General features: G+C 41.3%; 58 protein-coding genes (1 of these 58 running past the window's edge). 55 read left to right on the top strand and 3 right to left on the bottom strand.

The window, feature by feature from the left end:
• From hemW to HT708_RS05955, 16 genes are all read left to right on the top strand, one after another.
• Positions 1-155, top strand: partial view of a radical SAM family heme chaperone HemW gene (hemW, locus tag HT708_RS06030; protein ID WP_001170090.1) — the final stretch only. Its footprint begins 976 nt before the window's first position; the window shows 155 of its 1,131 coding nt (coding positions 977-1,131); the start codon falls outside the window, past its left edge; its stop codon occupies positions 153-155.
• Positions 156-159: 4 nt separating this feature from the next.
• Positions 160-897, top strand: coding sequence for an acyl-[acyl-carrier-protein] thioesterase (locus HT708_RS06025; RefSeq protein ID WP_000524808.1), 738 nt, complete (start codon positions 160-162; stop codon positions 895-897).
• Positions 898-907: 10 nt separating this feature from the next.
• The gene (locus HT708_RS06020; RefSeq protein ID WP_172926127.1) at positions 908-1,681 is read left to right on the top strand and encodes a TIGR01457 family HAD-type hydrolase; all 774 of its coding nucleotides are present in this window, start codon (positions 908-910) and stop codon (positions 1,679-1,681) included.
• Positions 1,671-2,288: a TIGR01906 family membrane protein gene (locus HT708_RS06015; RefSeq protein WP_172925241.1), complete on the top strand. Its 618-nt coding sequence runs from the start codon at positions 1,671-1,673 to the stop codon at positions 2,286-2,288. The genes HT708_RS06020 and HT708_RS06015 overlap by 11 nt, the downstream gene beginning before the upstream one ends.
• A 209-nt stretch (positions 2,289-2,497) precedes the next feature.
• The gene (locus HT708_RS06010; RefSeq protein WP_000631259.1) at positions 2,498-2,899 is read left to right on the top strand and encodes a Spx/MgsR family RNA polymerase-binding regulatory protein; all 402 of its coding nucleotides are present in this window, start codon (positions 2,498-2,500) and stop codon (positions 2,897-2,899) included.
• A complete protein-coding gene (locus HT708_RS06005) occupies positions 2,899-3,177 on the top strand; it encodes a UPF0223 family protein (RefSeq protein WP_001041980.1) in 279 nt (92 codons plus the stop codon). Before HT708_RS06010 ends, HT708_RS06005 begins: the two co-directional genes overlap by 1 nt.
• The gene (locus HT708_RS06000; protein ID WP_172926126.1) at positions 3,167-3,940 is read left to right on the top strand and encodes an inositol monophosphatase family protein; all 774 of its coding nucleotides are present in this window, start codon (positions 3,167-3,169) and stop codon (positions 3,938-3,940) included. Before HT708_RS06005 ends, HT708_RS06000 begins: the two co-directional genes overlap by 11 nt.
• Positions 3,941-5,245 (top strand): RsmF rRNA methyltransferase first C-terminal domain-containing protein, encoded by a 1,305-nt coding sequence (locus tag HT708_RS05995; protein ID WP_001160256.1) that lies wholly within the window; start codon positions 3,941-3,943, stop codon positions 5,243-5,245.
• 685 nt (positions 5,246-5,930) lie between these two features.
• Positions 5,931-6,809 carry a phosphate ABC transporter substrate-binding protein PstS gene (pstS, locus tag HT708_RS05990; RefSeq protein ID WP_000746334.1) on the top strand — a complete coding sequence of 293 codons (879 nt, stop codon included), beginning with the start codon at positions 5,931-5,933 and terminating at the stop codon, positions 6,807-6,809.
• Positions 6,809-7,726, top strand: coding sequence for a phosphate ABC transporter permease subunit PstC (gene pstC / locus HT708_RS05985; RefSeq protein WP_172926125.1), 918 nt, complete (start codon positions 6,809-6,811; stop codon positions 7,724-7,726). The genes pstS and pstC overlap by 1 nt, the downstream gene beginning before the upstream one ends.
• Positions 7,716-8,600, top strand: a complete 885-nt coding sequence (pstA, locus tag HT708_RS05980; protein ID WP_172926124.1) for a phosphate ABC transporter permease PstA — start codon at positions 7,716-7,718, stop codon at positions 8,598-8,600. Before pstC ends, pstA begins: the two co-directional genes overlap by 11 nt.
• A 10-nt stretch (positions 8,601-8,610) precedes the next feature.
• Complete coding sequence (gene pstB / locus HT708_RS05975) at positions 8,611-9,414, top strand: phosphate ABC transporter ATP-binding protein PstB (protein WP_000109215.1); 804 nt, start codon at positions 8,611-8,613, stop codon at positions 9,412-9,414.
• Between the two features lie 12 nt (positions 9,415-9,426).
• Positions 9,427-10,185, top strand: coding sequence for a phosphate ABC transporter ATP-binding protein PstB (gene pstB / locus HT708_RS05970; protein WP_000128635.1), 759 nt, complete (start codon positions 9,427-9,429; stop codon positions 10,183-10,185).
• Between the two features lie 11 nt (positions 10,186-10,196).
• Complete coding sequence (phoU, locus tag HT708_RS05965) at positions 10,197-10,850, top strand: phosphate signaling complex protein PhoU (RefSeq protein ID WP_000946465.1); 654 nt, start codon at positions 10,197-10,199, stop codon at positions 10,848-10,850.
• A gap of 84 nt (positions 10,851-10,934) precedes the next feature.
• A complete protein-coding gene (locus HT708_RS05960; RefSeq protein ID WP_033605139.1) occupies positions 10,935-11,408 on the top strand; it encodes an NUDIX domain-containing protein in 474 nt (157 codons plus the stop codon).
• Between the two features lie 119 nt (positions 11,409-11,527).
• On the top strand, positions 11,528-12,343 hold the full coding sequence (locus HT708_RS05955; protein WP_172926123.1) for an ABC transporter substrate-binding protein: 816 nt from the start codon (positions 11,528-11,530) through the stop codon (positions 12,341-12,343).
• An 18-nt stretch (positions 12,344-12,361) separates the two neighbouring features.
• On the opposite strand, the gene HT708_RS05950 is transcribed toward HT708_RS05955, so the two are convergent.
• Complete coding sequence (locus HT708_RS05950; protein ID WP_172926122.1) at positions 12,362-13,633, bottom strand: PLP-dependent aminotransferase family protein; 1,272 nt, start codon at positions 13,631-13,633, stop codon at positions 12,362-12,364.
• A 415-nt stretch (positions 13,634-14,048) separates the two neighbouring features.
• Here HT708_RS05950 and HT708_RS05945 point away from each other — a divergent pair, with 415 nt between their 5' ends.
• The 12 genes from HT708_RS05945 to alaS all read left to right on the top strand — a co-directional run bounded on the left by HT708_RS05945 (position 14,049) and on the right by alaS (position 25,833).
• Entirely contained in the window at positions 14,049-14,195 is a 147-nt protein-coding gene (locus tag HT708_RS05945; RefSeq protein WP_165852374.1) for a hypothetical protein, read from the top strand.
• Positions 14,196-14,570, top strand: a complete 375-nt coding sequence (locus tag HT708_RS05940) for a hypothetical protein (RefSeq protein WP_240156195.1) — start codon at positions 14,196-14,198, stop codon at positions 14,568-14,570.
• 482 nt (positions 14,571-15,052) lie between these two features.
• Positions 15,053-15,784, top strand: coding sequence for an acetolactate decarboxylase (budA, locus tag HT708_RS05935; protein WP_023932776.1), 732 nt, complete (start codon positions 15,053-15,055; stop codon positions 15,782-15,784).
• Between the two features lie 9 nt (positions 15,785-15,793).
• Positions 15,794-16,546 carry a YhfC family glutamic-type intramembrane protease gene (locus HT708_RS05930; RefSeq protein ID WP_050971541.1) on the top strand — a complete coding sequence of 251 codons (753 nt, stop codon included), beginning with the start codon at positions 15,794-15,796 and terminating at the stop codon, positions 16,544-16,546.
• 111 nt (positions 16,547-16,657) lie between these two features.
• Positions 16,658-17,563, top strand: a complete 906-nt coding sequence (gene murB / locus HT708_RS05925) for a UDP-N-acetylmuramate dehydrogenase (protein ID WP_023936081.1) — start codon at positions 16,658-16,660, stop codon at positions 17,561-17,563.
• A gap of 159 nt (positions 17,564-17,722) precedes the next feature.
• Positions 17,723-18,880: an ABC transporter ATP-binding protein gene (locus HT708_RS05920; RefSeq protein WP_023936083.1), complete on the top strand. Its 1,158-nt coding sequence runs from the start codon at positions 17,723-17,725 to the stop codon at positions 18,878-18,880.
• Positions 18,861-19,667: an ABC transporter permease gene (locus HT708_RS05915; protein ID WP_000753801.1), complete on the top strand. Its 807-nt coding sequence runs from the start codon at positions 18,861-18,863 to the stop codon at positions 19,665-19,667. The genes HT708_RS05920 and HT708_RS05915 overlap by 20 nt, the downstream gene beginning before the upstream one ends.
• On the top strand, positions 19,664-20,437 hold the full coding sequence (locus HT708_RS05910; protein ID WP_000712740.1) for an ABC transporter permease subunit: 774 nt from the start codon (positions 19,664-19,666) through the stop codon (positions 20,435-20,437). The genes HT708_RS05915 and HT708_RS05910 overlap by 4 nt, the downstream gene beginning before the upstream one ends.
• Positions 20,434-21,504: an ABC transporter substrate-binding protein gene (locus HT708_RS05905; protein ID WP_172926121.1), complete on the top strand. Its 1,071-nt coding sequence runs from the start codon at positions 20,434-20,436 to the stop codon at positions 21,502-21,504. The genes HT708_RS05910 and HT708_RS05905 overlap by 4 nt, the downstream gene beginning before the upstream one ends.
• Before the next feature lie 157 nt (positions 21,505-21,661).
• Positions 21,662-22,195, top strand: a complete 534-nt coding sequence (locus tag HT708_RS05900) for a DUF5626 family protein (protein WP_023939050.1) — start codon at positions 21,662-21,664, stop codon at positions 22,193-22,195.
• A gap of 512 nt (positions 22,196-22,707) precedes the next feature.
• Positions 22,708-23,193, top strand: coding sequence for an LURP-one-related/scramblase family protein (locus HT708_RS05895; RefSeq protein WP_000847054.1), 486 nt, complete (start codon positions 22,708-22,710; stop codon positions 23,191-23,193).
• Between the two features lie 21 nt (positions 23,194-23,214).
• Positions 23,215-25,833: an alanine--tRNA ligase gene (alaS, locus tag HT708_RS05890; protein WP_172926120.1), complete on the top strand. Its 2,619-nt coding sequence runs from the start codon at positions 23,215-23,217 to the stop codon at positions 25,831-25,833.
• Positions 25,834-25,923: 90 nt separating this feature from the next.
• Here the strand turns inward: alaS and HT708_RS05885 are convergent, their stop codons facing one another.
• On the bottom strand, positions 25,924-27,378 hold the full coding sequence (locus HT708_RS05885) for an alpha-amylase (protein WP_172926119.1): 1,455 nt from the start codon (positions 27,376-27,378) through the stop codon (positions 25,924-25,926).
• 179 nt (positions 27,379-27,557) lie between these two features.
• Here HT708_RS05885 and HT708_RS05880 point away from each other — a divergent pair, with 179 nt between their 5' ends.
• On the top strand, positions 27,558-28,307 hold the full coding sequence (locus HT708_RS05880; protein WP_172926118.1) for an ABC transporter ATP-binding protein: 750 nt from the start codon (positions 27,558-27,560) through the stop codon (positions 28,305-28,307).
• Positions 28,288-29,922 carry a hypothetical protein gene (locus tag HT708_RS05875; RefSeq protein ID WP_172926117.1) on the top strand — a complete coding sequence of 545 codons (1,635 nt, stop codon included), beginning with the start codon at positions 28,288-28,290 and terminating at the stop codon, positions 29,920-29,922. The genes HT708_RS05880 and HT708_RS05875 overlap by 20 nt, the downstream gene beginning before the upstream one ends.
• Before the next feature lie 624 nt (positions 29,923-30,546).
• On the opposite strand, the gene HT708_RS05870 is transcribed toward HT708_RS05875, so the two are convergent.
• Positions 30,547-32,664, bottom strand: a complete 2,118-nt coding sequence (locus HT708_RS05870; protein ID WP_172926129.1) for an LTA synthase family protein — start codon at positions 32,662-32,664, stop codon at positions 30,547-30,549.
• Between the two features lie 149 nt (positions 32,665-32,813).
• On the opposite strand from HT708_RS05870, the gene HT708_RS05865 reads away from it, so the two are divergent.
• The 25 genes from HT708_RS05865 to HT708_RS05745 all read left to right on the top strand — a co-directional run bounded on the left by HT708_RS05865 (position 32,814) and on the right by HT708_RS05745 (position 57,500).
• A complete protein-coding gene (locus tag HT708_RS05865) occupies positions 32,814-33,977 on the top strand; it encodes a class I SAM-dependent rRNA methyltransferase (protein WP_172926116.1) in 1,164 nt (387 codons plus the stop codon).
• The gene (gene aroD / locus HT708_RS05860) at positions 33,974-34,651 is read left to right on the top strand and encodes a type I 3-dehydroquinate dehydratase (RefSeq protein WP_000767767.1); all 678 of its coding nucleotides are present in this window, start codon (positions 33,974-33,976) and stop codon (positions 34,649-34,651) included. The genes HT708_RS05865 and aroD overlap by 4 nt, the downstream gene beginning before the upstream one ends.
• Positions 34,641-35,495, top strand: a complete 855-nt coding sequence (locus tag HT708_RS05855) for a shikimate dehydrogenase (RefSeq protein ID WP_023932792.1) — start codon at positions 34,641-34,643, stop codon at positions 35,493-35,495. The genes aroD and HT708_RS05855 overlap by 11 nt, the downstream gene beginning before the upstream one ends.
• Positions 35,496-35,513: 18 nt before the next feature.
• Positions 35,514-36,581, top strand: coding sequence for a 3-dehydroquinate synthase (gene aroB, locus HT708_RS05850; RefSeq protein WP_172926115.1), 1,068 nt, complete (start codon positions 35,514-35,516; stop codon positions 36,579-36,581).
• A 9-nt stretch (positions 36,582-36,590) separates the two neighbouring features.
• Positions 36,591-37,757 (top strand): chorismate synthase, encoded by a 1,167-nt coding sequence (aroC, locus tag HT708_RS05845; RefSeq protein WP_172926114.1) that lies wholly within the window; start codon positions 36,591-36,593, stop codon positions 37,755-37,757.
• A gap of 9 nt (positions 37,758-37,766) precedes the next feature.
• Entirely contained in the window at positions 37,767-38,870 is a 1,104-nt protein-coding gene (locus tag HT708_RS05840) for a prephenate dehydrogenase (RefSeq protein WP_172926113.1), read from the top strand.
• Between the two features lie 10 nt (positions 38,871-38,880).
• Positions 38,881-39,030, top strand: a complete 150-nt coding sequence (locus HT708_RS05835) for a hypothetical protein (protein ID WP_001124152.1) — start codon at positions 38,881-38,883, stop codon at positions 39,028-39,030.
• A 156-nt stretch (positions 39,031-39,186) separates the two neighbouring features.
• On the top strand, positions 39,187-39,474 hold the full coding sequence (locus HT708_RS05830) for a hypothetical protein (RefSeq protein ID WP_000421417.1): 288 nt from the start codon (positions 39,187-39,189) through the stop codon (positions 39,472-39,474).
• A 53-nt stretch (positions 39,475-39,527) separates the two neighbouring features.
• A complete protein-coding gene (locus tag HT708_RS05825; protein WP_000065969.1) occupies positions 39,528-39,866 on the top strand; it encodes a YlbF/YmcA family competence regulator in 339 nt (112 codons plus the stop codon).
• Between the two features lie 90 nt (positions 39,867-39,956).
• Positions 39,957-41,240, top strand: coding sequence for a 3-phosphoshikimate 1-carboxyvinyltransferase (aroA, locus tag HT708_RS05820; protein ID WP_172926112.1), 1,284 nt, complete (start codon positions 39,957-39,959; stop codon positions 41,238-41,240).
• The gene (locus tag HT708_RS05815; protein WP_172926111.1) at positions 41,233-41,709 is read left to right on the top strand and encodes a shikimate kinase; all 477 of its coding nucleotides are present in this window, start codon (positions 41,233-41,235) and stop codon (positions 41,707-41,709) included. Before aroA ends, HT708_RS05815 begins: the two co-directional genes overlap by 8 nt.
• Positions 41,706-42,554 (top strand): prephenate dehydratase, encoded by an 849-nt coding sequence (gene pheA / locus HT708_RS05810; RefSeq protein WP_000686437.1) that lies wholly within the window; start codon positions 41,706-41,708, stop codon positions 42,552-42,554. Before HT708_RS05815 ends, pheA begins: the two co-directional genes overlap by 4 nt.
• Positions 42,551-43,825 carry a polyisoprenyl-teichoic acid--peptidoglycan teichoic acid transferase Psr gene (gene psr, locus HT708_RS05805; protein WP_000032344.1) on the top strand — a complete coding sequence of 425 codons (1,275 nt, stop codon included), beginning with the start codon at positions 42,551-42,553 and terminating at the stop codon, positions 43,823-43,825. Before pheA ends, psr begins: the two co-directional genes overlap by 4 nt.
• Positions 43,826-44,083: 258 nt before the next feature.
• Positions 44,084-44,929, top strand: a complete 846-nt coding sequence (locus tag HT708_RS05800) for a phosphorylcholine transferase LicD (protein WP_001062004.1) — start codon at positions 44,084-44,086, stop codon at positions 44,927-44,929.
• Positions 44,919-46,022 (top strand): glycosyltransferase, encoded by a 1,104-nt coding sequence (locus HT708_RS05795; protein WP_000225877.1) that lies wholly within the window; start codon positions 44,919-44,921, stop codon positions 46,020-46,022. The genes HT708_RS05800 and HT708_RS05795 overlap by 11 nt, the downstream gene beginning before the upstream one ends.
• Before the next feature lies 1 nt (position 46,023).
• Positions 46,024-47,010, top strand: a complete 987-nt coding sequence (locus tag HT708_RS05790) for a glycosyltransferase family 2 protein (protein ID WP_172926110.1) — start codon at positions 46,024-46,026, stop codon at positions 47,008-47,010.
• Positions 47,011-47,025: 15 nt separating this feature from the next.
• On the top strand, positions 47,026-48,495 hold the full coding sequence (locus HT708_RS05785; protein ID WP_172926109.1) for an O-antigen polysaccharide polymerase Wzy family protein: 1,470 nt from the start codon (positions 47,026-47,028) through the stop codon (positions 48,493-48,495).
• Positions 48,488-49,522 (top strand): hypothetical protein, encoded by a 1,035-nt coding sequence (locus HT708_RS05780; RefSeq protein WP_000461506.1) that lies wholly within the window; start codon positions 48,488-48,490, stop codon positions 49,520-49,522. Before HT708_RS05785 ends, HT708_RS05780 begins: the two co-directional genes overlap by 8 nt.
• Positions 49,523-49,723: 201 nt before the next feature.
• Positions 49,724-50,461, top strand: coding sequence for an adaptor protein MecA (gene mecA, locus HT708_RS05775; protein ID WP_000782675.1), 738 nt, complete (start codon positions 49,724-49,726; stop codon positions 50,459-50,461).
• Between the two features lie 152 nt (positions 50,462-50,613).
• Positions 50,614-51,900 (top strand): homoserine dehydrogenase, encoded by a 1,287-nt coding sequence (locus tag HT708_RS05770; protein WP_050223267.1) that lies wholly within the window; start codon positions 50,614-50,616, stop codon positions 51,898-51,900.
• A gap of 1 nt (position 51,901) precedes the next feature.
• Complete coding sequence (gene thrB, locus HT708_RS05765; RefSeq protein ID WP_050207664.1) at positions 51,902-52,771, top strand: homoserine kinase; 870 nt, start codon at positions 51,902-51,904, stop codon at positions 52,769-52,771.
• 75 nt (positions 52,772-52,846) lie between these two features.
• On the top strand, positions 52,847-52,969 hold the full coding sequence (locus HT708_RS05760) for a chlorohydrolase (protein ID WP_172926108.1): 123 nt from the start codon (positions 52,847-52,849) through the stop codon (positions 52,967-52,969).
• 60 nt (positions 52,970-53,029) lie between these two features.
• Entirely contained in the window at positions 53,030-53,968 is a 939-nt protein-coding gene (gene msrB / locus HT708_RS05755; protein ID WP_000818203.1) for a peptide-methionine (R)-S-oxide reductase MsrB, read from the top strand.
• A gap of 57 nt (positions 53,969-54,025) precedes the next feature.
• Positions 54,026-55,750: an ABC transporter ATP-binding protein gene (locus HT708_RS05750; RefSeq protein ID WP_172926107.1), complete on the top strand. Its 1,725-nt coding sequence runs from the start codon at positions 54,026-54,028 to the stop codon at positions 55,748-55,750.
• Position 55,751: 1 nt separating this feature from the next.
• On the top strand, positions 55,752-57,500 hold the full coding sequence (locus tag HT708_RS05745) for an ABC transporter ATP-binding protein (RefSeq protein WP_172926106.1): 1,749 nt from the start codon (positions 55,752-55,754) through the stop codon (positions 57,498-57,500).
• The last annotated feature ends 171 nt before the right edge of the window (positions 57,501-57,671 follow it).

Below are 57,671 nucleotides of genomic sequence, written 5' to 3'. Positions count from 1 at the left end.
AAAAATTTGGACGGTCTTTTGATGGACTTTATGGAGAAATTGTCAGAGACTTGGTTCAACAGGGTCTCATGCAAATAGACGGTGACCGAGTTCGCATGACAAAAAGAGGTCTCTTCTTAGGAGACACCGTAGCAGAACGATTTATTTTGGAGTAGGATGATGGGCTTAACTTATCAAATGAACATGAAAATTCCTTTTGATATGGCTGACATGAACGGTCATATCAAACTTCCAGATGTGATTTTGCTGTCCCTACAAGTTTCAGGGATGCAGTCGATTGAACTGGGAGTTAGTGATAAGGCCATTTTAGAAGATCATAATCTGGTCTGGATTATCACAGAATACGATATTGAGGTGGTTCGTTTGCCTCGTTTTGGGGAAGAAATCACCATCGAAACGGAAGCTTTGAGCTACAATCGGCTCTTTTGCTACCGTCGCTTTACCATTTATGATGAAGCAGGTCAGGAACTCATCCACATGATGGCGACTTTTGTTCTCATGGACCGCGACAGTCGAAAAGTCCATGCTGTTGAACCTGAGATTGTGGCTCCTTACCAGTCTGATTTTGATAAAAAACTTATCCGTGGACCGAAGTATGAGTCCTTGGAAAAGCCGATCAGCAAGGATTACCATGTTCGTTTTTACGACTTGGATATGAATGGTCATGTCAATAACAGTAAATACTTGGACTGGATTTTTGAGGTCATGGGAGCGGATTTTTTGACCCACTATATTCCCAAGAAAATCAACCTCAAGTATGTCAAGGAAGTTCGACCAGGTGGGGTAATCATATCGTCTGTTGAACGGACTGGACTGGAAAGCAAGCATGAAATTACAAGCGACGGGGCTACCAATGCACAGGCTATTATTACTTGGCAAGAAATAAAAAAGGCTTAGGGAGAAATAGATGAAATATAAAGGCTATTTAATTGATTTAGACGGAACCATTTATAAGGGCAAAGACAGAATCCCAGCAGGAGAGGCTTTTGTCCATGAATTGCAAAAGCGAGACATCCCCTATCTCTTTGTGACCAACAATACAACCCGTACTCCTGAGAGTGTTCAAGAAATGTTGGCTCAGAATTTTAATATCGATACGCCTCTATCGACTGTCTACACAGCGACTTTGGCAACTATCGACTATATGAATGACTTGGGACTGGAAAAGACTGTCTATGTTATCGGAGAATCAGGGCTCAAGGAAGCCATCAAGGCGGCTGGCTATGTGGAAGACAAGGAAAATCCTGCCTATGTGGTAGTAGGTCTGGACTGGCAAGTCGACTATGAAAAATTTGCCACAGCAACTCTAGCTATCCAAAAGGGAGATCATTTTATTGGAACCAATCCTGACCTCAATATCCCGACAGAGCGTGGTCTTTTGCCTGGTGCTGGTTCACTGATTACCCTGCTTGAAGTAGCAACACGAGTGAAGCCTGTTTATATTGGAAAACCAAATGCCATCATTATGGACAAGGCGGTTGAGCACTTAGGTTTGGAACGTGAAGAGTTGATCATGGTTGGGGACAATTATCTGACTGATATTCGGGCTGGGATTGACAATGGCATTCCAACGCTCTTGGTGACGACAGGTTTTACCAAGGCAGAAGAAGTAGCAGACCTGCCAATCGCACCGACTCATGTGGTTTCTAGCCTTGCGGAGTGGGATTTTGATGAAAACTAAACTGACCTTTTGGGCCTCTATGCTCTTTCTCCTCTCCCTCTCAATCCTTATGACCATTTATCTGGCTTGGATTTTTTATCCGCTGGAAATTCAGTGGCTAAACTTAACGAATCGAGTCTATCTAAAACCAGAAACTATTCAATACAATTTTCATATTTTGATGAATTATCTGACCAATCCATTTAGTCAGGTCCTAGAGATGCCAGATTTTCGTTCGTCATCTGCTGGGCTACACCATTTTGCAGTGGTCAAGAATCTCTTCCACTTGGTTCAGATAGTAGCTCTAGTGACACTGCCAAGTTTCTATTTCTTTGTCAACGGGATTGTGAAAAAGGGCTTTTTGTCTCTTTATCGTAAAAGTCTCCTGGCTCTAGTGGTTTTGCCTTTGCTGATTGGGCTTGGGGGAGTTTTGATTGGTTTTGACCAATTCTTTACCCTTTTCCATCAAATTCTCTTTGTGGGAGATGATACCTGGCTTTTTGACCCAGCCAAGGATCCAGTGATTCTGATTTTGCCAGAGACCTTCTTCCTTCATGCCTTCCTCCTCTTTTTTGCCCTCTATGAGAGCTTCTTTGGCTATCTGTATCTGAAAAGTCGTAGGAAGTGAACCGAAAGCTGTTTTTAATTTGTATATATAAAAATACATATCGTTTAAAACCATCGTTAAGAGTGAATTAACCAAATCCAATTGTGTCAATCGTTCGCGAACAGTCTATTTTTCTTGAAAAAATAGGCTTTTTTTCTAAAAATCTCTAGTCAAGCGCTTTATTTTTTTGTATAATAGAAGTAGCAAAGTATAGATAAGAAGAGAAAAGCATGATTACACTATTTCTATCACCGAGCTGTACATCATGTCGTAAGGCTAAGGCCTGGTTAGAAAAACATAAGGTTCCCTTTGTGGAACACAATATTATGACCAGTCCTTTAACAAGAAAAGAATTGCAACACATCCTTTCCTTGACCGAAAATGGTACTGATGACATCATTTCAACTCGTTCAAAAATTTTTCAAAAATTGAATATTGATGTAGAGAGTATTTCGGTATCGGAATTGCTTCATTTGATTGAGCAGTATCCTAGTCTTTTGCGTCGTCCAATTATTATTGATGCCAAGCGCATGCAAATCGGTTTTAATGAAGATGAGATTCGTGCTTTTCTCCCTCGTAGTTACCGTAAGCAAGAACTAAAAGAAGCAAGAATGAGAGCTGGTATTAGTTAATGAACAAACAGTATAGTTACCCACTAGATTTGTCGTGGAGCACTGAAGAACTTGCTTCAGTGCTTTCTTTTTTTAATGATGTTGAAGCTGCCTATGAAGGCAAGGTAGAGGCTAAAAAGTTACTGGACTCCTATAAGCGATTCAAGGCGGTTGTGCCAAGAAAGAGTGAAGAAAAACGTTTGGGACGAGAATTTGAAACAGTCAGTGGCTATTCGCTTTACCGAGCAGTTCAGGCGGCTAAGGAAAAAGGGGAAGGAAAGATTTCTCTTGGAAAGTAAATTTGAATTTGCTAAAGAGCTAATTAAGAAAGCGGGTCAGTACATCCTTGACCACATGCAGGAAGACTTGCGTGTTGAGACCAAGTCCTCTCCAACAGATTTGGTGACCAGACTGGACAAGGAAGTTCAGGAACTCTTGGTTGGTGAGATTTTGTCCCGTTATCCTGAGGATAAGATTTGTGCTGAAGAAGGGTGTCTGCGAGCTTCGGTTCAAGAGGGCAAGGTTTGGGTCATTGATCCCATTGATGGTACCAATAACTTTGTAGCCCAGCAGGAAGATTTTGCTGTTATGATGGCTTATTTTGAAAATGGTCAGGGACAGTTTGGCCTAATTTATGATGTGGTCAAAGGGGATTGTTACCACGGTGGTGGGGTCTTTCCAGTTTGTCGAAATAATAAGCCCCTAGCTCCCTTTAAACCAAAACCACTTGGAGATTTTCTCATTGCAGGAAATAGTGGTATGCTAGAAACCAATGAATGGGGACTAGCTGATTTGAGTCGAGCCGTCCTCGGTGTTCGTGTCTATGGGAGTGCGGCCATTCGTTTTGCCAAGATTTTGTCAGGGCGTTTGTTGACCTATGTCACTTATCTGCAACCATGGGATTATGCTGCGGCTAGTATTTTAGGGGAAAGTCTGGGTTATCGGGTGGTGACCCTATCTGGTCAACCGCTTGATTTTCAAACCAGACAACCGGTCATGATGCTACCTCTTGAGATGCAGGAGGAAATTCAGTCCTATATTTACGAAAGGAAAAGAACTTAAATGCAATTTCCAGAAGGATTTGTTGAAAAATATGAAGAGATACTAGGAGATGAGGCAAGAGATTTTCTTGCCTCTTTTGAGGAGGAAGCGGTTTCGGCCTTTCGGGTCAATCCTTTAAAAGAAGCGCAACTTTCCTTTTCTGATACCATTCCTCAAACTCCTTGGGGACATTATGGGAAGGTTTCAGGGAAATCGCCTGAGCATGCTACTGGTTTAGTTTATTCGCAAGAACCTGCTGCTCAGATGGTTGCTCAGGTAGCCCAGCCCAGTCCTGGTATGAAGGTCTTGGACTTGGCAGCTGCACCGGGAGGTAAATCAACTCAACTAGCAGCCTATCTAGCTGGAGAGGGCCTTCTCGTCTCCAATGAAATTTCAAGCAAACGGGCTAAGATTTTAGTAGAAAACATGGAGCGCTTTGGAGCGACAAATGTTGTGGTGACCAATGAATCTGCTGACCGCTTGGCCAAGGTCTTTAAAGGCTATTTTGACCTCATTGTCCTTGATGCCCCTTGCTCTGGTGAAGGAATGTTTCGTAAGCAACCAGATGCTATGAACTATTGGAGCTTAGAGTATCCGAGTCAATGTGCTAGCTTGCAAAGAGAAATTTTAGCAGATGCAGTAACCATGCTAGCTGAAGGTGGTCGTCTGGTTTATTCAACCTGTACCTGGGCACCCGAGGAAAACGAAGAGATTGTTAAGTGGTTGCTGGAAGAGTATGATTTTGATTTGTTGCCAGTAGAGCATATCAATGGAATGGTAGCTGGTATTGACCTGCCAGAAACGGCTCGGATGTACCCTCATCAGTTTAAGGGAGAGGGTCAGTTTGTAGCCCATCTACAGTTTAAGGGTAACAATCCAACTCCTAAATGTAAGGCAAGTAAGAGCAATCTTGGTCGAGAACAAGTTGCCTTGTGGCAAGAATTTGCCCAAAACCATTTGAAGGTCAATCTACCGGGAATCTTGCAGACTTTTGGGGACCAACTCTATCTCTTACCAGAACTCTTGCCAGATTTAGGTAAGCTCAAGATTGCTCGCAATGGACTACATCTGGGCACTTTTAAGAAGAAACGCTTTGAGCCCAGTTTTGCTCTTGGTCTAGCCTTGAAACCGAGTCAGGTCGAACAATCGGTTGAAATTGGCCAAGAAGCGTTTGTCAAGTATGTGGCTGGAGAAACTGTTCAGCTGGCAGAAAGTCTGCCAAATGGTTGGTACCAAGTTTTGGTTAAAGGCAATGGCTTGGGCTTTGCAAAGGTTACTGGAAATGTTTTGAAAAATTATTTTCCAAAAGGCCTCAGATTCAAGTGAAAATGCTAGTCAAATATCTTATTCTATGTTATAGTGAAAGTATGGATTTTTTTAGTAGGATGATTCTTGATATCTTGATTGCCATCACATGTAGTTTTACTACTCAATGAAAATCAAAGAGCAAACTAGGAAGCTAGCCATAGATAGCTCAAAATACTGTTTTGAGGTTGCAAATAGGACTGACGGAGTCAGTTACAAAGCATTGCTTTAAAGTTGTAGATAGGACTGACCAAATAGGTACATACCTATAACAAGGCAAGGCTGACCTGGTTTGAAGAGATTTTCAAAGAGTACAAGAAGTTTAGTTATTAGCGTTCTTACCGCTTGTAAACTAGATTTCCCATAAAATAGAATCTTTTCCTTTTAGTTGTAAACTAGTCTGGGAGAGTAGAGAGGTTTGAGATACCTTTCTAGCTTTTGGATTATCATCTAAGGAGAGTAACCTTTTCCTTGCATTAAAAAGGGGAAAAAGAGACACGAAATGACTATAATGGGTGACAATGGGGGAAGGGATAGACAAGAGATTTTATCCACATATGAAAAAAGGAGGTTAGAAAAGAGTAATATAGCCTATATTATATAAATAATCAATTGCGCAGAAATTTGGTAAGAATTCATGCGTCAACTCATAAAGAACTACTTAAAAAATTCACAGTATTCATAATTATTTTCGAGGAGAAAAACAGTGAAAAAAAGAAAAAAGCTTGCTCTGTCTCTTATCGCTTTTTGGCTGACGGCTTGTTTAGTAGGCTGTGCTAGCTGGATTGATCGTGGAGAATCCATAACGGCTGTTGGCTCAACTGCCTTGCAACCCTTGGTTGAAGTAGCGGCAGATGAATTTGGCACGATCCATGTTGGAAAAACGGTCAATGTCCAAGGGGGAGGTTCTGGTACAGGCTTGTCCCAGGTTCAGTCTGGGGCAGTTGATATAGGAAACTCAGATGTATTTGCTGAGGAAAAAGACGGAATTGATGCTTCTGCTCTTGTTGACCACAAGGTCGCGGTAGCTGGCTTGGCTCTGATTGCCAATAAGGAGGTTGATGTTGATAACCTAACGACAGAGCAACTTCGTCAAATCTTCATAGGTGAGGTAACCAATTGGAAAGAGGTTGGTGGTAAGGACTTACCCATCTCTGTTATCAATCGGGCAGCCGGCTCTGGCTCTCGTGCTACCTTTGATACTGTCATTATGGAAGGTCAGTCTGCCATGCAAAGTCAGGAGCAGGATTCAAATGGAGCGGTAAAATCAATCGTATCAAAAAGTCCAGGAGCTATCTCTTATTTATCTCTTACCTATATAGATGATTCGGTCAAAAGCATGAAGTTGAATGGTTATGACTTAAGTCCAGAAAATATAAGTAGCAATAATTGGCCCTTGTGGTCTTATGAGCATATGTATACATTGGGGCAGCCCAATGAGTTAGCTGCAGAATTTCTCAATTTTGTTCTCTCGGATGAGACCCAAGAAGGGATTGTCAAAGGATTGAAGTATATTCCGATTAAGGAAATGAAGGTTGAAAAAGATGCTGCCGGAACTGTGACAGTGTTGGAAGGGAGACAATAATGAATCAAGAAGAATTAGCTAAGAAAATGTTGTTTCCATCAAAGAATTCTCGTCTGGAGAAATTAGGAAAAGGTTTGACCTTTGCCTGTCTTTCTTTGATAGTCATCCTTGTGGCCATGATTTTGGTTTTCGTAGCGCAAAAAGGCTTGTCGACCTTCTTTGTCAATGGTGTGAATATCTTTGACTTTCTTTTGGGAGGAACTTGGAATCCTTCTAGTAAAGAATTTGGTGCCCTTCCTATGATTTTGGGTTCCTTTATCGTTACCATTCTCTCAGCCCTTATCGCAACCCCCTTTGCTATTGGTGCAGCAGTTTTTATGACCGAAGTATCACCAAAAGGGGCGAAGATTTTGCAACCAGCTATTGAACTCCTGGTTGGGATTCCTTCAGTAGTGTATGGATTTATTGGCTTGCAAGTCGTCGTTCCCTTTGTTCGCAGTGTCTTTGGTGGGACTGGTTTTGGGATTTTGTCAGGGATTTCCGTCCTCTTTGTCATGATTTTGCCGACCGTAACCTTTATGACAACGGATAGCTTGCGTGCGGTTCCTCGTTATTATCGTGAGGCTAGTTTCGCTATGGGAGCCACTCGCTGGCAGACTATCTGGCGTGTGATCTTGAAGGCGGCCCGTTCTGGTATTTTCACTGCAGTGGTCTTTGGGATGGCGCGTGCCTTTGGTGAGGCTTTAGCTATCCAGATGGTTGTCGGAAACTCAGCTGTTATCCCAACTTCCTTGACCACACCAGCTGCAACTTTAACTTCTATATTAACTATGGGAATTGGGAACACTGTCATGGGAACTGTAAATAATAATGTTCTCTGGTCACTGGCCTTGGTACTGCTCTTGATGAGTTTAGTTTTTAACAGTGTGATTAAATTGATTACGAAAGAAAGAGGAAAGAAAAATTATGCGCGCTAAGAAATTAGATAAACTTGCAACAGCTGTCCTCTATACGATTGCTAGCATCATTGTGACAATCTTGGCTTCCTTGATTCTCTATATCTTGGTTCAGGGCTTGCCCCATATCTCTTGGTCTTTCTTGACTGGAAGGTCTTCTGCTTTTCAAGCAGGTGGTGGGATTGGCATTCAGCTTTACAATTCCTTTTTCCTATTGGTCATTACCTTGATTATTTCTGTACCTCTTTCTATGGGAGCTGGGATTTACTTGGCTGAATATGCTAAAAAAGGTCCTGTTACCAACTTTGTGCGGACTTGTATTGAAATTTTGTCCTCTTTACCATCAGTGGTGGTGGGTCTCTTTGGTTACTTGATCTTTGTAGTCCAGTTTGAGTATGGATTTTCAATCATTTCAGGTGCCTTGGCCTTGACAGTCTTTAACTTGCCTCAGATGACGCGTAATGTAGAGGATAGTTTGAAACATGTTCACCATACCCAACGTGAGGCTGGTCTGGCTCTTGGGATTTCTCGTTGGGAGACAGTGGTTCATGTTGTTATTCCAGAAGCGCTTCCAGGTATTGTAACGGGTGTCGTCTTGGCATCTGGTCGTATCTTTGGCGAAGCTGCAGCTCTGATTTATACAGCAGGGCAATCGGCGCCAGCTCTTGACTGGTCTAACTGGAATATCCTCAGTGTGACTAGCCCCATCTCTATCTTCCGTCAAGCAGAAACCTTGGCTGTCCATATCTGGAAAGTCAATAGTGAAGGCACTATTCCAGATGGAACTATTGTATCAGCAGGTTCTGCCGCTGTGCTCCTAATCTTTATCCTGATTTTTAACTTTGGAGCTCGTAAGTTCGGAAACTATCTACACAAGAAATTAACCGCTGTCTAAAGGAGAAGCCATGTCAACATATAACTGGGATGAGAAGCATATCCTTACCTTTCCTGAAGAAAAAGTAGCCCTTTCTACTAAGGATGTCCATGTTTACTATGGTAAAAATGAATCCATTAAGGGGATTGATATGCAATTTGAAAGAAATAAAATTACAGCTTTGATTGGTCCGTCGGGATCGGGGAAATCTACCTACTTACGCAGTCTCAATCGCATGAATGATACTATTGATATTGCTAAAGTAACTGGGCAGATTCTCTATCGTGGAATTGATGTCAACCGTCCAGAAATCAACGTTTATGAAATGCGTAAACACATTGGAATGGTTTTTCAACGCCCTAATCCATTTGCTAAGTCAATTTACCGTAATATTACCTTTGCGCATGAACGTGCTGGAGTTAAGGATAAGCAAGTCCTAGATGAAATCGTAGAAACCTCCCTTCGTCAGGCTGCCCTCTGGGATCAGGTTAAAGACGATCTCCACAAGTCAGCCTTGACCTTATCAGGTGGTCAGCAACAACGTCTCTGTATTGCTCGTGCCATCTCTGTTAAGCCAGATATCCTCTTAATGGATGAGCCAGCCTCAGCCTTGGATCCGATTGCGACCATGCAACTAGAAGAGACCATGTTTGAGCTCAAGAAAGACTTTACCATCATCATTGTAACGCATAATATGCAGCAGGCTGCTCGTGCAAGTGACTATACAGGCTTCTTTTACTTGGGTGATTTGATTGAGTATGACAAAACTGCAACTATTTTCCAAAATGCCAAGCTACAGTCCACCAATGACTATGTATCTGGTCACTTTGGTTAGAAAGGAAACCGTATGACAGATGCGATTTTACAGGTATCAGACCTGTCCGTTTATTATAATAAAAAGAAGGCTTTGAATAGTGTTTCCCTATCTTTCCAACCTAAGGAAATTACAGCCTTGATTGGTCCATCTGGATCAGGGAAGTCAACCCTCCTCAAGTCTCTCAACCGCATGGGAGATCTCAATCCAGAGGTGACCACAACTGGATCCGTGGTGTACAATGGTCACAACATCTACAGTCCGCGTACAGATACGGTTGAATTACGTAAGGAAATCGGAATGGTTTTCCAACAACCTAATCCTTTCCCTATGACTATCTATGAGAATGTTGTCTACGGGCTTCGTATCAATGGAATTAAGGATAAGCTGGTTCTGGATGAAGCCGTAGAAAAAGCCTTGCAAGGTGCCTCTATCTGGGATGAGGTCAAGGATCGTCTACATGATTCAGCTATTGGATTGTCAGGTGGTCAACAGCAGCGTGTCTGTGTGGCCCGTGTCTTGGCAACCAGTCCTAAAATCATCCTCTTGGATGAGCCAACTTCGGCTTTGGATCCGATTTCAGCTGGTAAAATTGAGGAAACCTTGTATGGTCTAAAAGACAAGTACACCATGCTTCTGGTAACCCGTTCCATGCAACAAGCTTCACGTATCTCTGATAAGACAGGATTTTTCCTAGATGGAGATTTGATTGAATTTAATGATACCAAGCAGATGTTCCTTGATCCCCAACACAAGGAAACGGAAGACTATATTACAGGAAAATTTGGATAAGGAGATGAAAGATGTTACGATCTCAATTTGAAGAAGATTTAGAGAAATTACATAACCAGTTCTACGCTATGGGACAAGAAGTGCTCTCACAAATCAATCGTACGGTGCGTGCCTTTGTCACGCATGACCGTGACCTGGCAAAAGAGGTCATCGAAGATGACGCAGAAGTAAATGAATACGAAGTGAAACTGGAAAAGAAATCATTTGAAATGATTGCACTCCAACAACCAGTCTCTCAAGATTTGCGTACAGTCTTGACTGTCCTTAAGGCTGTATCAGATGTGGAGCGTATGGGGGATCACGCTGTAGCCATTGCCCAGGCAACCATCCGTATGAAGGGGGAAGAGCGCATCCCAGCTGTAGAGGAAGAAATTCAAAAAATGGGACGTGAAGTTAAAAGCGTTGTTGAAGCAGCACTTGATCTTTATCTTAATGGTTCTGTTGACGACGCATACCGGGTAGCCTCCATGGATGAGCAAATTAACCACTATTTTGAAACTATCCGTGACCTTGCGACTGAAGAGATTAAGAAAAATCCAGAAGCCATTGTTACGGGTCGTGATTATTTCCAAGTTATTTCCTACTTGGAGCGTATCGGTGACTATGCTAAAAATATCTGTGAATGGGTTGTTTACTTTGAAACAGGTAAGATTGTCGAATTATAAAGTATTCAAAGGATAAAATTATTGTGAAAGCTTACTTTTTAATACAGTAAGCTTTCATTGTATAGATAGTTTACTTTGTCAGAGGTGAATAATGAACTACATACAGAATATCAGAAAAAAGTTGGAAAAGATAAGATTATTTTAAATTTTACCTGTGGAATATTAAGTCAATCAGGAAAAATTTTATTACAAAAACGAGCAGATAAAGGAACGTGGGGATTACCAGGTGGTGCTCTTGAATTAGGAGAATCGGCTTTAGAAGCTTTAGTGCGAGAGTTTTATGAAGAAACAGGAGTCGAAGTGAGGGTGGAAAAACTCTTAAATGTTTATACAAAATATTCAGACAGTTATCCGAATGGTGATGAGGCTCAAGTTCTTACAATCTTGTATTTAGTTTCATCTGAAACTTCTATCTCTACAAATTTTTTTACAAGTGATGAAACTTTAGAATTAGGATTTTTTGATCATAGTGACATACAAAATATTGCAATTGTAAACCAGCAGCATCAAGATATGATAAATGATTTTTTTGAAAATAAGTTCCCAATAGATAGATAAACTAACCACTGTATTTCTATTTTTTAGTAAATATATTTTATGAAAATGCAAGAAAACACTTGACAAGCAACTTAGATATCGTTATAATTATACAAAATTAACAGAGGGGTTGTTTATTTATGAAATCAAAAAAATGGATATTTGTTTTATGTAATTTTCTTGCAAGTTTCTTCTTAGTAGCTTGCCAGTCAGGTTCTAATGGTTCTCAGTCAGCTGTTGAGGCCATTAAGCAAAAGGGGAAATTAGTTGTGGCAACCAGTCCTGACTATGCACCCTTTGAATTTCAATCATTGGTTGATGGAAAGAACCAGGTAGTCGGTGCAGACATCGACATGGCTCAGGCTATCGCTGATGAACTTGGGGTTAAGTTGGAAATCTCAAGCATGAGTTTTGACAATGTTTTGACCAGTCTTCAAACAGGTAAGGCTGACCTGGCAGTTGCGGGAATTAGCGCTACTGACGAGAGAAAAGAAGTCTTTGATTTTTCAATCCCTTACTATGAAAACAAGATTAGTTTCTTGGTTCGTAAGGCTGATGTAGAAAAATACAAGGATTTAACTAGCCTTGAAAGTGCTAATATTGCGGCTCAAAAAGGGACTGTTCCAGAATCAATGGTCAAGGAACAATTGCCAAAAGCTCAATTGACTTCCTTAACCAATATGGGTGAAGCTGTCAATGAATTGCAAGCTGGAAAAGTAGATGCTGCTCATATGGATGAGCCTGTTGCCCTTAGCTATGCTGCTAAAAATGCAGACCTAGCTGTCACAACTGTCAGCTTGAAGATGAAGGACGGCGAAGCCAATGCAGTTGCCCTTAGAAAAAATAGTGCTGATTTGAAAGAAGTGGTGGACAAGGTTATCCAAAAACTCAAGGATGAAGGAACTTACCAAAGCTATCTTGAAAATGCAGCAAGCCTAACAGAAGTTGAACAATAAAAAAAGCAGAGTTGGATGTCATTCCAATTCTGCTTTTAAATAGTTTAAAACCTTTTCCAGATTGTCTAGGGACACCTTGGCAAATTGATAAGGACAGGTGCTTAAATAGGCCTCTTCAAAGAAGTCCAAGCCTAGTTGACTGTGTTTGAGATTGGCGATTTTAGGATATCGTCTGAGATCAAGCAATACACCATCGTGAAGCGGAAAGTGAGGAAGGGGACAAGGTGTTTTAGTTAACCTTTCCTCGATTTGCTTCTGGTAAGCTTCCTGATTGGATAAGCGAGCCAAACGATTTTTCTCAAACAATTGACTATCGATATAGAGTGATAAGGCCTTTTGCATGATGAGGTTGCTGTCGTAGTCTAGGATATTTTTGTAGGCCACAAAGGCTTCTTTGATAGCATTTGGAAGGATGAGTGCCGTTATCCGCAGGGCTGGAAAGAGGCTGGTTGAGAAGGATTTGATGTAAATGACGCGCTCCTCTGTATCCAGATAGTGGAAGGTCTGGCCCTTCTTGGAGTCCAAATCCCCCAGATAGTCGTCCTCTACGATATAGACACCATACTTGGCAGCTAAGTCAAGAATAGCTCGTTTGTCCTGCTCAGAATAGGAATGTCCCAGAGGATAGTGAAAACGAGGAATGGTATAGAAAAACTTAATTTTTCCTGTTTTGAAGTGGCCTTCCAGTTCCTTCAAGTCAATCCCATCAATGCCTCGTTCAATCGTTTGATAGTCCAGACCCTGAGCAATCAAGAGGCGATTCATTCGATGGTAGGTCGGTTGTTCCACCAAGATTTCCTTGGCTTGGCTAGGGAAGGAAATTTGAGAAAGGATAAACAAGGCTTGTTGGGTTCCAGAAGTCAGTACCAGTTGGTCAGCCTTGCAGTAGAGGGCTTGGTCAAAGAGGAGTTGGTGAATGGATTGTCTTAAGTCTTCTAAACCTTCTTGATTTTCATAGTAGTTGAAGAGGTAGTTTTCCCGGCCAATCAAAGTTTCATTGACACAGAGTCGGAAATCGTCATAGGCGCTGGCGTGTTCATCCGTAACCTCGATTTCGAGGTCTTGGTGTTGCCCTTGTTCTAGGACATAGTAGCCACTCTGGGGCTTGGCATAGAGGTATTGTTCGTGCCGTAATTCCAGCAGGGCGCGCTGAACGGTGTCCTTGCTACAGTGAAAGTCAAGGCTTAGTTGACGGATAGAAGGCAGGCGACTTCCCGTCGGAAAGCGTCCAGACTCGATACCATTTTTCAGATAGGAAACGACCTCTTGGTACTTGCTTTGTTTCTTCATTCCAGACCTCCCTTGATTTTGTTACATTGTACCCTTTTTTTTCCTTCTTGGCAATGTCTAGGGTGTTTCTCTCGTTCACATCTAAGAGCAAATGTGGTATATTCCCATCTTTAATACTTTTTTGAAATCAAAGAGCAACCAAATGCAGATGTGACAGTTTTTCGGAACTTTTTTCTCTTTAAAACAAAATATGTATTTTTATCTGGGGTTGGTTTGTTTTAAAAAGTTTTCATGCTAATTTCCCCGTATTACTTGCACATATTTTTAGGAAAAAGCTTGAAACCGTCTTCTAGTTGTGGTATAACAGAATTGAAAAATAAAAGTATACGAATGACTTGTTAGAAAGGAGTTTTAAATCAGAAAATCAAGTTATTTTATTAGTAATATATATTTGCGACTTGAAGGAGTGTTTTTTATGAAATTTAAAAAAACTGTAACTTCAGCTCTTGTTATATTATCACTATTTTCTATTATGTCTCCTTCTATAGTTTCTGTTAGAGTATTTGCTGATGATGTAACTACTACGGAAGTTTCTGAAATTAGTACCCAAGAACAAAAATAAATGGATGATGTAGCTAATGTTCTTGATCAAATGTTTAGAAATGGAGTTAATGAAAAAAATTTTACTGAATATGTTTATAAAAACTTTTCTCAAAAAGATATTGCTCTTGCGGAAAATAAATTAGAAACTAATATTAATAATCTCTATAACAGAGTCCCTTGGGATGAGATGGGAGGATGTATAGCGAGAAAAATACGAGAAGAATTTTTTGCTATGACCAATGTTTCGCTAATTGTTAAGTATGCGCAGAAAAAGGCTTGGTTAGAATTAGCTAAAGTGGTACTAAGATTTGTTAAAGCTAATGGACTTAAAACAAATATTTATATCATTGCTGGTCAGTTGGCTATTTGGGCAGTTCAGTGTGGTCTGGAATAATGCGTGATAAAAACTTTTTAATAAAAGATGGGATTATTAGCTTTTTGATTGGATTTGTATATGCATATTTAGTGTTACAAAAATTTATCCTTTGGAAAATCCTTTTGTTTGCATTTATTTTTGCAATTATTAATACAATATTTATGTTTGCTAGGAACAAAAAATAAATAATGATTTAGTTAAATAAAAAAAGGCCCCTAGGGAAGTGTGTTCCTTAGGGGTTGTTGTGCCAGTTCAAGTTTTGTTTCTGTCAAAATCTCAGGCTACCCGTCGGAAAGCGTCCAGACTCGATGCATTTTTCAGATAAGCTACGACCTCTTGGTACTTGCTTTGTTTCTTCATTCCAGACCTCCCTTGATTTTGTTACATTGTACCCTTTTTTTCTTTCTTGGCAATGTCTAAGGTGTTTCTCTCGTTCACATATAAAGCTAAATGTGGTATACTTAGGAGTAACATTTATAGAATAACAAACAAGAAAGAGAATGGATAAGAACGTGCAGGAACCAGTGAAATTATTTCAATACAATACCCTTGGAGCCTTGATGGCTGGCCTTTATGGTGGGACCATGACAGTAGGAGAATTGCTAGAGCATGGAGACCTTGGTTTGGGAACCTTGGATTCCATTGATGGGGAATTGATTGTCTTGGATGGCAAGGCTTATCAAGCCAAAGGCTCAGGAGAGCAACCGGAAATTGTAGAAGTATTACCAGATGCCCTTATTCCTTACGCAGCAGTAGTACCACATCAGGCAGAGGTCATTTTCCGCCAGCGCTTTGAGATGACAGACAAGGAATTGGAAGAACGGATTGAGTCTTATTATGACGGGGAAAATCTTTTCCGCTCTATCAAGATTCGTGGGGAATTTTCACATATGCATGTGCGCATGATTCCTAAGTCGGCACCAGATACCAAGTTTGCTGATGTCGCAACCCATCAACCTGAATATAGTCGTGACAATGTGGCAGGAACCATCGTTGGTTTCTGGACGCCAGAGATTTTCAATGGGGTCAGTTTGGCAGGATATCATCTACATTTTATCTCAGATGATTTGACCTTCGGTGGGCATGTTATGGACTTTGTTATCAAGGAAGGCATTATTGAGGTGGGAGCTATTGACCAGTTGGACCAACGTTTCCCAGTCCAAGACCGTCAATACTTGTTTGCTAAGTTCAATGTTGACGAGATGAAAAAAGATATTGAAAAGGCAGAATAGGAGAAGAAAATGATCATTCATATTATCATTACCATGGTGCTGTTGCTGGCTTTCTTGCTAGGGAGCGTTTGGTATGCCAAAAAGAAATACCAGATTAATCTAGCTGTTTTGGGCTTGGGAGCTGTAGCCTTCTTTGTCTCTTCACAGATTTTGGAAAAACTGGTGCATATCTTGGTTTTGCATCCTCAAAAAGACGGTAGTATTGCCCTCTTGCAAGACCATCCGCTTGTCTATATCATCTATGGCTTAGCCATGGCAGCATTTTTTGAGGAAACTGCTCGTCTTATTTTCTTCAAATGGTTGGAGAAAAAGAGAAGTTTGGAAAAGGCAGACGCCTTGGCCTATGGGTTAGGGCATGGTGGCTTGGAGTTGATTTTCCTAGGTCTTACTAGTTTGCTTAATCTCTACTTCGTTCTCTCAGCAGTTCAAACGCAGGATCCACAGGTCATGCAATTACTGTCTGAAAATATGTTGAAAACTATTCAGTCGCTATCAGTCTGGCAGATTTATTTGCTTGGTTTTGAGCGAATCTTGGCGCTAGGTTTCCAATTACTCTTGACTGTTTGGGTTTACCAAGCTGTTCGCCAGAAGAAATGGATTTATCTCCTAGCAGCCTATGGCCTACATGCCTTCTTTGACCTAGCACCATCTCTAGTCCAAGTTGGCTGGTTGACAAATCCAGTCTTGGTGGAAGTTGTCCTAGCACTTGAGCTCGTTCTGGTTACCTATGGAACCAAGGCTATCTTTTGCAAAAAATCATAAAAAGAGGGGAAACCTCTTTTTTTGTTTAAAATAAGCCTAAGATTTTTTTAGGGTCGTCAAATGGTCTTAAAAATGGTATAATGGAATGAATTTTGTAAAAGGAAGAGTGACATGTCTGTAAGAGAAAAAATGCTTGAAATCTTAGAAGGAATTGATATCCGTTTTAAGGAACCCTTGCATAGCTATAGTTATACAAAAGTAGGTGGAGAGGCCGATTATTTGGTCTTTCCACGAAATCGTTTTGAGTTGGCGCGCCTTGTAAAATTTGCCAATCAAGAAAATATTCCTTGGATGGTTTTTGGCAATGCCAGCAATATCATCGTTCGTGATGGTGGAATTCGTGGATTTGTCATCTTGTGCGACAAGCTCAATAATGTTTCCGTTGATGGCTATACCATCGAAGCTGAAGCTGGTGCTAACTTGATTGAAACAACTCGCATTGCCCTTCGTCATAGTTTGACTGGCTTTGAGTTTGCTTGTGGCATTCCAGGAAGCGTCGGTGGTGCTGTCTTTATGAATGCGGGTGCCTATGGTGGCGAGATTGCTCACATCTTGCAGTCTTGTAAGGTCTTGACCAAGGATGGAGAAATAGAGACCCTGTCTGCTAAAGATTTGGCTTTTGGTTACCGCCACTCAGCCATTCAAGAGTCTGGTGCAGTTGTCTTGTCAGCTAAATTTGCCCTAGCCCCAGGAACCCATCAGGTTATCAAGCAGGAAATGGACCGCTTGACGCACCTACGTGAACTCAAGCAACCTTTAGAATATCCATCTTGTGGCTCGGTCTTTAAGCGTCCAGTCGGGCATTTTGCAGGTCAATTAATTTCAGAAGCTGGCTTGAAAGGCTATCGTATCGGTGGTGTTGAAGTGTCTGAAAAACACGCAGGTTTTATGATTAATGTTGCTGACGGAACGGCTAAAGACTACGAAGACTTGATTGAGTCTGTTATCGAAAAAGTAAAGGAACACTCTGGCGTCACTCTTGAGAGAGAAGTCCGTATTTTAGGTGAAAGCAAGTAGGAAGCTGTAGTTGAAAAGCTGCTGCTATGTCATGGAAAGGGGGTGAAAGCCTATCGTTAGTGCAGAAGAATGTAGGCAGTTCAATCTCCTACACGAGGTAGTGGCGGCCTGACAGAGCCCTGATCTGTTAATCTATGAAAAAGAAGGAATAAATGACAATTGAAAAAACCAATTATTGAATTCAAAAACGTCTCTAAAGTTTTTGAAGACAGCAACACCAAGGTTCTCAAAGACATCAACTTTGAGTTGGAAGAAGGGAAATTCTATACCCTTCTAGGCGCATCTGGTTCAGGGAAATCAACTATCCTAAACATCATTGCAGGTTTACTGGATGCGACGACAGGAGATATTTTACTGGACGGTGTCCGCATCAATGACATCCCAATCAACAAGCGAGACGTCCATACGGTCTTCCAATCCTATGCCTTGTTTCCACATATGAATGTGTTTGAAAATGTTGCCTTTCCGCTCCGCTTGCGCAAGATTGACAAGAAAGAAATCGAGAAACGCGTAGCGGAAGTTCTCAAGATGGTTCAGTTGGAAGGTTATGAAAAACGTTCCATCCGTAAACTCTCTGGAGGACAACGTCAGCGTGTAGCCATTGCCCGTGCTATCATCAACCAACCCCGTGTGGTTTTGTTGGACGAGCCTCTGTCAGCTCTGGACTTGAAATTGCGGACAGACATGCAGTACGAGCTCCGTGAATTGCAACAACGATTGGGCATTACCTTTGTCTTTGTCACTCACGATCAGGAAGAAGCCCTGGCCATGAGTGACTGGATTTTTGTTATGAATGATGGCGAGATTGTCCAGTCTGGAACACCTGTGGACATCTACGATGAGCCGATCAACCACTTTGTTGCTACCTTTATCGGTGAGTCAAATATCTTGCCAGGAACCATGATTGAGGACTACTTGGTTGAGTTTAACGGCAAACGCTTCGAAGCGGTCGATGGTGGGATGAAACCAAATGAGCCTGTTGAGGTTGTTATTCGTCCAGAGGACTTGCGGATTACCCTTCCTGAAGAAGGCAAGCTCCAAGTTAAGGTCGATACCCAGCTCTTCCGTGGGGTGCACTATGAAATTATCGCCTATGACGAACTTGGGAATGAATGGATGATCCACTCAACCCGTAAGGCTATTGTTGGTGAGGAAATCGGTCTGGACTTTGAACCAGAAGATATCCACATCATGCGTCTCAATGAAACAGAAGAAGAGTTCGATGCCCGTATCGAAGAATACGTGGAAATCGAAGAGCAAGAAGCAGGTTTGATCAATGCAATCGAGGAGGAAAGAGATGAAGAAAACAAGCTCTAAACTCTTTGTAGTGCCCTACATGCTCTGGATTGCTCTCTTTGTACTCGCACCCTTGGTCTTGATTTTCGGACAATCCTTTTTCAACATTGAAGGCCAGTTCAGTTTAGAAAATTACAAATCTTACTTTGCGTCACAAAACTTGACCTACCTCAAAATGAGTTTCAACTCAGTGCTTTATGCAGGAATTGTGACCTTTGTGACCTTGCTTATCAGCTATCCGACAGCCCTCTTTTTGACCCGTCTCAAGCACCGTCAACTCTGGCTTATGCTGATTATCCTGCCTACCTGGATCAATTTGCTCCTTAAAGCCTATGCCTTTATCGGAATTTTTGGTCAAAATGGCTCTATTAACCAATTTTTGGAATTTATCGGAATCGGTTCACAGCAGTTGCTCTTTACCGATTTCTCCTTTATCTTTGTCGCAAGCTACATCGAGCTTCCTTTTATGATTTTGCCGATTTTCAATGTCTTGGACGATATGGATAACAATCTTATCAATGCCAGCTATGACCTAGGTGCGACCAAGTGGGAGACCTTCCGTCATGTCATCTTCCCTCTATCGATGAATGGAGTGAGAAGTGGGGTCCAATCTGTCTTTATTCCCAGCTTGAGTCTCTTCATGCTGACCCGTTTGATTGGTGGGAACCGTGTTATCACCTTGGGGACAGCCATTGAGCAGAACTTCCTGACCAATGACAACTACGGTATGGGTTCAACCATCGGTGTGATTCTCATCCTGACTATGTTCATCACCATGTGGGTGACTAAGGAAAGGAGAGAACGATGAAAAAATTTGCCAACCTTTATCTAGGACTGGTCTTTCTTGTCCTCTACCTGCCTATCTTTTACCTGATTGGTTATGCCTTTAATGCAGGTAACGACATGAATAGCTTTACAGGCTTTAGCTTGAGCCATTTTAAAACCATGTTTGGCGATGGTCGTCTCATGTTGATTGTGACTCAGACCTTTTTCTTGGCCTTCCTATCAGCCTTGATAGCGACCATTATCGGGACTTTTGGTGCCATTTACATCTACCAGTCTCGTAAGAAATACCAAGAAGCCTTTCTATCACTCAATAATATCCTCATGGTTGCGCCTGACGTTATGATTGGTGCTAGCTTCTTGATTCTCTTTACCCAACTCAAGTTTTCACTTGGCTTTTTGACCGTTCTATCTAGTCACGTGGCCTTCTCCATTCCTATCGTGGTCTTGATGGTCTTGCCTCGACTCAAGGAAATGAATGGCGACATGATTCATGCGGCCTATGACTTGGGAGCTAGTCAATTTCAGATGTTTAAGGAAATCATGCTTCCTTACCTGACTCCGTCTATCATTGCTGGTTATTTCATGGCCTTCACCTATTCGCTAGATGACTTTGCCGTGACCTTCTTTGTGACGGGAAATGGCTTTTCAACCCTCTCAGTCGAGATTTACTCTCGTGCTCGCAAGGGGATTTCGCTAGAGATCAATGCCCTGTCTGCCCTTGTCTTTCTTTTTAGTATTATCCTGGTGGTTGGATATTACTTTATCTCACGTGAGAAGGAGGAGCAAGCATGAAAAAACTCTATTCATTTTTAGCAGGAATTGTAGCCATTATCCTGGTCTTGTGGGGAATTGCGACGCATCTAGACAGTAAAATCAATAGCCGAGATAGTCAAAAATTGGTTATCTACAACTGGGGAGACTATATCGATCCAGAACTCTTGGAGCATTTCACTGAAGAAACAGGAATCCAAGTCCAGTACGAGACCTTTGACTCCAACGAAGCCATGTATACCAAAATCAAGCAGGGTGGAACGACCTACGATATTGCCATTCCTAGTGAATACATGATTAACAAGATGAAGGATGAAGATCTCTTGGTTCCGCTTGACTATTCAAAACTTGAAGGTCTTGAAAATATCGGACCGGAGTTCCTCAACCAGTCCTTTGACCCAGGCAATAAATTCTCCATCCCTTACTTCTGGGGAACCTTAGGAATTGTCTACAATGAAACCATGGTCGATCAAGCACCTGAGCATTGGGACGACCTCTGGAAGCCAGAGTATAAGAACTCTATCATGCTCTTTGATGGGGCGCGTGAGGTGTTGGGACTCGGGCTTAACTCGCTTGGTTACAGCCTCAATTCCAAGGATCCGCAGCAGTTGGAAGAGACAGTGGATAAGCTCTACAAGTTGACTCCAAATATCAAGGCTATTGTGGCGGATGAGATGAAGGGCTACATGATTCAGAACAACGCTGCAATCGGTGTGACCTTCTCTGGTGAAGCCAGCCAAATGCTAGAAAAAAATGAAAATCTACGTTATGTAGTACCGACTGAGGCCAGCAACCTTTGGTTTGACAATATGGTCATTCCCAAAACAGTCAAAAATCAAGATGCAGCCTATGCCTTTATCAACTTTATGTTGAAACCTGAAAATGCTCTCAAAAATGCAGAGTATGTTGGCTATTCAACACCAAACCTACCAGCTAAGGAATTGCTCCCAGAGGAGAAAAAAGAAGATAAAGCTTTCTATCCAGATGCTGAAACCATGAAACACCTAGAAGTTTATGAGAAATTTGACCATAAATGGACAGGTAAATATAGCGACATCTTCCTACAGTTTAAAATGTATCGGAAGTAGGAGTTAGCAGTCACGAAACGAATCAGTCAAGCTGGTTCGTTTTTTTAACTCTTTTTCTTTGCAATAACAATATTTTATGGTATAATGTAAGCGTAAACACAAACGCAAGAAACTCTCTAAATATTCTATGCTTTTAAAAAGATAGGAGGAGTAAATCATGAAAAAGAATTTTATGATTTTCTTAACAGCAGTTGCTAGTTTATTGTTTTTAACAACATTTTCAACTACAAAGGCAGATGAAAATATTGACAATAACGGTAGTTATGAAACAAGAACATCTTTAGTAATGAAAGTCGGGGATTCTGCTACACAAGTATTTACAGATAATTCTGGGGAAGAAAATGTAATTACCGTTACAAAGGTTGCTGACAGACCTCGAACCAGTTTTAGATGGGCACAAGTTGGTAGTGAAAAAGCTAGTAACGGAACTTATCATATAAGTTACAGACGCGGGATATTTAACTGTGGCTTCTATATCACAATAGATACTCGTAACATTACCAGCGCATATGATTTATGGTATTTCCATCTAGTAGGCACAAACTCCGCAAATTTAGTGCATGAAAGTAATAGGAGAGCAACAGCATATTTCACATTTCAACTCAGTGTTCCTTGGATTAACGGCCCAAGTTGGGACGGAGCTCTTCGAGCAGAGCTCGACGCAGACTATCTAGTTACACTGGTGAAGTAAAATGGGAATGTTTGGTTTGATGACAGTCGCTCTTACTATAACTCTCTTTCTAATCATCATTTTTTTAATAGTAAAAAATATTAAGAAATAAATAACTTTAAAATATTTAGAGAGCAGATAAAAGACACCAAAACTAAATAATTTGGTGTCTTTTATTATGAAACATTCGAAAACTTGGAATAAAAGTTGGGATAAAAAGAGTGATAGCAGTAAGAAAAAATATATTCTGAAAAAGTAATCGAAGATGTAGGGAATGGGGTTTCTTAAATGGGAATGATTTCCAGTTGACGTAGACTTAAAAAAACGTTATAATAAGAAAGTTGAGAATTGATTTTCACTTGTCTTAGTCCAGAGAAATGGCGGTGCTGCGAGCCATCTAAGCTAGGAAGTCATGCTACTCAATCATACAATTGCATAAGAACAAGAGAATGACAAGTTCATTGAATGAAGGTGGTACCGCGGTTTTTCGCCCTTCGTGATATGAGCTTGTCTTTTGATTTTTGGAGGTGTTGATGAAAACATTTCTTGTCAAACAAAAGTTTCGTCTTGGAGGCGAACGCTTCGCTATCAAGGATGACAGGGGAGAAATTGCCTATCAGGTGGAGGGATCATTTTTTAAGATTCCTAAAACCTTTACCATCTATGATGCGGCTGGTGAACAAGTCAGTGAGATTAGTAAAGAAATCTTGACCTTGCTTCCTCGTTTTGAGATTCAGCTTCGGGATGGCTCGAGTTTTGTCATTCGTAAGAAGTTGACCTTCTGGCGAGATAAGTATGAGTTTGATAATCTAGGTCTTCGTATCGAGGGCAATATCTGGGATTTGAATTTCAAATTGCTGGATGATCGCGATCAGTTGATTGCGGAAATTAAGAAGGAACTCTTCCATCTGACCTCTACCTATACCGTAACGGTTCTTGAAGACGCTTATGCAGACCTAGTCATTTCCCTCTGTGTCGCGATTGACTATGTGGAAATGCTGGAAAGCCAATCACATTAAACAAGTGAATAAGGAGACAATATGAAACAACTATCTAGTGCACAAGTACGCCAAATGTGGCTTGATTTCTGGGCGACCAAAGGTCACTCAGTAGAACCATCAGTAAGTTTGGTTCCTGTAAATGACCCAACTCTTTTGTGGATCAACTCTGGGGTAGCAACCCTTAAGAAATACTTTGACGGGACCATTATCCCTGAAAATCCACGTATTACCAATGCCCAAAAGGCTATCCGTACCAACGACATCGAAAACGTAGGGAAGACTGCGCGTCACCATACCATGTTTGAAATGTTGGGGAACTTCTCTATCGGGGATTACTTCCGTGACGAAGCTATCACTTGGGCTTATGAGCTTTTGACAAGCCCTGAATGGTTTGATTTCCCTGCTGAAAAACTTTACATGACCTACTATCCAGACGATAAAGATTCTTACAACCGCTGGATTGAAGTGGGAGTGGATCCAAGTCACTTGATTCCAATTGAGGACAACTTCTGGGAAATCGGTGCGGGACCTTCTGGACCAGATACAGAAATCTTCTTTGACCGTGGGGAAGCCTTTGACCCAGAAAATATCGGTATTCGTCTCCTTGCAGAAGATATCGAAAACGACCGTTATATCGAAATCTGGAACATCGTATTGTCACAATTTAACGCAGACCCTGCTGTTCCTCGTAGTGAGTACAAGGAATTGCCACACAAGAACATTGATACGGGCGCTGGTTTGGAGCGTTTGGTGGCGGTTATCCAAGGGGCTAAGACAAACTTTGAAACGGACCTCTTCATGCCGATCATTCGTGAAGTGGAGAAATTATCTGGTAAGGTCTATGATCCAGATGGTGACAACATGAGCTTTAAAGTCATCGCTGACCACATCCGTTCACTTTCATTTGCCATCGGTGATGGTGCCCTTCCAGGAAATGAAGGTCGTGGTTATGTCCTTCGTCGTCTTCTTCGTCGTGCTTCTATGCATGGTCAAAAATTGGGTATCAACGAGCCTTTCCTTTACAAACTCGTTCCAACTGTTGGAAAAATCATGGAAAGCTACTACCCAGAAGTGCTTGAGAAACGTGACTTTATTGAGAAAATCGTTAAGAGCGAAGAAGAATCATTTGCCCGTACCCTTCACTCAGGTCAACACTTTGCCCAAGGCATTGTAGCAGACTTGAAAGAAAAAGGTCAAACTGTTATCGCTGGTTCAGATGTCTTCAAACTCTATGATACTTATGGGTTCCCAGTTGAATTGACTGAGGAAATCGCTGAAGAAGCTGGTATGACTGTAGACCGTGAAGGTTTTGAAGCAGCCATGAAAGAACAGCAAGAACGCGCGCGTGCGTCAGCTGTCAAGGGTGGCTCAATGGGTATGCAAAATGAAACCCTTCAAAACATCACTGTAGAAAGTGTCTTCAACTACAATGCTAGCCAATTGTCTTCTAAATTGGTGGCTATCGTGGCTGACAATGCAGAAGTAGAAGCTGTGTCAGAAGGAACTGCCTCACTTATCTTTGCGGAAACGCCATTCTACGCTGAAATGGGTGGACAGGTTGCTGACCATGGACAAATCTTGGATGCGTCAGGTAAGGTTGTGGCTACTGTGACCAATGTTCAGAAAGCACCAAATGGTCAAGCCCTTCATACAGTTGAAGTCCTTGCACCACTTGCTTTGAACCAAGAATATACCTTGGCAATTGATACCAATCGTCGTCACCGTGTTATGAAAAACCACACTGCGACTCACTTGCTTCACGCTGCTCTTCACAATATCCTTGGAAACCACGCAACACAAGCAGGATCTCTTAACGAAGTTGAATTCCTTCGCTTTGATTTTACCCATTTCCAAGCTGTGACTGCTGAAGAATTGCGTGCGATTGAGCAGCAAGTCAACGAGAAAATCTGGGAAGCACTTGAAGTGAAGACAGTTGAAACAGATATTGACACTGCTAAGGAAATGGGTGCTATGGCCCTCTTTGGTGAGAAATATGGCAAGGAAGTTCGTGTTGTTACTATCGGTGACTACTCTATCGAGCTTTGTGGTGGTACCCACGTTGGCAATACTTCTGAGATTGGTCTCTTCAAGATTGTCAAAGAAGAAGGAATCGGATCAGGAACTCGCCGTATCTTGGCAGTGACTGGTAAGGAAGCCTTTGAAGCCTACCGCGAACAAGAAGACGCTCTTAAAGCTGTCGCAGCAACCTTGAAAGCACCTCAACTTAAAGAAGTCCCTCACAAGGTGGAAGGAATTCAAGAACAACTTCGTCAACTTCAAAAAGAAAATGCTGAGTTGAAAGAAAAAGCCGCAGCTGCAGCTGCAGGCGACATCTTCAAGGATGTGAAGGAAGTCAACGGTCACCGTTACATTGCTAGTCAAGTGTCTGTATCAGATGCCGGTGCCCTTCGTACCTTTGCGGACAACTGGAAACAAAAAGACTACTCTGACTTGCTTGTCCTAGTTGCTGCTATCGGAGACAAAGTCAATGTCCTTGTGGCAAGCAAGACAAAAGACCTTCATGCAGGGAACCTTGTCAAAGAATTGGCACCAATCGTCGATGGACGTGGTGGTGGTAAACCAGACATGGCCATGGCAGGAGGAAGCAACCAAGCTAAAATCCAAGAATTGTTTGATGCAGTAGCAGGTAAATTGTAATCAAGTAAAGATCTATCCATTTGGGTAGGTCTTTTTTGTGAATAGAAAAAAGCCAAATCCGATTGGATCTGGCTTAATAATCATTGACAATTAGATTGTATTGGCTGCCCAGACACTTACCGAAGCAGCTGAGACTGGGAATTGTCCATAACCTTCCTCATCAATTGTAATTTGACCTTGGTGGTTTTCAAGTAAATCTACAAAGGTTTGGTTAGCCCATTCTTGGCCGATAAACATTGACTTGCTGTTTTCTTGGTCATTTGAGATAAGGACTGCGATTGGGGATTGATTTTCAGCACCTGAACGTACCCAACCGATACAGTTAGCATCATCAAAGTAGTCTGTTTGCTCTCCATAGGCCAAATCTTTTCGGATGGTTAGGAGGCGGTCAAGGACTTCTTTGAAATTTTCTTGAGCATACTGCCCTGAAATCCCATAGTAGTCTCCGTAAAAGACACATGGAAGGCCGTCTTGGCGTAACAAAATGAGGGCATAGGCTGCTGGTTTGAACCATTCTTCAACAGTAGACTCAAGAGCCTGACCTCGTTGGGTATCGTGGTTGTCGACAAAAGTCACAGCCTTGTCGGGCTTGAGTTCAACCAAGCTATCTGTAAAAATGCCACGAAGGTCATAGTTGGAACCTGCTCGGCTAGCATCAAAGAGATTCTGGTGGAGACGAACATCGACAAGGTCAAAGCGTTCTTCCGTTTTTTCAAGATAGTCCAGATTGGCTTCCTTATCGGGATTCCAAAATTCACCAAAAACGTAGAAATCGTCACCGTATTTTTCCTTTATATCACGGATAAAATTGCGCATAAAGAAAGAATCAATGTGCTTAACGGCATCCAAGCGGAAACCAGCTACACCAGTCGTCTCCATGAACCAGTCAGCCCAGTCATAGATATTTTGGATGACTTCAGGATGTTTAAAGTCTAGATCAGCATACATGAGGTAGTCGTAGTTACCGTTTTCGTTATCGACCAATTCCTCGTTAGCCCAGCCCTTGTTATCCCCTTGAATCAGATAAATCCCAGACTTTCGGCGTTTGGCATCATAGTCTGTACCGGTGAAGTGGTACCAGTGCCAGTGGAAGTCATTATAGGTATCTTGGCGACCATCGAAGGTAAAGCTAGTCCAGCCGTTGATGATGAAGGGTTCTCCGAGTTCGACTGTACGGTCAACAGGATCCACCTCAATAACCTGAAAGGCTTCCCTGTGATCGGCAGCAGCCTTGTGGTTGAGAACTACATCAGCCATAGGTTGAATTCCCTGTGCTTTTAGAGCTTGAATAGCTTGAAGATAGTCTTCTTTAAAACCATACTTGGTGCGGACAGTTCCTTTTTGGTTAAACTCTCCTAAGTCGAATAAGTCATAGACCCCATAGCCGACATCTTTTTCATTGGTAGCCTTGAAAGCTGGTGGCATCCAGACATGGCTGATACCGAGATCAGCTAGGTGTGGAGCATCTTCAGCCAGACGTGTCCAGTGCTGACCGTCGTGGGGCAGATACCATTCAAAGTATTGCATGAGTGTTTGATTTTGCATGATGTTTCCTCTTACTTGTCAATCTTGTTCTTTATTCTATCATAAAGTATCTCTTGGCGCAAACGTTTGCGTAAGAATAGAAGGAAACTATTGTATCTACTTAAAATAAAGTGTTGATTTTTTTGTATCAAAGTGCTAGTATAATAGTATGTGATATAGATAAAGATAGGAGTCATCCCATGATTGAATTTCAAAATGTTAGTAAGTTGTATGGTGATAAAGAGGCTTTGAGCAATCTCAATTTGCAGATTGAAAATGGGGAGATTATGGGCTTGATTGGCCATAATGGGGCTGGAAAATCGACCACTATAAAATCCCTAGTCAGTATCATTTCACCCAGCAGTGGTCGTATTTTGGTAGACGGTCAGGAGTTATCGGAAAATCGCTTGGCTATTAAACGAAAGATTGGCTACGTAGCAGACTCGCCTGACTTATTTTTGCGTTTAACGGCCAATGAATTTTGGGAATTGATTGCTTCATCCTATGATCTGACTAGTTCTGACTTGGAGGCTAGTCTAGCTAGGCTATTGAACGTTTTTGATTTTGCTGAAAACCGCTATCAGGTTATTGAAACACTTTCTCACGGAATGCGTCAGAAAGTCTTTGTCATCGGAGCACTCTTGTCCGATCCCGATATTTGGGTCTTGGACGAACCCTTGACAGGTTTGGATCCCCAGGCTGCCTTTGATTTGAAGCAAATGATGAAGGAACATGCACAAAAAGGGAAGACGGTCTTGTTTTCAACCCATGTCCTAGAGGTAGCTGAGCAAGTCTGTGATCGGATTGCCATTTTAAAAAAGGGGCATTTGATTTATTGTGGTAGTGTAGAGGACTTGAGAAAAGATTACCCAGACCAGTCTTTGGAAAGTATCTACCTTAGTCTTGCTGGTAGAAAAGAGGAGGTTGCGGATGCGTCTCAAGGTCATTAAAAAATTAGTGGATATCAATATCCTCTATTCATCTCAAGAAGCTAATCTGGCTAATCTACGAAAGAAGCAGGCTAAGAATCCTGGGAAAAAAGTAAATGTTTCCGCTAGAGTCCTAAGTTCTTACATTTTTTCTAGTCTCTTGATGCTATTAATGTTTATAAATATAGCCATTCATTTTCCTTTTGAGGAAAGGCCTGTTTATTTTAGCTTCATGGTTGCTATTTTACTAGTGATTGCCTTTTCAACTTCTTTAACAGCTTTTTACAATGTCTTTTATGAGAGTAAGGACCTGGTCTCCTATAGGCCCTATGCCTTTAAAGAATCAGAGATTATAATCGCTAAAGGACTGTCTGTCCTCTTGCCAGCTCTGCCTGGAATTGTACCAATCCTAGCTTATTTTCTAGTCCTCTATATTAGGCTAGCACCTTCTCTTTGGCTGGGCTTGCCTTTGATGCTACTGTCCTTGGCCTTATTATTTGTCTCTGTTACTTTAGTGATGGTAGTGGCAGTACATTTCTTGGCTCAGACTAGGGTCTTCAGAAAGTATCAGTCTATTTTTTCGAATGTGATGATTGGGATAGGAGTTCTCATACCTTTAATATATGTCTTCTTTCTACAGTCGACTTCTGGACGTATTGTTGACAAAGTTAGAGACATTCCATTTCTCCTTTATCCTATTCATCTCTTTTACAAAATAGCAGTGGAGCCTTTTTCGACAGAAGCCATCCTGGGTCTGCTCGCTTGGATAGGACTAACTCTCTTCTTGCTTTACTTGAGCAAAAAGAAGGTTTTTCCTCGTTTTTATGACGTGATTCTGCTTAACAGTGAGGAGAAGGTCAAGAAAGAACGTCGCAGTAAGGAGAGAATTTCAACTACTAAAAAGGGATTTTTCCGTATGGTTTTACGCTACCACCTCACCCTCTTGGGACAGGGGACTGGCGTGATTACAGTGCTTTTTACAAGTGCTTTCCTTCCTTATCTCATGATGATCGGTCTGATTTCCAAAATCCGAGATTCTCAGATAGTTCCAGACATTCATCCTCCATACTGGTTACCCTTGTTTTTTGTAGGAGTGTTTATAGCAGTTGTCAATAACAATATCACCAGCCTGCATTCAATTGCCTTGTCCTTGGAGAGAGAAAATGTTGATTTTCTTAAGAGTTTACCCTTTGACTTTGCTCGTTATGTGAAAGTGAAATTTTGGATTATATTTGCTGTCCAGTCCTTTTTACCAGTTCTGACTTTACTTGGCCTTTCTCTATATCTAGGCTTGCCCATCCTTTCGATGATTTACCTTCTTGTGGCATGGATCCTTGCCAGTGTCATCCTTTCTTGCCACCATTACCTTAAGGACGTGAAAAATCTGTCAACCAATTGGAGTAGCATTACGGACTTGGTGAACCGTTCAAATCGTATAGTAGCAATAGTTTTACTCTTAATTTATAGTGTTATCTTAATGATTTTAGTCATAGCAAGTTTGTTCTTGGTTCGGTCTCTCGCCCCTGTCCTTGCCATCAGCTTGGGAGTAGGAGTTCTTATCCTCTTGCTTGCTCTTGCTATTTTTGGCTATCATTACTACCTGTCACGCATATTGGCAGAAATAGAAAAAAGATGAGCTAGTTGGTCGATTGCTTGATAAATTCAATTCGACAAATGCTTTTATAGTTTGTTAGAATGTAGTTGTAAATGATTAAGATTGGTAATCAAAAATATAGGGAGGAATGTTTTGAATAAGAAATATAATATAGTTCTATTATTGTTGTTTATAGTTTATTTATTGGGATATTTTTCAATTTCAAAAACATTCATTCCTATAATGTGTGTGATTCAAGTATTTTTGATAGAACATATATTTAAAGTTCGAAATAGAATGATGCAGATAGGTGAAATTATAATTATTGTTGCTTCTATGATATTATTTATTGATAGTATATTGAGTTTGTAACAAAAGGCTTCTCTATAGAATCAAATTTTCCAGATACCTGCTGAAGCTGATTTATTTCTTCATCTTTCTTCTACCTTTGTCACTAAACTTGACAGACATATATTGCAGGTACAGCCTCTCCAGCTACAATCTCAAAGTTAATACTCTTCGAAAATCTCTTCAAACCACGTCAGATTTGCCTTGCCGTAGATATGGTTACTGACNNTGCTTTGAGCAGCCTGCAGATCGCTTCCTAGTTTGCTCTTTGATTTTTGTTGATAAAAAGAAATGCTCCTCCACGATGGAAGAGCATTTTTATTGTGATTTTGATTCAGTTTCTGCAGACTCGGGATGGAGTTCTTGGTAACTTGGTGCCTTGAAAAGGTCAGTACTAGTTTTGCCTTGTCGTTGGCTAAAGAGGCTGGTTGACTGACTACCTTTTTCCTGTTCAATCTTTTGCAGAATTGGCAAGGAATTGAGGTAAGAAATACTTTCAGTATCAACTTTTCCAAGATGATCTGCTTGGTAGAAACGTATCAAATCACCAGTTTGAATCTGGTCGCTGATTTTTAGCTGTTGGCTGGCTGTCTGCCGAACGCTTTCTAGTTCAGTTTGAGCTTGTTCATCAAGATTACTGATTTCGAGACCGCTCTCAGTATAGTAGGTTCGTCCGTCGTAGCTGGTGTATTTTGGTGTGACGAAGGAATTGGCAGTTCGAAAGGCAACGATTTCTTGATGATCTGGAGACAGAAGGTCTTGGCCGACTTGAAGGAAGGAATTGGACTCAATACCAAGGAGGTGTTCGAGAGTCGGTAAGATATCGATTTGTCCACCGTAGGTATTGATGATTTGTCCTTTTTCATAGCCAGGCATGACCACCATAAAAGGCACCCGTTGCAACATGGCATTGTCGTAATTCGACCAGTTATCAGAAGTCTTTCCAATCAAGGGTGCCAGCTCAGGATTGCGGGAGTTGGAAATACCATAATGGTCTCCGTAAATGACGATGATGGATTTTTCATAGAGGCCACTTTCTTTGAGATAGTCAAAGAAGGCCTTGATGGCACTATCCAGATAGTTAGCTGTTTGGAAGTAGCCGTTGATTGTTTCATCTTTGGTTTTAGCCAGTGGGAAACCAAGCTCATCGCCTGTCAGATTGCTAGCATAGGGATAGTGATTGGACACCGTGATATACTTGGCATAAAAAGGCTGCTGCAAGTGCTCCAGATATTGGATAGAATCTTTCATCATGATTTTATCATTTAAACCATATTGGAAAGAATTGTTACTGTCTTGCTTGGTGAAGTAGGATGCATCAAAGAAGTATTGATAGCCCCATTGTTTGTAGGTCGTATTTCGGTTCCAGAAGGTCCCAATATTACCGTGAAAGACAGCACTTGATTGATAGCCATTTTTTGTTAGGATAAAAGGCGCTGCCTGCTGGGTATTGGTACTTCCATAGTTGACCATAAAGGAACCTTGGTCAAGTCCAAACAAACCAGTCTCTAGCATGGTTTCCGCATCTGAGGTTTTACCAGCCTTGACTTGGTTAAAGATATTCGAAAAGGATAGGGTTGCTTGCGAATGGTAGAGGGAATTAAGGAAGGGAGTGACTTCATGCTCAGTTCCATCTAGGTTGAGTTTATAGTCAAGCAGGAACTGCTGGAAGCTCTCCAAGTGGAGATAAATCACATTTTTTCCTTTGGCCAAGCCAAAATAGTCTGGATTGGGCTTAGCCGAATGCTCTTGAATATAATCTGTAATAGGTTGCAGATCTGTCTCAGAGGCCTTGGCTCGTTCCTTGTTGGCGCTATAGGATTGGTTGGCACTATAGCCTAAAAAGGCTGGCAAACTAAGGGCGCGGACAACATAATAATTCGAAAATCCTCGCGATAGGAGATCGGGACGCTCAATTTCAGCCAAGAAAAGGTTAGCTGAAAAGAGCAGGGCCGAGAGAGCAGTGATGGCAACACTGGAGCGGAATTTGAAAGGTCTCCTATCCAGCTGGATGAATTTTTTATAGAAAAGGAAAGCCAGCAGTGGGAAATCCATAAAATAGATGAAATCCCAAAAGCGCAGTAACTCTAATTCTGCAGTACCAACAGACACCTTGCTGACCACCTTCATGGTATTAGCCGTGATAAAGTCACTAAATTCTCGATAGTAAAAGACATTAGAATAGAGCCAAATGAACAACAGGCTATAAATAGCTATACTCAGACCATAAAAGATTTTGGTTGACCGAGCATAGAGGGCTAGAGCCAGCAGGAGTAGCCCCAAGGGAAGGGGATTGAAAAAGGCGATAAAGGCAAGGTAATTTCCCTGCAACTTGCCCACTTGAATATCTAAATTAAAGTCAACGGCATAGGCTAATAAGGTTTTGAGCCAATAGAGGATTAAAAGGGTTAGGACAAAACCCAGTCTGGTACCCATGGCTTTTTGGATTTTGTTAAAATTGCTTTTCACACATTTACTTCCTAATTTTTTATTAGTATTAGTATACCATTTTTTAAAAGAAGAGTAAAAAAGCAAGGGTAGTTTCTTTTTTGAGAATTGTCTAAAAGTTTGATATAATGGTAGTTATGAATAGAATAAGAGTTAGCAAAAGGGTTGAAAAGAAGCTTGCTAAGGGGCTAGTTTTACTAGAAGCCAGTGATCTTGAGAATGTCAATCTTAAGGATCAGGAAGTAGAAGTGCAGGGTCAAGAAGGAACCTTTCTTGGGACTGCCTACCTTTCTCAGCAAAACAAGGGATTGGGTTGGTTTATCAGTAAAGACAAGATCACCTTCAATCAAGCTTTCTTTGAAATGCTGTTTAGACAAGCCAAAGAAAAGAGAAGTGCCTACTATCAAGATGAATTGACAACTGCCTTTCGTCTCTTCAACCAAGAGGGAGATGGCTTTGGCGGTCTGACAGTGGACCTTTATGGCGACTATGCTGTCTTTTCTTGGTATAACTCTTATGTTTATCAGATTCGCAAGGTTATATCAGAAGCTTTTAGACAGGTTTTTCCTGAGGTCTTAGGGACCTATGAGAAGATCCGCTTTAAGGGTTTGGACTATGAATCTGCCCATGTTTATGGTCAAGAAGCACCTGAATTTTTCACTGTTTTGGAAAATGGTGCCCTCTATCAAGTCTTTATGAATGATGGCTTGATGACAGGGATTTTCCTAGACCAGCATGAAGTTCGCGGTAGTTTAGTGGATGGCTTAGCTATGAGTAAATCCTTGCTCAATATGTTTTCTTATACAGCAGCTTTTTCAGTAGCTGCAGCCATGGGAGGAGCTAGCCAGACAACTTCGGTTGACCTAGCTAAACGTTCACGAGAATTGTCTCAAGCGCATTTTCAGGCAAATGGAATCAGCACAGACGACCATCGTTTTATAGTCATGGATGTCTTTGAATATTTCAAATATGCCAAACGAAAAGGCTTGACCTACGATGTGATTGTCCTAGATCCGCCTAGCTTTGCTCGGAACAAAAAACAAACCTTCTCTGTGGCCAAGGATTATCACAAGTTGATTTCCCAGAGTCTTGAGATTTTAAATCCGGGCGGTATTATTATTGCCAGTACCAATGCTGCCAATGTTTCCCGTCAGAAATTTACAGAACAAATTGATAAAGGCTTTGCAGGAATAAGTTACCAGATTTTAAATAAATACGGTCTTCCAGCAGATTTCGCCTATAATAAAAAAGATGAAAGTAGTAATTACCTCAAGGTGATTAGTATGAAGGTTAGTAAATGAAATTGATCGTTTCAGTAATGCCAAGAAGTTTAGAGGAGGCCCAGGCTCTGGATGCCACGAGGTACCTGGATGCCGACATCATTGAATGGCGTGCCGACTATCTGCCTAAAGAAGCGATTTTGCAGGTGGCTCCAGCTATTTTTGAAAAATTCGCAGGTCGTGAGTTGGTTTTCACGCTACGAACTCGCTCTGAAGGGGGAGAAATTGACCTTTCTTCAGAAGAATATATCCATTTAATCAAGGAAGTGGTGCAACTCTATCAACCAGACTATATTGATTTTGAGTACTATAGCTACAAGGATGTTTTTGAGGAAATGCTGGACTTCCCAAATCTCGTTTTGAGTTACCACAATTTCCAAGAAACACCTGAAAATATGATGGAAATCTTGTCAGAGTTGACGAGCCTAAATCCAAAACTTGTCAAGGTTGCGGTGATGGCTCATACGGAGCAGGATGTGCTAGACTTGATGAACTATACACGGGGCTTTAAAACTCTCAATCCTGAGCAGGAATATGTAACTATTTCTATGGGTAAGGTGGGCAAGGTTTCTCGTATCACTGCGGATGTGACTGGTTCGAGTTGGTCTTTTGCCAGTCTGGATGAGGCTAGTGCCCCTGGTCAGATTTCTCTAGCTAGCATGAAAAAAATCAGGGAGATTTTGGATGAAGCTTGATGGCTATACACGTTTAGCTGCAGTTGTTGCCAATCCTATTAAACATTCTATTTCTCCCTTCATCCACAATAGGGCCTTTGAGGCGACAGCTACCAATGGTGTTTATGTTGCTTGGGAGATTGAAGCGGGTGATTTGGCAGAAACAGTAGCCAATATTTGTCGCTACCAGATGTTTGGCATCAATCTGTCCATGCCCTATAAGGAGCAGGTGATTCCTTATTTGGACGGGCTGAGCGATGAGGTGCGCTTGATTGGTGCGGTCAATACGGTTGTCAATGAGAATGGGAATTTGATTGGATATAATACAGATGGCAAGGGATTCTTTAAGAGTTTGCCTTCTTTTACAATTACAGGTAAGAAGATGACCCTGCTGGGTGCAGGTGGTGCGGCCAAGTCCATTATAGCGCAAGCCATTTTGGATGGTGTCAGTCAGATTTCGGTCTTTGTTCGTTCCGTTTCTATGGAAAAAACAAGACCTCACCTAGACAAGTTACAGGAGCAGACAGGCTTTAAAGTGGACTTGTATGCTTTAGAAGATGTTTCGGAACTGCAAGCAAGGATTGCCGATTCGGGCTTACTGGTCAATGCGACTAGTGTGGGCATGGATGGTCAATCATCCCCAGTTCCAGAAAACATCAATCTGACAGAGACTCTCTTGGTCGCAGATATCATTTACCAACCCTTTGAAACGCCATTTTTGAAATGGGCTAGAAGTCAGGGCAATCCAGCAGTCAATGGTCTGGGAATGTTGCTCTATCAAGCTGCAGAAGCTTTTCAACTGTGGACAGGCAAGGAAATGCCGACAGAAGAGATTTGGCAGTCTTTAACAGAAAAATACCAATAAAGAAAGGGAGACTCTCCTATGAAAATCAGAATCGATATTCCTCATCATCCTTATGATATTCAGATTGAAAAAGGTTGTCTGGCTCAGGCTGGTCAATGGTTGCGAGAACTATGGCAACCACAAAAAGTGCTCATCGTAACAGACAACCATGTAGCTTCTCTTTATGCTGAGAAGGTCAAACTCAGCCTAGAAGATGCTGGTTTTCAGGTAGCTGTTTTTGACTTTTTAGAAGGGGAAGAAAGAAAGAATTTAACTACTGTTCAGAAAGTATATGAATTTCTAGTTAAGCAGGGGTTGACTCGTAGCGATGGAATCGTGGCTCTCGGCGGTGGTGTCGTTGGGGACATGGCTGGTTTTGTAGCCTCTACCTATATGCGGGGTATTCACTTTGTTCAGATTCCGACCAGTTTAACTGCCCAGGTGGATTCGTCTATCGGTGGAAAGACAGGCGTTAACACTCCATTTGCTAAGAATATGGTGGGTACCTTTGCCCAACCAGATGGGGTTCTGATTGACCCGTTTGTCCTTGAAACGCTTGGAAAAAGAGAGTTGATTGAAGGGATGGGGGAGGTCATCAAGTATGGCTTGATTGAGGATCCAGAACTGTGGGCTCTTTTGACGGAGCTGGATGGTTCTGTTGAGAGCATTCTGGAACATGCAGAGACCTTGATTGAACATTCTTGTCAGGTCAAGCGCAAGATGGTAGTTGAGGATGAGTTGGACAATGGTGTTCGCCTTTACCTCAATTTTGGCCACACCATTGGTCATGCCATTGAAGCAACGGCTGGGTATGGGAAAGTCATGCATGGTGAAGCTGTTGCCATGGGAATGGTGCAGATTTCCAAGGTGGCTGAGGAAAAAGGCCTTATGCCAGAAGGAATAACTCAGTCCATTACAGCTATGTGTCAGAAATTTGGCTTGCCTGTTGACTATGAAAACTGGGATGTTGACAAGCTTTATCAGGCTTTGACTCATGACAAGAAAGCGCGTGGCAACATCTTGAAATTGGTCTTGGTGCCAGAGCTTGGTTCAGCGACCATTCACCCAGTTTCTCTGGAAGAGATGAAAGACTACTTGGTAAAATAAGGAGAGTGTATGAGATATTTAACTGCAGGAGAATCACACGGACCCCGTCTGACAGCTATCATTGAGGGAATTCCAGCTGGGCTTCCTTTGACAGCTGAGGATATCAATGGCGACCTTAAACGCCGTCAGGGTGGCTACGGCCGCGGTGGTCGTATGAAAATTGAGAGCGACCAAGTTATCTTTACTTCGGGCGTTCGCCACGGGAAGACGACAGGGGCGCCTATTACCATGGATGTCGTCAATAAGGACCACCAGAAATGGCTGGACATCATGTCTGCAGAGGACATTGAAGACCGCCTTAAAAGCAAACGAAAAATCACCCATCCTCGTCCAGGTCATGCCGATTTAGTTGGGGGCATCAAGTACCGTTTTGATGATTTAAGAAATTCTTTGGAGCGTTCATCAGCTCGTGAAACCACCATGCGGGTAGCAGTGGGGGCAGTGGCCAAACGCCTCTTGGCTGAGCTGGGTATGGAGATTGCTAATCATGTCGTGGTTTTTGGTGGCAAGGAAATCGATGTTCCTGAGAATCTCACAGTTGCTGAGATTAAGGAAAGAGCTGCCCAGTCTGAAGTATCTATTGTCAACCAAGAACGGGAACAGGAAATCAAGGATTATATTGACCAAATCAAACGTGACGGTGATACCATCGGTGGGGTTGTGGAGACAGTCGTTGGAGGTGTTCCAGTTGGTCTTGGTTCCTATGTCCAATGGGACAGAAAATTGGATGCAAGATTGGCCCAAGCAATTGTTTCTATCAATGCTTTTAAAGGGGTGGAATTTGGTCTTGGATTTGAATCTGGTTATCGTAAAGGCAGCCAAGTCATGGATGAAATTCTCTGGTCTAAAGAAGACGGTTATACCCGCCGTACCAATAATCTAGGTGGCTTTGAAGGTGGTATGACTAATGGGCAACCCATCGTTGTTCGCGGCGTGATGAAGCCCATTCCTACTCTCTACAAACCACTTATGAGTGTGGATATCGAAACCCATGAACCCTACAAGGCAACAGTCGAAAGAAGTGATCCGACCGCTCTTCCAGCAGCAGGAGTGGTTATGGAAGCCGTTGTGGCAACGGTTCTGGCACAAGAAATCCTTGAAAAATTCTCATCAGACAATCTAGAGGAATTAAAAGAAGCGGTAGCCCAACACCGAGATTATACAAAGAACTATTAAGGAGTTCCTATGGCAAAAACAATCTATATCGCAGGTCTTGGTTTGATTGGTGCCTCTATGGCGCTTGGTATCAAACGCAATCATCCAGATTATGAAATTTTAGGGTATAATCGCAGTCAAGCTTCGAGAGATATTGCCTTGAAAGAAGGCATGATTGACCGTGCAACGGATGATTTTGCCAGTTTTGCTCCTCTGGCAGATGTCATTATCCTCAGCTTGCCAATCAAACAAACCATTGCTTTTATACAGGAGTTGGCAGGTTTGAACTTGAAAGAAGGGGTCATTATTTCAGATGCTGGTTCGACCAAGTCAGCTATTGTAGACGCAGCGGAGAACTATTTGGCTGGCAAGCCTGTTCGCTTTGTCGGGGCTCATCCCATGGCTGGTAGTCACAAGACAGGGGCTGCTTCTGCGGATGTCAATCTTTTTGAAAATGCCTATTATATCTTTACACCTTCGAGGCTGACAAGTCAGGACACGCTTGAGGAAATGAAGGATCTGCTTTCAGGTCTTCATGCCCGTTTTATCGAGATTGATGCCCAGGAGCATGATTGTGTGACTTCTCAGATTAGCCATTTCCCTCATATTCTGGCTTCTAGTCTCATGGAGCAGACTGCGGTCTATGCTCAAGAACATGAGATGGTAAGGCGCTTTGCGGCCGGTGGTTTTCGAGATATGACCCGAATTGCGGAAAGCGAGCCGGGTATGTGGACCTCTATTCTCTTGTCCAATCGTGAGACTATTCTAGACCGAATTGAGGATTTTAAGGAACGTTTGGAAGCGATTGGTCAGGCCATTAGTAAGGGGGATGAAGAGCAAATTTGGAACTTTTTTAACCAAGCGCGTGAACAACGCCAGACCATGGAAATCCATAAGCGTGGTGGTGTGGATAGCTCTTACGACCTCTATGTTGACGTTCCTGATGAAGAAGATGTCATCCTGCGGATTTTGGAACTGCTACGTGGAACTTCCTTGGTTAACATCCACATCAACGAGGAAAATCGTGAAGATATTCACGGAATCCTACAAATTTCATTTAAAAATGCTCAAGACTTGGAAAGAGCCGAGCATCTCATAACAGAAAATACCGACCACACAGTCGTCATCAAATAAGGAGAAAAATATGCCTAAAATAGAGCTTAAATTCATATTTGGTGTTATCTTTATTTCTTTTATCTTACTTAGAGCTTACGCTGTTAAAAAAGATGTGAAAACTACTTCAGAAGCCAGTGTTGAGACAAAAAATGAACCATCCAACAAGGAAATAAGTTAAGAGAAAACCAATTCAAAGTATGTAGACGATAGAATTATTAATGAGTTTATCAATAGCTATAATCAAAATTCTAATAGCCCATTAGAAAATATCAAAAAAGGAAATATAAAAATAAAATATAAAAGTAAATATTTCGCATCAAGCTACGGATACTACTTGGAGCTTTTACATGCAAATGATACTGATAAAATCAATGTAACAATAAATCAGACAAATGAAAATAGTGAATCTGGTGTTGCAGGAATGAAAGAAGTATTTCATGATATTGTTAAATCGATTGAATCATCCTTATCTGATGATGAGATAGAGAACTATTTTGATAATCTTATGTCAAATGAAATAAAAACAGGTTCTAATTTAGGAACTTTGAAGATAGAGTATATACCAGATAAGGAATTAAGCAATGGACATTCAAGAGGTCATATAAAAGTGATTGCACAATAATAAAGACCACAGAGTGACTAGTAATTTAAAAAGAAATGAATAAGGAGAAAATCATGTCAAATATTTACGATAGTGCAAACGAACTCAGTCGCGGTTTACGCGAATTACCAGAATACAAGGCTGTTAAAGCAGCTAAAGATGCGATTGCAGCAGATGCTGAGGCAAGTAAAATCTTTACAGAATATGTTGCCTTCCAAGAAGAAATTCAAAGACTAGCCCAGACAGGGCAAATGCCAGACGCATCCTTCCAAGCGAAAATGGAAGGCTTTGGTAAACAGATTCAAGGGAACAGCCTCTTGTCAGAATTCTTTACTAAGCAACAACAATTGGCCATTTACCTTTCTGACATTGAAAAAATTGTTTTCGAACCAGTTTCAGAATTGCTAAAATAAGAAAAGAACTATCCTAAAGTCAGAATTTTTAAGGAATTTCTGGCTTTTTATGATAAAATAGGTAAAAGTATTGCAAGTATGAGGTCCAGTATGAAACTAAAAACAAACATTCGCCACTTACATGGCAGTATCCGCGTTCCAGGTGACAAGTCTATCAGCCACCGTTCCATTATCTTTGGAAGTTTGGCTGAGGGTGAGACCAAGGTTTATGATATTCTGCGAGGTGAAGACGTTCTTTCGACCATGCAGGTTTTTCGTGACCTTGGTGTTGAAATTGAGGACAAAGATGGGGTTATTACCATTCAAGGTGTGGGTATGGAAGGCTTAAAAGCTCCGCAAAATGCCCTTGATATGGGAAATTCTGGTACCTCGATTCGCCTGATTTCAGGTGTCCTTGCAGGTGCAGATTTTGAAGTAGAAATGTTTGGAGACGACAGTCTTTCCAAACGTCCTATGGATCGTGTGACGATTCCTCTGAAAAAAATGGGCGTTAGCATTTCGGGACAAACTGAGCGAGACCTGCCTCCTCTTCACTTAAAAGGGACGAAAACCCTAAGACCTATTCAGTATGAGTTGCCAATTGCCTCTGCCCAAGTCAAGTCAGCCTTGATCTTTGCGGCCTTGCAGGCTCAGGGGGAGTCAGTGATTATCGAAAAAGAGTGCACCCGTAATCATACTGAAGATATGTTGCAACAATTTGGTGGCCATTTAAGTGTGGAGGGCAAGAAAATCACAGTCCAAGGGCCACAAAAATTGACAGGACAAAAGGTGGTTGTTCCAGGAGATATTTCCAGTGCAGCCTTTTGGTTGGTCGCAGGTTTGATTGTTCCAAACTCTCGTCTAGTGCTGCAGAATGTGGGGATCAACGAAACGCGTACTGGTATTATTGATGTCATTCGCGCCATGGGTGGAAAATTGGAAATGACTGAAATTGACCCAGTCGCTAAATCTGCTACCTTAACTGTTGAGTCTTCAGACCTCAAAGGAACAGAGATTGGCGGTGCCTTGATTCCACGCTTGATTGATGAATTGCCCATTATTGCTCTGCTAGCGACCCAAGCTCAAGGAGTAACAGTTATCAAGGATGCTGAGGAACTCAAGGTCAAGGAAACAGACCGTATTCAGGTGGTAGCAGACGCCTTAAATAGTATGGGAGCAGATATTACTCCTACGGCAGATGGGATGATTATCAAAGGAAAATCAGCCCTTCACGGTGCTAGAGTCAATACTTTTGGAGACCATCGTATCGGCATGATGACGGCTATCGCGGCCCTTTTGGTTGCAGATGGAGAGGTGGAGCTTGATCGTGCAGAAGCCATCAATACCAGCTATCCTAGCTTCTTTGATGATTTGGAGAGCTTGATTCATGGCTAAGGTATTACTAGGATTTATGGGGGCTGGCAAATCGACTATTGCAAGAGGCTTGGATCCTAATTACCTTGATATGGATGCTCTGATTGAGAAGCGTTTAGGTATGTCCATTGCGGAATTTTTCGCGGAAAAGGGCGAAGCGGCCTTTCGTCAGGTAGAGTCAGAAGTCCTAGCTAATTTACTACAAACAGACCAAGTCGTGTCAACTGGAGGAGGAGTGGTTATTTCTCAGAGAAATCGTGACTTACTCAAGACTAATACAGATAACATCTACCTGAAAGCAGATTTTGAAACCCTCTACCAACGTATCGCAGCTGATAAGGATAATCAGCGCCCGCTTTTTCTAAATAATAGCAAGGAAGAACTTGCAGCTATTTTCCAAGAAAGACAGGTTTGGTATGAGGAAGTGGCTAGTCGGATTTTGGATGTGACCAAGCTAAGTCCGGAGGAAATTATAGAGGAACTAAGATGAAAATTGCTTATCTAGGTCCCAAGGGATCATTTTCACACCATGTTGTGCAGACAGCTTTTCCTAATGAGGAATTGCAGGCTTTTGCCAACATTACAGATGTCATCAAGGCTTATGAGCAAGGATTAGTGGACTATTCTGTGGTGCCAGTTGAAAACTCTATTGAGGGTAGTGTTCATGAAACCTTGGACTATCTTTTTCATCAGGCTCACATCCAAGCAGTAGCAGAAATCGTTCAGCCTATTCATCAGCAGTTGATGGTGGTTCCAGGCCATACTAAGATTGAAAAGATTTTTTCACATCCACAGGCCTTGGCTCAAGGAAAGAAATTCATCGATGAACAATATCCAGAGGCTCAAATCGAGGTAACAGCTAGTACAGCTTATGCGGCCCGTTTTATTTCCGAACATCCAGACCAGCCCTTTGCAGCAGTTGCACCTAGAAGTTCTGCTGAAGAATATGGATTGGAACTGATTGCCGAGGATATTCAGGAAATGGAAGCCAATTTCACACGTTTCTGGGTTCTAGGAGCTGAAAAGCCTTCTATTCCCTTGCAAGCACAAACTGAAAAGATGAGTTTGGCCTTGACATTACCTGACAACCTTCCAGGTGCACTTTATAAGGCCCTGTCGACCTTTGCTTGGCGAGGAATTGACTTGACAAAAATTGAAAGTCGTCCACTCAAGACAGCACTGGGTGAATACTTTTTCATTATCGATGTGGATTATACCGATAAGGACTTGGTCCACTTTGCCCAAAAAGAATTAGAAGCGATTGGAATCCAGTATAAAATTCTGGGTGCCTATCCTATTTATCCAATATCAGACCATGGAAAGGAGAGAAGATGAGTAAAGAAAATCCCTTAAGTCATCATGAGCAGTTGCGTTATGATTATTTGCTAAAAAATATTCATTATCTCAATGAGAGAGAAAAAAATGAGTTTGCCTATTTGCAAGAAAAGCTAACTCTTGCTAGGGGAAATAGTAGCTCTAGCTTGGAACAAGAAAGAGAAGAGCAGGTTGACTTACCAAGCTATGCGAACCGGAGTCGCTCACAATCCAAATCACAAGCACTCTCTTTCCCTCCAAAAAAGAAAAGACGGAAGCTCCGTCTTAAACGAATTTTTATGGTGATTTTTTCACTTTTGGTCTGTGTGGCTTTGGCCATGGTATTCATGTTTTTGCGTGGTTACCAAGATGCTAGCGCAAAGAAAACTGCTGATGCTAAGGCAGCACAGGTTCAAGTCTTTAATGGTCAGGACACTAGAGATGGAGTTAATATTTTGATCATGGGGACAGACGGTCGAATCGGTCAAAATAGTGTTGAGACACGAACTGACTCTATTATGGTATTAAATGTCGGGGGCTCAGATAAGAAAATGAAGCTAGTCAGTTTCATGCGTGATAATTTGGTCTATATAGATGGTTATAGTCAAGTGATTAATGGTAGAAAACAGACAGATAACAAGTTAAACGTAGCCTACGAGTTAGGAGAACAAGAGGGGCAAAAAGGGGCAGAAATGGTTCGCCAAGTCTTGAAAGATAATTTTGACTTGGACATTAAGTACTACGCCTTGGTTGATTTCCAGGCCTTTGCCACAGCGATTGACACGCTTTTCCCTGATGGGGTGACGATTGATGCTCAATTTTCAACATTGAATGGGCGTCCCCTAACAGAAGCTACAGTCGGAGATGATTTATATGCTACCGAGACTGAGTCTCCAACCCAAACCATTAAAGTCGGAAAACAGCAGATGAATGGCTCGACCCTGCTCAATTATGCTCGTTTCCGTGATGATGATGAGGCGGATTACGGCCGTACAAAAAGACAGCAACAAGTTTTAACAGCAATTTTAGAGCAAATTAAAGATCCCACTAAACTTTTCACTGGTTCTGAAGCTCTTGGAAAGGTTTTTGCTATGACCTCAACCAACGTACCCTATACTTTCCTCCTAACAAACGGTTTATCTGTTTTGGATGGAGCAAAAAATGGTATTGAAAAATTGACGATTCCAGAACTGGGTGACTGGGTAGATGCCTATGATGTTTATGGAGGCTTGGGCTTGCTGGTTGATCAAAACAAATATCAAACCAAGCTCGCTCAAATGGGCTTGAGATAAGATAATACTCAATGAAAATTAAAGTGCAAACTAGGAAGCTAGCCGCAGGCTGCTAAAAACACAGTTTTGAGGTTGTAGATANNATACCTACGGCAAGGTGAAGCTGACGTGGTTTGAAGAGATTTTCGAAGAGTATAAGACAGAAAAATCAAAGTTTGATAGCTATTTGGATAGCAGTCAGGCTTTGATTTTTTACAGTCTGCAATAGATTTTCACCCCTTGTTTGTGGTATAATGAAACGATACGATAGAAAGAATAATGAACAATATGACTGATTTAAAAGCAATTCAGGCTCGTAGTCTGGAGATGGCTGAATATTTTGTGGCCTTTTGTAAAGAACATGATTTGCTCTGTTATCTCTGTGGCGGAGGCGCTATTGGTACCCTTCGAAACAAGGGATTTATTCCTTGGGACGACGACCTAGACTTTTTTATGCCTCGTAAAGATTATGAGAAATTAGCAGAATTATGGCCTCGTTATGCAGATGAACGTTATTTCTTGTCAAAGAGTTACAAGGATTTTGTTGATCGTAATCTTTTTATTACCATTCGTGACAAGGAAACCACCTGTATCAAGCCTTATCAGCAGGATTTGGATTTGCCACATGGTCTGGCCTTGGATGTTTTGCCTTTGGATTATTATCCGAAAGATCCAGCTGAGCGGAAAAAACAGGTTCGTTGGGCCTTGATTTATTCACTCTTTTGTGCGCAAACTATTCCAGAAAAGCATGGTGCTCTCATGAAATGGGGAAGTCGCATTTTACTGGGTTTGACTCCAAAATCTCTCCGTTATCGCATCTGGAAAAAAGCTGAGAAAGAAATGACTAAGTATGATTTGGCTGATTGTGATGGCATTACAGAATTATGCTCAGGTCCTGGCTACATGAGAAACAAGTACCCAATCACATCTTTTGAAGACAATCTTTTCTTGCCATTTGAAGGAACAGAGATGCCTATTCCAATCGGCTATGATGTCTATCTCAGAACTGCTTTTGGGGATTATATGACGCCTCCACCAGCAGACAAGCAGGTACCGCATCATGATGCTGTCATCGCTGATATGGATAAGTCTTATACAGAATACAAGGGAGAATATGGTGGCTAAGAAAAAAATCTTATTTTTTATGTGGTCTTTTTCTCTTGGAGGTGGTGCAGAGAAGATTCTATCAACCATTGTTTCAAATCTGGATCTAGAAAAGTATGATATTGATATTCTTGAAATGGAGCACTTTGACAAGGGATATGAATCTGTTCCAAAGCATGTACGCATTTTAAAATCCCTTCAAGATTATCGCCAAACCAGATGGTTACGAGCTTTTTTGTGGAGAATGAGAATTTATTTTCCAAGACTGGCTCGTCGTTTGCTTGTAAAAGATGATTATGATGTTGAAGTTTCTTTTACCATTATGAATCCACCACTGTTGTTCTCTAAAAGAAGAGAAGTCAAGAAGATATCTTGGATTCATGGAAGTATTGAAGAACTTCTTAAGGATAGCTCTAAAAGAGAATCACATAGAAGCCAGTTGGATGCTGCGAATACAATTGTAGGGATTTCAAAAAAGACCAGCAATTCTATCAAGGAAGTTTATCCAGATTATGCTTCTAAATTACAGACAATCTACAATGGATATGATTTTCAGACTATTCTAGAAAAATCTCAAGAGAAGATCGATATCGAGATTGCTCCTCAAAGTATCTGTACTATCGGACGGATTGAGGAAAATAAGGGTTCTGACCGTGTAGTGGAAGTGATACGATTATTACACCAAGAGGGAAAAAACTATCATCTCTATTTTATCGGGGCTGGTGATATGGAAGAGGAACTGAAAAAACGAGTCAAAGAGTATGGGATTGAGGACTATGTACATTTCCTTGGTTATCAAAAAAATCCTTATCAGTATCTATCTCAGACGAAAGTTCTCTTGTCTATGTCTAAACAAGAAGGTTTTCCTGGAGTGTATGTGGAGGCCTTGAGTCTGGGACTCCCTTTTATCTCTACGGACGTTGGAGGGGCTGAGGAATTATCCCAAGAAGGACGATTTGGACAAATCATTGAGAGCAATCAAGAGGCAGCTCAGGCGATTACTAATTACATGACTTCTGCCTCAAACTTTGATGTCGATGAGGCTAGCCAATTCATTCAACAATTTACAATTACAAAACAAATCGAACAAGTAGAAAAACTATTAGAGGAGTAGCATGGAAACTGCATTAATTAGTGTGATTGTGCCAGTCTATAATGTGGCGCAGTACCTAGAAAAATCGATAGCTTCCATTCAGAAGCAGACCTATCAAAATCTGGAAATTATTCTTGTTGATGATGGTGCAACAGATGAAAGTGGTCGCTTGTGTGATTCAATCGCTGAACAAGATGACAGGGTGTCAGTGCTTCATAAAAAGAACGAAGGATTGTCGCAAGCACGAAATGATGGGATGAAGCAGGCTCACGGGGATTATCTGATTTTTATTGACTCAGATGATTATATCCATCCAGAAATGATTCAGAGCTTATATGAGCAATTAGTTCAAGAAGATGCGGATGTTTCGAGCTGTGGTGTCATGAATGTCTATGCTAATGATGAAAGCCCACAGTCAGCCAATCAGGATGACTATTTTGTCTGTGATTCTCAAACATTTCTAAAGGAATACCTCATAGGTGAAAAAATACCTGGGACGATTTGCAATAAGCTAATCAAGAGACAGATTGCAACTGCCCTATCCTTTTCTAAGGGGTTGATTTACGAAGATGCCTATTACCATTTTGATTTAATCAAGTTGGCCAAGAAGTATGTGGTTAATACTAAACCCTATTATTACTATTTCCATAGAGGGGATAGTATTACGACCAAACCCTATGCAGAGAAGGATTTAGCCTATATTGATATCTACCAAAAGTTTTATAATGAAGTTGTGAAAAACTATCCTGACTTGAAAGAGGTCGCTTTTTTCAGATTGGCCTATGCCCACTTCTTTATTCTGGATAAGATGTTGCTAGATGATCAGTATAAACAGTTTGAAGCCTATTCTCAGATTCATCGTTTTTTAAAAGGCCATGCCTTTGCTATTGCTAGGAATCCAATTTTCCGTAAGGGGAGAAGAATTAGTGCTTTGGCCCTATTCATAAATATTTCCTTATATCGATTCTTATTACTGAAAAATATTGAAAAATCTAAAAAATTACATTAGAACGGGGGTGACCAAGTGATTGATGGGAAACGATTATTATTTAGTTTGACCATAGTCAGTTATGCCTTGACGCTAGTAAGTGGAATTGTGTATCTGTTTAATAATAATAATGTTAGCTTACTTTCTACTTTATTGTTCTTGTTGGTTAGTAGCTTAATTGCTTGTTGGAATGATATCAAGTATTACTTAATCCATTTTATTTTCTATTTAACCATTTTTGTATTTCTGGTATCAAGACCGACCATTGATTATTTTAGGGATGGTGCTTTGGATACCTATCATCCAATAGCCTATCGTTTTGCCTTTATAGTTGTCATGGTTTCGATTCTGGGCTTGACCACAGGAGGCATTCTGGCTCGTTACTTCATAGCTAGGAAGAAAATAAAAGTAGCAAATATAGGAAATTCTCTAAAAGAGGTTTATATCAAGCGGTTACGCTTTGTATCACTAGGAGTTTTTCTTCTAACCTATCCTTTCTATTTCATTCGGTTATTTGAACGGCTCTTGTATCGTTTGCAGACTTCCTACTATGCCTACTATGCAAATTTTGAAAGTAAACTGCCTTATTTTACCTACATTTTGTCTACCTTTACGGTCTATGCAATGTGTATGTATCTGGCAACCAAGCCAAAGAAATTGCAGGCCACAGCAGTGCTTGTCTCCTTTATTGCAGCTAATACTATTCATTTGGCAATTGGGACACGAAATCCCTTTATTTTAAGTATTTTATTTGCTTTTGTTTATTACTTTATGCGGGAGCAAACTGAAAAAGGAAAATGGATTGGGTTTAAAGAAAAGTTAGCGATTTTTGTAGGTTCTCCTATTCTCATGTTAGCGATGGGAGTACTCAATTATGTACGGGATAATGTCCAAGTTTCTCATACAGATTTCTGGGATATCTTACTTGACTTTATCTATAAACAAGGAACTAGTTTTGGCGTTCTGGCTCGAGGTTTTCTATTTAACAGTAGCCTACCTTACAGAGATTTCCGTAATTTTACTTTTGGTCCTGTTCTTGATTATTTTGCAAGGGGAAGTTTGGGGGCCATTTTCGGAGGAAAAGCCTTTGAGCATACAACCAATAGTGTAGAGCTAGCTATTGATAGTAATAGTTATGCCCACAATCTATCCTATCTTGTTTTGAACAAGGAATATTTGAAAGGACATGGTATCGGAAGTAGTTATATCATGGAGTTGTATACAGACTATGGTATGATAGGAGTCTTTCTACTTAGTCTCTTGCTAGGTATGTTATTCATAGCCATGCTGCAAGTAGCCTATCGTTCAAAAACAATCCTATTTGCCTTGTCTTTACTCATCTTGAATAATCTATTCTTTATGCCTAGAAGTAGCTTTTCAGAAAGTTTCTTCAATTTATTTACAATGCAATTCTGGGGAATTGTTCTTGTGATTATATTTGTAGCAAAAATGCTTACAAAAGAGAACCAGTATCTACTAAACAAAGGAGAAAAAAATCATGTTTGAACATTATTCAGTAGCTGATTTATTTGCAAATCTTTACAAAAAACGAAAAGCAAATATTTTAGCTCTCATCGCTTTATTTGCTCTCATTGCTGTACCATTTACAATTAAAGCAGTTAGGAATAAAAACACTGTCAAAGATACAACAAGTTATTCAACTTATCTTAGCTATAAAATCACTCCTCCAGAAGACTCAGCTAAAACAATTTTGAATCATCAAATTGGTGGTTATAGTGATTTTTATGGGAAATTGATTGATGGTAATTTGAATGGAGCTTATCTTTTCAATGATGTAGAACCCAGTGAGTTGAAAAAAATTGCCAGTGAATTAGACACGACAGAAACAACCTTGAAAAATTCAACGAATGATTATTGGTGGAAAAAATTGACCGTCTACTATATGATTGACGATGCAGGGGTTGGTGTGAAAATTTTGACATCAAGTAAAGATGCTAATGATTTGTTAGAGCGAAAAATTGATGGATTGATTGAGAAATTTAAACACACTTTTGCAAATGTAAAAATTGAAAAATTGGAAACCATCAACTCTAAAGAATTGAATGCAAATGGTGAGACAGCACTTGGATTGAATGTGAAAAACTTGATTCTCCGTTTAGCTGTTATTGGAGTAGTTTGTGTGATTTTGGTTGTGATGGGGAATGTATTGATTTATCTCTTTAATCCAACAATCAATAGAGCAGGTGATTTTTCTCAGTATCAAATTGATTTTGTAACAGAGATTACAACAATTGCTAACCTAGCAGATGTCTTGTCATACAAAAATGCTGGACAAGAATTAACAATCGTTAGCTCAAATAAAGCTATCCTAGATAAATTGAAACAGAGTCAAGAGGCTTTAAAAGGAATGCATTTTGTAGATTTACAGGATGTATCATCTCTTTTGGAAAGAGATACAGTCCTTCTTGTTGAAGAGTACGGAGTGACTCGTTATAAGAAATTTGAACAAAGTCTTCAAATTCTTAGAAACTTAAATCGTTCTATCCTCGGTGTAGCAACCTTTAAACTGTAAGCTTTCTGATGTATTAGGTCTTCAAAGTCGAACAAGAAGTTTGATTTTGAAGGCTTTTTCTATCTGTCTGCAGAAATTTTCTCTTGGAGTCTCCTATAGAAAGACCCTAGGGAAAATCTATCCGTATAGAGGAGCCTTCTTTTGATAAAATCGTAAAAATCTAGTATAATAGATAGAACTGAAAGTATGAGGTTACTAGCAATGAAAATGAAACAAATTAGTGATACAACTTTGAAAATCACGATGTCTTTAGAGGATTTGATGGATCGTGGCATGGAGATTGCTGACTTTCTTGTCCCTCAAGAAAAAACAGAAGAGTTTTTTTATGCTATCTTGGATGAGTTAGAGATGCCTGATAGCTTTCTAGATACAGGTATGTTGAGCTTCCGTGTGACTCCAAAACCTGATAAGGTTGATGTCTTTGTAACCAAATCAAAGATTGACCAAAATCTAGATTTTGAAGATTTATCGGATTTACCAGATATGGAAGAATTGGCTCAAATGTCGCCAGATGAGTTTATTAAAACCTTAGAAAAGAGCATCGCAGACAAAACTAAGGATGATATCGAAGCGATTCAATCTTTAGAGCAAGTCGAAGCCAAGGAAGAAGAGCAGGAGCAGGCTGAACAAGAAGCTGAGAGTAAGAAAGAACCTTACATCTACTACATCCTTTCTTTTGCTAAGTTGGCTGACTTGGTGGCTTTTGCTAAGACAGTGACTTTTGAGATGGAAACTTCTGAACTCTACAAGATGAATGAGCGCTATTATTTGACCATTTTAGTGGATATTGAAAATCATCCAAGTCCATATCCAGCTTGGCTGTTGGCCCGTATGCGCGAGTTTGCGGACGATAGTGACATCAGTCGTTCAGTCTTGCAGGAGTATGGCCAAGTCTTGATGAATCACGATGCAGTGACCAATCTGCAAAAGATTGGATAATCACTTCTGGAAAATTATTTCTAGATTTTAGGAAGAGCGAATCATCAGATTCGTTTTTTTCTTTTCTAGACTGAAATAGTGATTTACTATGATAGGAATTTTCACAAAATTCTGTTATAATGGCTATATTAGAAAATTTCGAGGAGATAAAGATGACAGTTAAAATTGCTTTACTAGGATTTGGTACCGTTGCAAGTGGTGTGCCTTTCCTCCTAAAGGAAAATGGAGAAAAAATCAATCAATCAGCACATTCAGAGATTGAAGTTGCTAAGGTATTGGTCAAGGATGAAGATGAAAAGAATCGCTTACTTGCAGCAGGGAATGACTTTAACTTTGTAACCAATGTGGATGATATTTTATCAGATCAAGACATTACAATCGTAGTGGAATTGATGGGGCGTATCGAACCTGCTAAAACCTTTATCACTCGTGCCTTGGAAGCTGGAAAACACGTTGTTACTGCTAACAAGGACCTTTTGGCTGTCCATGGCGCAGAATTGCTAGAAATCGCTCAAGCTAACAAGGTAGCACTTTACTACGAAGCAGCAGTTGCTGGTGGGATTCCAATTCTTCGTACTTTAGCAAATTCCTTGGCTTCTGATAAAATTACGCGCGTGCTTGGAGTAGTCAACGGAACTTCCAACTTCATGGTGACCAAGATGGTGGAAGAAGGCTGGTCTTACGATGATGCTCTTGCGGAAGCACAACGTCTAGGATTTGCAGAAAGCGATCCGACGAATGACGTAGATGGGATTGATGCAGCCTACAAGATGGTTATTTTGAGCCAATTTGCCTTTGGCATGAAGATTGCCTTTGATGATGTAGCCCACAAGGGAATCCGCAATATCACACCAGAAGACGTAGCTGTAGCTCAAGAGCTTGGTTACGTAGTGAAATTGGTTGGTTCTATTGAGGAAACTTCTTCAGGTATTGCTGCAGAAGTGACTCCAACCTTCCTACCTAAAGCGCACCCACTTGCTAGTGTGAATGGCGTAATGAACGCTGTCTTTGTAGAATCTATCGGTATTGGTGAGTCTATGTACTACGGACCAGGTGCGGGTCAAAAACCAACTGCAACAAGTGTTGTAGCTGATATTGTCCGTATCGTTCGTCGTTTGAATGATGGTACTATTGGCAAAGACTTCAACGAATATAGCCGTGACTTGGTCTTGGCAAATCCTGAAGATGTCAAAGCAAACTACTATTTCTCAATCTTGGCTCTAGACTCAAAAGGTCAGGTCTTGAAGTTGGCTGAAATCTTCAATGCTCAAGATATTTCCTTTAAGCAAATCCTTCAAGATGGCAAAGAGGGTGACAAGGCGCGTGTTGTGATCATCACACACAAGATTAATAAAGCCCAGCTTGAAAATGTCTCAGCTGAATTGAAGAAGGTTTCAGAATTTGACCTCTTGAATACCTTCAAGGTGCTAGGAGAATAAGATGAAGATTATTGTACCTGCAACCAGTGCCAATATCGGGCCAGGTTTTGACTCGGTCGGTGTAGCTGTAACCAAGTACCTTCAAATCGAGGTCTGTGAAGAAGGAGATGAGTGGCTGATTGAACACCAGATTGGCAAATGGATTCCACATGACGAGCGTAATCTCTTGCTCAAAATCGCTTTGCAAATTGTACCAGATTTGAAACCTAGACGCTTGAAAATGACCAGTGATGTTCCCTTGGCGCGTGGTTTGGGTTCTTCCAGCTCAGTTATTGTGGCTGGGATTGAACTAGCCAACCAATTGGGGCAACTCGACTTGTCTGATCATGAAAAATTGCAGTTAGCGACCAAGATTGAAGGACACCCTGATAATGTGGCTCCAGCCATTTATGGTAATCTCGTTATTGCAAGTTCTGTTGAAGGGCAAGTCTCTGCTATCGTAGCAGACTTTCCAGAGTGTGATTTTCTAGCTTACATTCCAAACTATGAATTACGTACTCGCGACAGCCGTAGTGTCTTGCCTAAAAAATTGTCTTATAAGGAAGCTGTTGCTGCAAGTTCTATCGCCAATGTAGCGGTTGCTGCCTTGTTGGCAGGAGACATGGTGACCGCTGGGCAAGCAATCGAGGGAGACCTCTTCCATGAGCGCTATCGTCAGGACTTGGTAAGAGAATTTGCGATGATTAAGCAAGTGACCAAAGAAAATGGGGCCTATGCAACCTACCTTTCTGGTGCTGGGCCGACAGTTATGGTTCTGGCTTCTCATGACAAGATGCCAAGGATTAAGGCAGAATTGGAAAAGCAACCTTTCAAAGGAAAACTGCATGACTTGAGAGTTGATACCCAAGGTGTCCGTGTAGAAGCAAAATAAAGAATAGAAGATAGGATGGGGAAACTCTTGACCAGAGGGTTTCATATCCTTTTTGTGAAAAGAAGTTTATACTCAATGAAAATCAAAGAGCAAACTAGGAAGCTAGCCGCAGGCTGCTCAAAACAGTGTTTTGAGGTTGTGGATAGAACTGAAGAAGTCAGCTCAAGATACTGTTTTGAGGTTGCAGATGTGAGCTGACGTGGTTTGAAGAGATTTTCGAAGAGTATTAGTTAAAAACGTGATAAAGGAGAAATAAAGATGGCAGAAATTTATCTAGCAGGTGGTTGTTTTTGGGGCCTAGAGGAATATTTTTCACGCATTTCTGGAGTGCTAGAAACCAGTGTTGGCTACGCTAATGGTCAAGTCGAAACGACCAATTACCAGTTGATCAAGGAAACAGACCATGCAGAAACGGTCCAAGTGATTTACGATGAGAAGGAAGTGTCACTCAGAGAGATTTTACTTTATTATTTCCGAGTTATCGATCCTCTATCTATCAATCAACAAGGGAATGACCGTGGTCGCCAATATCGAACTGGGATTTATTATCAGGATGAAGCAGATTTGCCAGCTATCTACACAGTGGTACAGGAGCAGGAACGCATGCTGGGTCGAAAGATTGCAGTAGAAGTGGAGCAATTACGCCACTACATTCTGGCTGAAGACTACCACCAAGATTATCTCAGGAAGAATCCTTCAGGTTACTGTCATATCGATGTGACCGATGCTGATAAGCCATTGATTGATGCAGCAAACTATGAAAAGCCTAGTCAAGAGGTGTTGAAGGCCAGTCTATCTGAAGAGTCTTATCGTGTCACACAAGAAGCTGCTACAGAGGCTCCATTTACCAATGCCTATGACCAAACCTTTGAAGAGGGGATTTATGTAGATATTACGACGGGTGAGCCACTCTTTTTTGCCAAGGATAAGTTTGCTTCAGGTTGTGGTTGGCCAAGTTTTAGCCGTCCGATTTCCAAAGAGTTGATTCATTATTACAAGGATCTGAGCCATGGAATGGAGCGAATTGAAGTTCGTTCTCGTTCAGGCAGCGCTCACTTGGGTCATGTTTTCACAGATGGACCGCGGGAGTTAGGCGGCCTCCGTTACTGTATCAATTCTGCTTCTTTACGCTTTGTGGCCAAGGATGAGATGGAAAAAGCAGGATATGGCTATCTATTGCCTTACTTAAACAAATAAAACAGAGAGTGGGGCTTCCCACTTTCTTCATTTCTAGAATATGAATAGAAGGGATTTATGAAACACCTATTATCTTACTTCAAACCCTACATCAAGGAATCAATTTTAGCCCCCTTGTTCAAGCTGTTAGAAGCTGTTTTTGAGCTCTTGGTTCCCATGGTGATTGCTGGGATTGTTGACCAATCTTTACCTCAGGGAGATCAAGGTCATCTCTGGATGCAGATTGGCCTGCTCCTTATCTTTGCAGTAATTGGCGTTTTAGTGGCCTTGATAGCTCAATTTTACTCAGCAAAGGCAGCAGTAGGCTTTGCTAAGGAATTGACAAACGATCTTTATCGTCATATTCTTTCCTTGTCCAAGGACAGCAGAGACCGTCTGACAACTTCTAGTTTGGTCACTCGCTTGACTTCGGATACCTACCAGATTCAGACTGGTATCAATCAATTCCTGCGTCTCTTTTTGCGAGCGCCCATTATCGTTTTTGGTGCCATTTTTATGGCTTATCGAATCTCAGCTGAGTTGACTTTCTGGTTCTTAGTCATGGTTGCCATTTTGACCATTGTCATTGTAGGGTTATCTCGATTGGTCAATCCTCTCTACAGTAGTCTCAGAAAGAAAACGGACCAACTGGTTCAGGAAACGCGCCAGCAATTGCAAGGGATGCGGGTTATTCGTGCTTTTGGTCAAGAAAAACGAGAGTTACAGATTTTTCAAACCCTTAACCAAGTTTATGCTAGATTACAAGAAAAGACAGGTTTCTGGTCTAGTTTATTAACACCTCTGACCTATCTGATTGTCAATGGAACTCTTCTCGTTATTATCTGGCAAGGCTATATTTCAATTCAAGGAGGAGTGCTCAGTCAAGGTGCTCTCATTGCTCTTATCAATTACCTCTTACAGATTTTGGTGGAATTGGTCAAGCTAGCCATGCTGATCAATTCCCTCAACCAGTCCTACATCTCAGCTAAGCGAATCGAGGAAGTTTTTGCTGAGGCTCCAGAAGATATTCATTCAGAATTAGAACAAAAGCAAGCTAGCAGTGATCAGGTTTTACAAGTTCAAGAACTGACCTTTACCTATCCTGATGCGGCCCAGCCTTCTCTGAGAGACATTTCCTTTAATATGAAGCAAGGGCAAATCCTTGGTATCATCGGAGGAACTGGTTCTGGTAAATCAAGCTTGGTGCAAGTCTTACTTGGACTTTATCCAGCAGACAAGGGGAGTATAGACCTTTATCGAAATGGACGTAGTCCTCTTAATTTGGAGCAGTGGCGGTCTTGGATTGCCTATGTGCCCCAAAAAGTCGAACTCTTTAAGGGAACCATTCGTTCTAACTTGACTCTAGGTTTACATCAAGAAGTATCTGACCAGGAACTCTGGCAGGCCTTGGAGATTGCGCAAGCTAAGGATTTTGTTAGTGAAAAGGAAGGGTTCTTGGATGCCACTGTTGAGGCAGGAGGTCGAAATTTCTCAGGTGGACAAAAACAAAGGCTGTCTATTGCTCGCGCAGTCTTGCGCCAAGCTCCATTTCTCATCCTAGATGATGCGACCTCGGCCCTCGACACCATTACCGAGTCTAAGCTCTTGAAAGCTATCCGAGAAAATTTGCTAAATACGAGCTTAATCTTGATCTCTCAACGAACCTCGACTTTACAGATGGCTGACCAGATTCTCCTCTTAGAAAAAGGAGAGCTCCTAGCTATCGGCAAGCACGAGAACTTGATGAAATCTAGTCAAGTTTATCGCGAAATCAATGCATCCCAACATGGAAAGGAGGACTAGCATGAGACGACAAACTGCAAACCAGACGCTCACACGCTTGGCAAAAGATTTAGCAAGCAATCCCTTCCTCCTTTTCCTAGCCTTTCTAGGAACTATTACCCAGGTTGGCTTATCAATCTACCTACCTATCTTGATTGGGCAGGTCATCGACCAAGTCCTAGTGGCTGGTTCTTCACCAGTTTTTTGGCAGATTTTTCTCCAGATGATCTTGGTAGTTATAGGAAATACTCTGGTACAATGGGCCAATCCTCTTCTTTATAATCGCCTAATCTTCTCTTATACCAGAGACTTGCGAGAGCGAATCATCTATAAGCTCCATCGTTTACCGATTGCTTTTGTGGAGCGGCAAGGAAGTGGAGAGATGGTCAGTCGGGTAACCACGGACATCGAACAGTTAGCAGCTGGCTTGACCATGATTTTTAACCAATTTTTCATTGGTGTCTTGATGATTTTGGTTAGCATTCTAGCCATGCTGCAAATTCACCTCCTCATGACTCTCTTAGTCTTGCTGTTGACGCCACTTTCCATGGTGGTTTCACGCTTTATTGCCAAACGCTCCTATCATCTCTTCCAGAAGCAAACAGAGACAAGGGGAATTCAGACTCAGTTGATTGAAGAATCGCTTAGCCAGCAGACTATTATTCAATCTTTTAATGCTCAGGTAGAGTTTATCAAAAGACTGTGTGAGGCTAATGACAACTACGCAGGCTATTCGCAGTCGGCCATCTTTTATTCTTCAACGGTCAATCCTTCGACTCGCTTTGTCAATGCGCTCATTTATGCGATTCTAGCTGGAGTAGGAGCTTATCGTATCATGATGGGGTCAACCTTGACCATTGGGCGTTTAGTGACTTTTTTGAACTATGTCCAACAGTATACCAAGCCCTTTAACGATATTTCTTCAGTGCTAGCTGAGTTGCAAAGTGCTCTGGCTTGCGCAGAGCGCGTCTATGCTGTCTTAGAAAGTCCTGAGGTTGCTGAAACAGGCAAGGAAGTCTTGACCAGTGACCAAGTTAAGGGAGCTATTTCCTTTAAACATGTCTCTTTTGGTTACCATCCTGAAAAGATTTTGATTAAGGATTTATCTATTGATATTCCAGCTGGTAGCAAGGTAGCCATCGTTGGTCCGACAGGTGCAGGAAAATCAACCCTTATCAATCTTCTTATGCGTTTCTATCCTATTAACTCAGGAGATATCTTGCTGGATGGGCAATCCATTTATGATTATACACGAGTATCATTGAGACAGCAGTTTGGCATGGTGCTCCAAGAAACCTGGCTCAAGCAAGGAACCATTCATGACAATATTGCTTTTGGAAATCCTGAAGCCAGTCGGGAGCAGGTGATTGCTGCTGCCAAAGCAGCCAATGCAGATTTTTTCATCCAACAGTTGCCACAGGGATACGATACCAAGTTAGAAAATGCAGGAGAATCTCTCTCTGTCGGTCAGACCCAGCTCTTGACTATAGCGCGAGTCTTTTTGGCTATTCCAAAGATTCTTATCTTAGACGAGGCAACTTCCTCCATCGATACACGGACAGAAGTGCTAGTACAGGATGCCTTTGCAAAACTCATGAAGGGGCGCACAAGCTTTATCATCGCCCACCGTTTGTCAACCATTCAGGATGCGGATTTGATTCTTGTCTTGGTAGATGGCGACATCGTGGAGCATGGCAATCATCAGGATCTCATGGCTAGAAAGGGTAAGTATTACCAAATGCAGCAAGCAGCAGCTTTTAGCTCTGAATAAGCCATTCTCTTTTGAAAGTTTATGGACGAAAAAAGTTGCCTTCGGGTGACTTTTTTGTTACAATAGCTAGAAAAATTGTTCACTGTAATACTCAATGAAAATCAAAGAGCAAACTAGGAAGCTAGCCGCAGGTTACTAAAAGCACTGCTTTAAGGTTGTAGATAAGACTGA

It is taken from the genome of Streptococcus sp. 3613 (genome assembly GCF_013277375.1).
Taxonomy (GTDB): Bacteria; Bacillota; Bacilli; order Lactobacillales; family Streptococcaceae; genus Streptococcus; species Streptococcus pseudopneumoniae.
The sequence above is the reverse complement of the archived record's forward strand: the minus strand, read 5'-3'. Positions and strand labels throughout refer to the sequence as shown.

Excerpts from the sequence above, each read along its gene's own strand:
- psr (WP_000032344.1), top strand. The coding sequence starts at position 42,551 with ATGAGTAAAGAAAATCCCTTAAGTCATCATGAGCAGTTGCGTTATGAT.
- murB (WP_023936081.1), top strand. The coding sequence starts at position 16,658 with ATGTCTGTAAGAGAAAAAATGCTTGAAATCTTAGAAGGAATTGATATC.
- pstB (WP_000109215.1), top strand. The coding sequence starts at position 8,611 with ATGTCAACATATAACTGGGATGAGAAGCATATCCTTACCTTTCCTGAA.
- HT708_RS05875 (WP_172926117.1), top strand. The coding sequence starts at position 28,288 with ATGCGTCTCAAGGTCATTAAAAAATTAGTGGATATCAATATCCTCTAT.
- aroA (WP_172926112.1), top strand. The coding sequence starts at position 39,957 with ATGAAACTAAAAACAAACATTCGCCACTTACATGGCAGTATCCGCGTT.
- HT708_RS06010 (WP_000631259.1), top strand. The coding sequence starts at position 2,498 with ATGATTACACTATTTCTATCACCGAGCTGTACATCATGTCGTAAGGCT.
- HT708_RS05870 (WP_172926129.1), bottom strand. The coding sequence starts at position 32,664 with ATGGGTACCAGACTGGGTTTTGTCCTAACCCTTTTAATCCTCTATTGG.
- HT708_RS06005 (WP_001041980.1), top strand. The coding sequence starts at position 2,899 with ATGAACAAACAGTATAGTTACCCACTAGATTTGTCGTGGAGCACTGAA.
- HT708_RS05945 (WP_165852374.1), top strand. The coding sequence starts at position 14,049 with ATGAAATTTAAAAAAACTGTAACTTCAGCTCTTGTTATATTATCACTA.
- HT708_RS05770 (WP_050223267.1), top strand. The coding sequence starts at position 50,614 with ATGACAGTTAAAATTGCTTTACTAGGATTTGGTACCGTTGCAAGTGGT.
- HT708_RS05800 (WP_001062004.1), top strand. The coding sequence starts at position 44,084 with ATGAACAATATGACTGATTTAAAAGCAATTCAGGCTCGTAGTCTGGAG.
- HT708_RS05895 (WP_000847054.1), top strand. The coding sequence starts at position 22,708 with ATGAAAACATTTCTTGTCAAACAAAAGTTTCGTCTTGGAGGCGAACGC.
- HT708_RS05930 (WP_050971541.1), top strand. The coding sequence starts at position 15,794 with ATGATCATTCATATTATCATTACCATGGTGCTGTTGCTGGCTTTCTTG.
- HT708_RS05880 (WP_172926118.1), top strand. The coding sequence starts at position 27,558 with ATGATTGAATTTCAAAATGTTAGTAAGTTGTATGGTGATAAAGAGGCT.
- HT708_RS05905 (WP_172926121.1), top strand. The coding sequence starts at position 20,434 with ATGAAAAAACTCTATTCATTTTTAGCAGGAATTGTAGCCATTATCCTG.
- HT708_RS06025 (WP_000524808.1), top strand. The coding sequence starts at position 160 with ATGGGCTTAACTTATCAAATGAACATGAAAATTCCTTTTGATATGGCT.
- HT708_RS05835 (WP_001124152.1), top strand. The coding sequence starts at position 38,881 with ATGCCTAAAATAGAGCTTAAATTCATATTTGGTGTTATCTTTATTTCT.
- HT708_RS06020 (WP_172926127.1), top strand. The coding sequence starts at position 908 with ATGAAATATAAAGGCTATTTAATTGATTTAGACGGAACCATTTATAAG.
- aroB (WP_172926115.1), top strand. The coding sequence starts at position 35,514 with ATGAAAATCAGAATCGATATTCCTCATCATCCTTATGATATTCAGATT.
- HT708_RS05950 (WP_172926122.1), bottom strand. The coding sequence starts at position 13,633 with ATGAAGAAACAAAGCAAGTACCAAGAGGTCGTTTCCTATCTGAAAAAT.
- HT708_RS05750 (WP_172926107.1), top strand. The coding sequence starts at position 54,026 with ATGAAACACCTATTATCTTACTTCAAACCCTACATCAAGGAATCAATT.
- HT708_RS05825 (WP_000065969.1), top strand. The coding sequence starts at position 39,528 with ATGTCAAATATTTACGATAGTGCAAACGAACTCAGTCGCGGTTTACGC.
- HT708_RS05745 (WP_172926106.1), top strand. The coding sequence starts at position 55,752 with ATGAGACGACAAACTGCAAACCAGACGCTCACACGCTTGGCAAAAGAT.
- HT708_RS05940 (WP_240156195.1), top strand. The coding sequence starts at position 14,196 with ATGGATGATGTAGCTAATGTTCTTGATCAAATGTTTAGAAATGGAGTT.
- aroD (WP_000767767.1), top strand. The coding sequence starts at position 33,974 with ATGAAATTGATCGTTTCAGTAATGCCAAGAAGTTTAGAGGAGGCCCAG.
- thrB (WP_050207664.1), top strand. The coding sequence starts at position 51,902 with ATGAAGATTATTGTACCTGCAACCAGTGCCAATATCGGGCCAGGTTTT.
- pheA (WP_000686437.1), top strand. The coding sequence starts at position 41,706 with ATGAAAATTGCTTATCTAGGTCCCAAGGGATCATTTTCACACCATGTT.
- HT708_RS06015 (WP_172925241.1), top strand. The coding sequence starts at position 1,671 with ATGAAAACTAAACTGACCTTTTGGGCCTCTATGCTCTTTCTCCTCTCC.
- mecA (WP_000782675.1), top strand. The coding sequence starts at position 49,724 with ATGAAAATGAAACAAATTAGTGATACAACTTTGAAAATCACGATGTCT.
- aroC (WP_172926114.1), top strand. The coding sequence starts at position 36,591 with ATGAGATATTTAACTGCAGGAGAATCACACGGACCCCGTCTGACAGCT.
- HT708_RS05910 (WP_000712740.1), top strand. The coding sequence starts at position 19,664 with ATGAAAAAATTTGCCAACCTTTATCTAGGACTGGTCTTTCTTGTCCTC.
- HT708_RS05790 (WP_172926110.1), top strand. The coding sequence starts at position 46,024 with ATGGAAACTGCATTAATTAGTGTGATTGTGCCAGTCTATAATGTGGCG.
- budA (WP_023932776.1), top strand. The coding sequence starts at position 15,053 with ATGGATAAGAACGTGCAGGAACCAGTGAAATTATTTCAATACAATACC.
- HT708_RS05915 (WP_000753801.1), top strand. The coding sequence starts at position 18,861 with ATGAAGAAAACAAGCTCTAAACTCTTTGTAGTGCCCTACATGCTCTGG.
- HT708_RS05795 (WP_000225877.1), top strand. The coding sequence starts at position 44,919 with ATGGTGGCTAAGAAAAAAATCTTATTTTTTATGTGGTCTTTTTCTCTT.
- HT708_RS05865 (WP_172926116.1), top strand. The coding sequence starts at position 32,814 with ATGAATAGAATAAGAGTTAGCAAAAGGGTTGAAAAGAAGCTTGCTAAG.
- HT708_RS05885 (WP_172926119.1), bottom strand. The coding sequence starts at position 27,378 with ATGCAAAATCAAACACTCATGCAATACTTTGAATGGTATCTGCCCCAC.
- HT708_RS05955 (WP_172926123.1), top strand. The coding sequence starts at position 11,528 with ATGAAATCAAAAAAATGGATATTTGTTTTATGTAATTTTCTTGCAAGT.
- pstB (WP_000128635.1), top strand. The coding sequence starts at position 9,427 with ATGACAGATGCGATTTTACAGGTATCAGACCTGTCCGTTTATTATAAT.
- HT708_RS05760 (WP_172926108.1), top strand. The coding sequence starts at position 52,847 with ATGAAAATCAAAGAGCAAACTAGGAAGCTAGCCGCAGGCTGCTCAAAA.
- HT708_RS05840 (WP_172926113.1), top strand. The coding sequence starts at position 37,767 with ATGGCAAAAACAATCTATATCGCAGGTCTTGGTTTGATTGGTGCCTCT.
- alaS (WP_172926120.1), top strand. The coding sequence starts at position 23,215 with ATGAAACAACTATCTAGTGCACAAGTACGCCAAATGTGGCTTGATTTC.
- msrB (WP_000818203.1), top strand. The coding sequence starts at position 53,030 with ATGGCAGAAATTTATCTAGCAGGTGGTTGTTTTTGGGGCCTAGAGGAA.
- HT708_RS05780 (WP_000461506.1), top strand. The coding sequence starts at position 48,488 with ATGTTTGAACATTATTCAGTAGCTGATTTATTTGCAAATCTTTACAAA.
- phoU (WP_000946465.1), top strand. The coding sequence starts at position 10,197 with ATGTTACGATCTCAATTTGAAGAAGATTTAGAGAAATTACATAACCAG.
- pstA (WP_172926124.1), top strand. The coding sequence starts at position 7,716 with ATGCGCGCTAAGAAATTAGATAAACTTGCAACAGCTGTCCTCTATACG.
- HT708_RS05995 (WP_001160256.1), top strand. The coding sequence starts at position 3,941 with ATGCAATTTCCAGAAGGATTTGTTGAAAAATATGAAGAGATACTAGGA.
- HT708_RS05855 (WP_023932792.1), top strand. The coding sequence starts at position 34,641 with ATGAAGCTTGATGGCTATACACGTTTAGCTGCAGTTGTTGCCAATCCT.
- pstC (WP_172926125.1), top strand. The coding sequence starts at position 6,809 with ATGAATCAAGAAGAATTAGCTAAGAAAATGTTGTTTCCATCAAAGAAT.
- HT708_RS05900 (WP_023939050.1), top strand. The coding sequence starts at position 21,662 with ATGAAAAAGAATTTTATGATTTTCTTAACAGCAGTTGCTAGTTTATTG.
- HT708_RS05815 (WP_172926111.1), top strand. The coding sequence starts at position 41,233 with ATGGCTAAGGTATTACTAGGATTTATGGGGGCTGGCAAATCGACTATT.